The sequence below is a fragment of the Flavobacterium aurantiibacter genome, assembly GCF_002251775.1.
GTDB classification, from domain to species: Bacteria; Bacteroidota; Bacteroidia; order Flavobacteriales; family Flavobacteriaceae; genus Flavobacterium; species Flavobacterium aurantiibacter.
Genome location: NZ_NOXX01000224.1, coordinates 1 through 57671 on the forward strand (window position 1 = coordinate 1; position 57671 = coordinate 57671).

Genomic DNA, 57671 nt, shown 5'->3' on the forward strand with positions numbered 1-57671 from the left:
TTCGGCAATACGTGGGTTTGGCCGGGAAGATGATACGTTAAGTGGCGAACGTCGCGAAGTCTTAATACTTAATACTCCAATCTTAATACTTAATACTCAATACTCCAATCTTAATACTTAATACTCAATACTTCAATCTTAATACTCAATACTCCAATCTTAATACTTCAATCTTAATACTAAAAACTACCGTTTCACGAATGGATTGCGCTATCGCGCCATCCATCAAAGCTCCGCTTTGATAATAGCATAAAAAGAAAAAAACGCTCAAGCAAAGCTTGGCGTTTTTTTCTTTTTATGCTATTCATTCGTGACCTCGACTGGATTCAAACCAGTAACCTTCTGAGCCGTAATCAGATGCGCTATTCAGTTGCGCCACGAGGCCTTGTTGAAAACTGTTGTAAGTAAAATCACAACTGTTTTGCGGGTGCAAAGATAGTGTAAAAGTAGACTTAGACAAGAAAAAAGCAAAGAAAAATTATACGATTAATCTAACGACCTAATTGTCACATAATAACGATAGCCAAATAAAAGCTTTTGCCAAGGCTTTAATCGCATGACATTAACTCCCGAACGAGTAAAACTCGGTAACAACACTTTATTCAGGCGTGCTAGAATCTTGAAAAATCGCTTTCTCATTTAACTTGAATTTCAAAAACTTTATCCCAGTACTTTCCTGTCACAAATAAGGTTTTGGTCGATTTTCGATAGGCGATGCCGTTCAAAACTTCTGGCGCCGGATTTCCGCCTTTCACCTTCGAACGTAGCGCGCTCAAATCCAATATACCTTCCACAACACCCGATTCCGGATTAATGATGGCAATAGCATCTTTTTGCCAAACGTTTCCGTAAATTTTACCTTCTACCCACTCCAACTCATTAACTTGCTTGATTTTTTCGCTACCCAAATACACGTTCACGTAACCAACCATTTTTTGGGTATTCGGATCCATTTTCCAAATTTTTTCAGTCCCATCGCTGTGGTAAATGTAACTTCCGTCGTTAGTCATACCCCACCCTTCTATCTGTTTGTCGTACGTAAACTCTTTGATTAATTTCCAAGAATTCGCATCATAAATAAAACCTTTGCCCTCTTCCCACGTGAGCTGAAAAATCTGATTATTGATTACCGTTATCCCTTCGCCAAAATACTGCGAATCAAGCGTCAAGCTCTTCAAAATCTTACCTGTTTTATAATCGGTTTTGAGCAACTTGCTTTGCCCGCGTAATCCAGTTCCCTCAAGAAGTGTATCTCTAAAAAACTCGAAGCCTTCCGTAAACGAACTTATGTCGTGCGGATACGTGTTTAAAATAGTATAGCTGTATACTTTCGGAGTAACATCGGTTACTAATTCTACACGATCTGAAACAGAAATATCAGCACCATCAACAGTTACCGCAACTCGTAAATCTATATACCCCAATTTTGTTTCCTCAATTTTTGCTTTCACAGAATTCGCTGTACCCGTTGCAACCAACTTTTCGTTTAAAAACAACTTAACTGCAGAGATTTTATCGGCATACTCGCTCGAAACTTCAACAATTAATTCTTTTCCCGACAAATATTTCTTATCGGCACTGTTAAATCGCAGTTCAAAATCTGCCGGTTTAGGCGAATTACACGCAATTATTGCAAACAGCAAAAAAAAGATACATCCAAAAACACGACCTTGCAATCTGATTTTCATATATATAGCATTTAAGTGTAGCCGAAACCTCTCGTGCATCTCGGCGTATCGTTTGCGAAAATACAAAATGAACGTATATTTGCGGCGGCAAGTCCTACGCGACCAGCTCCTGCAGACTCCCCCAGGATGGGAACATAGCAAGGGTAAGCGGTTGAGCGGTGCGATGTAGGGAGCTTGCCTTTTTTTATGCGCTAAAATCAACGATCACTCAACCGAAATCAAATATCTTAGCAGCGCATTTTTTCCCGAAATAAAGATGGAATCTCAGAAAAAAGTCATTCTAGTAACCGGCGCCTCCTCAGGAATCGGATTAGCTATAGCCGAGTATTTAGCTCAAAACGGACACCGCGTTTACGGAACAAGTCGGTCGGTAAAAACAAATCCGCTTTTTACTTTTCTTGAAATGGACGTTCGCGATGAATCTTCTGTTAAAACAGCTGTTCAGACGGTAATCGAACGAGAAAATCGAATCGATGTGGTGGTAAATAATGCCGGCGTAGGAATTACCGGGCCTTTAGAAGAAACTCCGTTAGCCGAAGCCAAGAATCATTTCGACACCAATTTTTTCGGAGCCATTTCGGTTATGCAAGCTGTACTTCCGCAATTGCGTAAACAGCAATCGGGGCTCATTATTAACGTAACTTCAATAGCTGGATATATGGGATTGCCCTTTCGGGGAATTTACTCGGCGGGAAAAGCAGCTCTCGAAGTACTAACGGAAGCCGTACGACTCGAAACGGCACAATTCAATATCAAGATTTGCAATGTGGCTCCAGGCGATTTTGCCACAAATATTGCCGATCGCAGGTATCACGCTCCCGTCATTGAAAACTCGGCCTATGCAAAAACGTATGGCGCAACACTAAACGAAATAAACAGCCATGTACACTCAGGTTCGGATCCGATAGAAATGGCTCAAGCAATCGAGAAAATTATAAACACACCGGAACCAAAAATTCACTACAAAGTTGGTTTATTCATGCAAAAATTCTCGATTGTTTTAAAGCGAATACTACCCGATTTGACCTACGAAAAAATGTTGCGCAGACATTTTAAGTTATAATCCGACGAAAGATTACCTTTGCAGCGATTTTTAAACACACAACTATGAAGTTTTTTATTGATACCGCTAATCTCGATCAAATTAAAGAAGCACAAGCTTTAGGTGTTCTCGACGGAGTAACCACCAATCCAAGCCTTATGGCAAAAGAAGGAATTACTGGCAAAAACAACATATTAAAACACTACGTTGATATTTGTAACTTGGTGGATGGCGATGTTAGTGCCGAAGTAATTGCAACCGATTATGAAGGCATGATTCGCGAAGGTGAAGAACTAGCCGATTTACACGAGCAAATTGTTGTAAAGCTGCCTATGACTAAAGAAGGTGTCATGGCAACAAAATATTTCGCAGATCGCGGTATAAAAACCAATGTAACACTCGTTTTTTCGGCAGGCCAGGCTTTATTAGCGGCTAAAGCAGGTGCAACTTACGTTTCGCCATTTATTGGTCGATTAGACGATGTAAGTACCGACGGTTTGGCGCTCATCGAAGAGATTAGAGCCATTTACGACAACTATGAGTACGAAACGCAAATTCTTGCCGCTTCGGTTCGTCATACCATGCATATTGTAAATTGTGCTAAAATTGGCGCTGATGTAATGACCGGACCACTTTCGGCAATTGCTGGACTATTGAAACACCCACTTACCGACATTGGATTAGCGCAGTTTTTAGCCGATTACAAAAAAGGAAACGAATAAAAAAAGCTGTCGGTTGACAGCTTTTTTTTACATTTTAGATTCAAATGCCACGTCAAACAAACTCACAAAGGCATTGGCAATGTTACCTCGGCTGTCGGTGATTATAGTTCGGTGGATTTTGTTAATGACCCATTTCTTGCGAAGATCTTCAAAGTCGGCTGCGCGGTATTCTGAAATGGTTCCAAACTTAAAATTCGCTAAGGTTTTGGTCCACTTCTGTTGATTTTTATCCACATTAATGGCAATAAACTTGTAATCCGGATGCTTCTTCTGGAAGTCTTGAATTCGTTTGTGCGCGGCAATCAAATGACTTTGCAAACTTTCGCTCCAAAAGAAAATAACTGTTTTTTCTGTTACAATGTCGTCTGAATTAAACGTTTTCCCTGAAGCATCAAGCAACTGCACCGAAGGCAAACGCTTTCCAGCGGTTAGCTGCTGAATGGCATTACCCATTTGTCTGATCTCAGATTGCTTTGATTTATCTGTAGAAACTCGATAATACGTATCTAAGAACCGCTTGTTATTAGAAATATTTTGATCTTCCAACATATACATAAAAGCAATGTTGTTTAAAATCGAATTTTTAATGGTCTCGTTCTTAAACAAGGTATCGGCAACTTTTATCTTGTGGATGTTTATTTCGAGAGATTGATCGCGCAAATCATCAGCGTCGTGTGCTGAAGACATTGCGACATTGTTCAACATAAAATTCAGGTAACTGATAAACGGCGCATAGCCAATTAAATCGGTATCGTTAAAATTTACATTTTCTCGATGCTCGTAATAATCTTTTGGCAGGTCGTTTAAGATTTTGTGACCGGTACGCATTTGGTGAACGATCGGATACACTTCCTTTTTACTAAAGTGATTGTAATCGATCATAGCACGCGCAAACTTATCGAAGCCGTCCGACCATTTTATTTCTTTTTTCTTCTTGCTGTAAAAATCTTGCTTCAGCACGTTTAATGAGTCAATTTTCGCACTGAAAAGCTTGTAATCAGTGTCGAAGTAATCGAAAAGTACGTCTTTGTCGCGTTCGTTCTTGAGGTACAAATCCATTAAAACGTTGTTCTTTTGAGCGCCTCGCCCGGAATAAACGATAGACTCGTCAAAATCTTCCGGATTGATACGTACCAAAATCGAGTCGTTTTTATCGAAATATACGTACTGGTATTCAGGTTCGTATTTAAACGTATATAAGCCTTCTGGTAGCGAATCGAACTTCACGAAAAAACGATTATTAGCATCTAATTTGATGGTATCAATCACCTTGTCGTTCTTACAAAACAAAACGTATTCACCTGTGGTTTTGGTTACTAGACCTCCGAAATAAGCTGTGTGGTTATCTTTATCGAAGTCCGATTTACAACTGCAACATAAAACTGCGCAAATACTAGCTGCGAGTTGCAGGCGGTATTTGCTAAAAAAATGTATGAATCCCAAACTCATGAAACAAAAATAGCCGTACAACCTAAACTCAATTGTTAATGCTCCGTTAAATAACAACACTTTACCATATTGCTCGTACTTGTCGAAACCGTTTATAAACACTACTTTTGCAGCCAATTTTTTCGACTATGCTTACAGTAAACAACTTATCGGTACAATTTGGCAAACGTATTCTCTTCGACGAGGTTAACACAACCTTTACGCACGGAAATATTTACGGAGTCATTGGTGCAAATGGTGCAGGAAAATCGACGTTTTTGAAAATTTTAAGCGGAAAAATGGATCCGACCTCCGGACACGTTTCGCTAGAACCCGGAAAACGTATGTCGGTTTTAAACCAAAACCACAATATGTTCGACGAGCATACTGTTTTGGAAACGGTACTTATGGGTAATCATGTGTTGTTTGCCGTAAAGAAAGAAATGGATGAGTTGTATCTCGATTATAATGATGCAAATGCCGATCGTATTGGCGAACTTCAGGTGCAATTTGAAGAAATGAACGGTTGGAACGCCGATTCAGATGCGGCTGCACTCTTATCGAATTTGGGTATTGGTGAAGAATTTCACTACACGCCTATGGCCGATATGGATGGTAAACTGAAAGTACGTGTACTTTTAGCACAAGCGCTTTTTGGAAATCCAGACGTGTTAATTATGGATGAGCCAACAAACGACCTAGATTTTGAAACGATTCAATGGCTTGAAAACTTCTTGGCAAACTACGAAAACACGGTAATTGTTGTTTCGCACGACCGTCACTTTTTAGACGCAGTTTGTACGCATATTTCGGATATTGACTTTGGAAAAATAAACCACTATTCGGGCAACTATACCTTTTGGTACGAATCATCGCAATTAGCGGCAAAGCAGCGCGCGCAACAGAACAAGAAAGCCGAAGAAAAGAAAGCTGAATTAGAGGAATTCATTCGTCGTTTTAGCGCCAACGTAGCAAAATCGAAACAAGCTACATCTCGTAAAAAGATGATTAGCAAATTGAATATCTCGGAAATCAAGCCTTCGAGCAGACGTTACCCGGCAATTATTTTTGATCAGGAGCGCGAGGCGGGAGATCAGATTTTGAACATCAAAGGTTTGTCGGCTAGTTTAGATGGCGAAGTTTTGTTTCAGAACGTGGATTTAAACATGGCAAAAGGCGATAAAATAATAGTGTTTTCAAAAGATTCGCGCGCTACCTCAGCTTTTTACGAAATCATCAACAGTAATATGAAAGCCGATGCGGGAACTTTTGAATGGGGTGTTACAACCAACCAAGCGTATTTACCGCTCGATAATCACGCGTTTTTTGACAACGATTATACCTTGGTAGATTGGTTACGTCAGTACGCAAAAACCGAAGAAGAACGCGACGAAGTTTATATAAGAGGTTTTCTTGGGAAAATGATTTTCTCGGGAGAGGAAGCTTTGAAAACAGCTCGTGTTTTATCGGGTGGTGAAAAAGTACGTTGTATGATTTCGCGTATGATGATGGAACGCGCTAATGTGCTCATGCTCGACGAACCCACGAATCACCTTGACTTGGAATCGATTACAGCGTTCAACAATTCGTTAAAGAACTTTAAAGGCTCGGTTTTGCTAACTACGCACGATCACGAGTTTGCGCAAACTGTAGGTAACCGCATGTTGGAACTTACACCAAACGGTGCGATCGACCGCTACATGCTATTCGACGACTATTTAGACGATCCGAAAGTACAGGAACTTCGCGCGAAGATGTATTCGTAATAGAAATTCTCAGTTTTTATTTGGTGACCTTAACATTGTCGATAAATCATCGTATTTATTGCTTTTTTTAGGTAAGTAACGGAGTTTTATTCGAAACGTGTTTCACGTATCGTTGCGCACTCTTTTCCGCAACACCGATGGGAGCGATATCCTTTTGCCGAAGGTACGAAGGCAAAAGATACAGCGGACAGCGGGACGGCGAGGAGGAATCGACGACGCCGGGTTGCCCTAACAATTACAACACACTCTTCAGCAAGAAAACAAAGAAAGTAGATCCCTGATTTTCGGAACTGCTTACCGTGACAAAACCGTTGTGGTTGTCGACAATTTTCTTGACAATAGCCAGGCCAATACCCGTTCCGGAATACGCAGAAGCCGGATGCAACCGCTGAAACAAATCGAAAATTTTATCTTTAAAAGCTTCATTAAAACCAATTCCGTTATCGGAAACTGATATTTGATAGTACTCGGCTGCCTGCGGACTAAAGCCAAAAGCCGACACTTCTTTAGCCGTAACCACGCGGTTTTGCACCGTAATAAACGGCTTCACATGAGGAGCAACATATTTCATGGCATTCGAAAATATGTTGACCAACAGCTGCGGAAACTGCTTTACAATCACTTCAATTTCAGGCGTTCCACTCACAACAATGGTTGTTCCTGTGCTTTCGATTTCCTCCTGATTTTGCGTTTGAATTCTGGCAACTAAATCGAAGAAATCGACTTTCTCAGCTTTAAACTGCTCGGCATTTAACCGCGAATACGACAATAAGTCTTGGATTAAATCCTGCATGCGTTTAGCGGCGTCTTGTGCACGAAGCAAATAGTACTTGGTTTGTTCGGTTACTTCACTCGAATCTTGATTGACCACGCGCGACAAAAACGTTTGGATTTTACGCAGCGGCTCTTGCAAATCGTGCGACGAAATGTAATTAAACGACTCCAACTCTTTATTCATGTTTTTGAGTTCGATGTTTCGATCGGCAAGTTCTTGGTTGCGATGTGCCAAATCCTGCTGAAATGCGTTAGATCGGGCCAATTCTCGGGTAATTCCCAGATAAGAAAACACTACAATAACAATACTAAAAATACTTAAAATTGCAGTTAGCAACGGTGCAAGTGTTGACTCTTGCGACAACAAGGCTTGTCGTTTTTTGAGTAAAATAATTTCCTCGTTAATGATTTCTTTGTTTAATGCACGAATTTCCTCCATGATAGAACGTGCGACCAACCAACGTTTTGGAGATATTTTAGTCGAATCGGCATCGCGCATAATCGCATCCATAAAACGAATTCGACGATCGATGTTTTGCTTGAGTTTAAGCATGCGCTGCTGCTGTTCAAAATTATCGCTAATTAACGCCGTGCACTCGTCGTATGCCGTTAAGGTGGCTTTCACCGCTTGAGCATATTGTTGCTTAAATACAGATTCTCGGCTAAGAACATACGCGCGTTGCGAAGATTCGGCATCTTTCAAATGAGAAAACAAATCGTTTACCTGAAACATGACGCTGTTGGTATGACTCACCAAACGAGATGCGTTGGCCATGTTGCCGGATCGCACGAAAGAAATCACCGACAACGATACCAATAAGGCAGCAGCTAAAATGAAAATATATTTTATGTGCTTGAGGTGCTTTTGCTGCATGTTGGGCGAATTTCAGCGAAGCTACAAAGTTTAACCGAATACCGATTTACAAGATTTTCAGGTTTATTCTGGAAGTGATGCTTTAGCAAAGATTAAAAACTAAGGTGAAATTTGTTGGAAATGTAGCCTATTTATAATTGCACAGCGGCGTATAATTTTTACCTTTGACCAACACAACAAAAGAGTGAAATGAGCCACAAGTTGCTACTCAACGGCAAAGAAATAGAAGTGATTCTGAATCGCTTAGCCTGCCAGCTTCTTGAAAAACACGGCGATTTTTCCAACACCGTTTTAATAGGTATTCAGCCGCGAGGAGCTTTTCTTGCTGAACGAATTTCTGCCTTACTGCAAAACGAGTATCAGGTAAAAAACCTGAAAACAGGTTTGTTGGATATCACCTTTTTTCGAGATGATTTCAGACGTCATAACAAAAGTTTGGAAGCCAATCAAACGCAAATTGATTTTTTAGTCGAAGACAAGAAGGTTGTTTTTATTGACGATGTATTGTTTACTGGGCGCAGTATTCGAGCGGCACTTACCGCGATACAAAGCTTTGGCCGACCGGCAGTTATCGAACTTTTGGTTTTAATCGACCGCCGTTTTAGTCGCGACTTACCAATTCAACCCGATTACCGCGGCCGACAAGTTGATGCCATTAACAACGAACGTGTTATCGTTTCCTGGGGAAGCGATTCTACTGAAAATGCTGTTTACTTAAAACGAACCCAAACTGAATTATGAGCACCCTGAGCGTTGATCACTTACTGGGCATCAAATACTTGCAACCGCAAGACATCGCGCTGATTTTTCAAACAGCCGATCAATTCAAAGAAGTAATCAATCGGCCAATTAAAAAAGTGCCGTCGTTGCGCGATATCACTGTCGCAAACATCTTTTTTGAAAACTCCACACGAACAAAACTCTCGTTTGAGTTGGCACAAAAACGCCTTTCGGCCGATGTTATTAGTTTCTCTGCCGCGCAATCTTCAGTAAAGAAAGGAGAAACTTTACTCGATACCGTCAATAATATCTTGGCGATGAAGGTCGATATGGTCGTTATGCGACACTCTTATGCCGGAGCAGCACATTTTCTGGCAAAACACGTTAACGCGCGTATCATTAATGCCGGCGACGGTGCCCACGAACACCCAACACAAGGCTTACTCGACAGTTACAGCATTCGCGAAAAACTCGGCGAAGTTGGTGGAAAAAAAGTTGTTATTGTGGGAGATATTTTGCACTCACGTGTAGCGTTATCGAACATTTTTGCACTCAAAATGCTTGGCGCAGAAGTGAAAGTATGCGGACCTTCGTCGTTGATTCCTAAATTTATAGAAAGTCTGGGAGTTACGGTTGAGACCGACTTGAGAAAAGCCTTGGAATGGTGCGATGTTGCCAACATGTTACGCGTACAAAACGAGCGTATGGATTTCAGTTACTTTCCGAACAGCCGAGAGTATGCCATGCGTTACGGAATCAACAAAGAATTGTTGGAATCGCTTTCCAAAGAAATTGTCATAATGCATCCCGGACCAATTAATCGCGGCGTGGAAATCACTTCGGAAGTCGCTGATTCCGGACAGTCAATCATTTTGAATCAAGTAGAAAACGGCGTTGCGATCCGTATGGCAGTTATTTACTTATTAGCCGAGAAAATTCGCTAAAAAATCGTATTTTGCTGCTTAGAATTCAGTAGTCATGAAAGTAGAAGCACACGGACATACCAACATTTTAAAAGACACGCAAGGCGATCTTACCGCTTTTATCATGAAGGTGTCGCACGAACACAAATCGTTTTCCGACAAAAATTTAGTTGTGGATTTATCCGCACATCAATCGCTCACCAAAAAACACCTAATCGAATTCACACCGCTTTGCCGCATGCATTCCAAAGGGAAAAAGTCGTTTGTCATTGTTTGTGAAAACGTAAACTTTACCGAAATGCCGAAAGAATTGGTCGTAGTTCCTACCCGACAAGAAGCGCTAGACCTTATTGAAATGGACGAAATAGAGCGCGATTTAGGATTTTAACAAACAATACATTGAATTTAACCATATTAGGTTGTTACGCAGCAACTCCACGAACGTTCTCTAATCCGACTTCTCAGGTTTTAGAAATCCGCGAACGTGTTTTTTTAATCGATTGCGCCGAAGGAACGCAAGTTGCTCTAAGAAAGAACAAAATTAAATTCGGAAAAATCAATCACATTTTTATATCGCATTTACACGGCGATCATTTTTATGGACTAATCGGATTGATTTCATCGTTTGCCTTACTCAATCGAACCACCGAACTACACGTTTACGGTCCAGAAGGCATTAAAGAAGTGATTTTACTTCAGCTCAAACTCGCCAAGGCGTACACGCAATATCCGCTGCACTTTCACGAACTTAGGTCGACGGAGCCGGAAATCATCTTCGAAGATGAAAAAGTTCGTGTTTCAACAATTCCGTTACAACACCGAGTGTATACCAACGGATTTCTATTTGAAGAAAAACAACGCGAACGGAAACTAAACGCCGACGCTTTGCGCGAATTTAAAGTAGATGCCAGCCAAATGCACAATTTAAAAGCGGGCAAAGATTACGTTACAGAAACCGGAAGCATTATTCCAAATCGGGATCTCACGCTCGATCCACGACGAAGTTTGCGTTACGCGTATTGTTCGGATACACAATATTTTGAAGAACTCGCTACAATGATTCAGGATGTCGACGTACTGTATCACGAATCCACATTTCTTCAAACTGAAATACACCTTTGCGAACGCACCAAACACGCTACTGCCGCACAAGCTGCCAAGATAGCTAAATTGGCTGGAGTTCGAAAACTAATCCTCGGGCACTACTCAACACGTTACGACGGCATCGAACTTTTCAAAACAGAAGCCGAAGCTATTTTTCCCGATGTTCATTTAGCCGACGACGGCAAAAACTTTAACTTTGAAGCAGATTTTAATTTGTAATCATGGCCGATTTAAGCGAGTTTAGAAAAGTTTACGACAAAGGTTTTCTTGTGGAAACTGATTTACCTCATTCTCCTTTCGATTTATTTGAAAACTGGTTTAAAGCTGCAGCAGAAAGCGGTACTTACGAAGCCAATGCCATGACACTTGCTACAGCAACTGCAAACGGTTATCCGCGAGCGCGTGTTGTTTTATTGAAGAGTTACGACGAAAATGGGTTTGTATTCTTTACGAATTACGAATCGGCAAAAGGGCGTGCTTTAGCCGAAAATCCGCAAGTGTGTTTGGCGTTTTTTTGGGAAGAGCAAGAACGTCAGGTAATTATTGAAGGCGTTGCAGAAAAAACGAGTCGCGAGGTAACACATACGTATTTTCAATCGCGTCCGCGTGAGAGCCAACTCGGTGCATGGGCGTCGCCACAAAGTTCGGAAGCCACCCGAGAAGAACTGATTCAGAAATTAGAACAGCTCAACGAAATGTATCCCAACGAAATTCCAACACCCGAACATTGGGGCGGATATGTGGTAAAACCAACAAAAATTGAATTCTGGCAAGGTCGCCCGAGCCGACTCCACGATCGTATTGTTTTTGAGAACGAAAACGGCAGCTGGAAACGCTATCGCGTGGCGCCCTAGCACTTTCGTTTTGAGAATTTTACACTAGATCGATGAAAATCCACAGCGAATTTTAATCTTTCTTAACGCTCATCCCTACTCGATTTCATATCTTTAGCCGACAGCTTAAAGAGATGAGAAAACTGTATTTATTGCGGCATGCGAAAAGTAGCTACGAAGACGGACTGCCTGATTTTGAACGGCGTTTAGCTCCTCGTGGAATTGCCGATATTAAAGCCTTGAGCCCACATTTGTTCCGCATACTTCCCGACGATCTTACCATGTATTGCAGTTTGGCGAAACGAACCCAACAAACCTTGCAATACTATTTGGATTACGCCGATATGAAGTGGACAAACGTGAACTACAAAAACAGTTTGTACACTTTTAATGGCCGCGATCTCGAGAAAGTTATCCGCAGTTTTAACGACGACGGTAACGATGCCTTGGTAGTAGGACACAACGAAGCCCTAACCGAATTCGTTCAGAAATTCGATTCCAACTTCACCGAACATCTTCCAACTTCAGGCTTTCTCGAATTAGAGCTCGACAAAGACTCTTGGGCTGAATTCACCAAAGTAAAAGTGACCTTAAAATTGTTTCCAAAAGATATCCGATGAACGACGTACAAAACCGATACATCGACCGCGAAAAAAGCTGGTTGGCCTTTAACGCACGCGTACTACAAGAAGCTGGAGATCCGAACGTTCCCCTACTCGACCGGCTCCGATTTTTAGGTATTTTTTCCAACAATCTCGACGAATTTTTTAGAGTGCGCTACGCCGCCATCCGACGTTTGAGCTTGTCCGGAAAAACAGGGCAAAAAATTCTAGGTGGCGTTACTGCAAAAGATTTACTAAAAGAAATTACAGCGATTGTTATTCAACAGCAGTCGGAAAGCTTGCGTATTCTTGATATCATCGAGAAAGAACTCGAAAAAGAAGGCATCTTCATGCTCAACGAAACGCAGCTCTCGCAAAGCCAACAAATCTTTATTCACGATTTTTTCATTCAAAAAGTTGCCCCGGCACTGGTTACCGTAATCTTAAACGATCTCGCCGAATTTCCGATTCTTAAAGACACTAGCGGCTACTTAGCCGTAAAACTCGTAATGAAAGTACGTGGAAAAAGTATCCTCGGCATCGTAACCGGAAAACCCGAAGTACGCTACGCCATTATCGAAATTCCCAAAACCATCAACCGTTTTGTGGTATTGCCTTCCGAAGATAACAAGCAATACATCATCATGCTCGACGATGTAATTCGCTATAATTTACACCACATTTTCAATATTTTCGATTACGAACGCGTTTCGGCTCACATGATTAAAATCACACGCGATGCGCAGCTCGAAATCGACTCCGACATGAGTAAAAGTATGATGGAGAAAATTGCACTCGGCGTGAAAGACCGCCGTATTGGCGAGCCCGTACGTTTTGTGTACGATCAATCCATCGAAAAAGATACGCTGAAATTCTTTCTCGAGAAAATGCACATCGACTCAGAAGACAGCGTAATTCCAGGCGGACGCTACCACAACCGCCGAGATTATATGGATTTCCCGAATTTAGGTCGCTACGACTTACTTTACAAACCCATGCCCGGACTTCCCATTCCCGGTTTGAGTCTCGAAGGCAGTATTCTCGAACAAATCAGCCAACGCGATTACCTGCTTAACGCACCGTATCAAACATTTTCGTACGTTATAAAATTCCTTCGTGAAGCCGCACTCGATCCGAAAGTAACCTGCATCAAAATTACTTTGTACCGACTCGCAAAAAATTCGCAAGTCATTTCCTCGCTCATCAACGCAGCGCGCAACGGAAAACGCGTCGTAGTACAAATTGAGTTGCAAGCGCGCTTCGATGAGGCAAGTAATATTTCGTATGCCGAGCAAATGCAAACCGAAGGCATCGAACTCATTTTCGGAATTCAAGGTTTAAAAGTGCATTCAAAAATTTGCATGATCGAACGCATCGAACACGGCAAATTGCGTCGCTACGGCTTAATTTCTACCGGAAATTTCAACGAGAGCACCGCCAAAATTTATACAGATGTAACCTTGTTCACCGCACATCAACAAATTTTAAAAGACGTTTCGAAAATTTTCGAGTTTTTTCACGTGAATTATCGTTTGTATCGCTACAAACACCTCATAGTTTCGCCTCACCACACACGTTCGCGCTTCAACAAACACATCGACCGCGAAATCATGTATGCGCGTTTGGGTCGGCCCGCTTTCATTAAATTGAAAATGAACAGCTTATCCGATCCAAAAATGATTGATAAATTGTACGATGCAAGTCGCGCAGGCGTAAAAATTCAACTTTTAGTACGTGGAATTTGCAGTTTAGTTCCAGGCGTGAAAGGCATGAGCGAAAACATTGAAGCCATTAGCATTGTCGATAACTTTCTGGAGCACAGCCGCGTATACATTTTCTGTAACGACATGAATCAGGAAGTTTACATTTCGTCGGCCGATTTCATGACGCGAAACCTCGACATGCGTGTCGAAGTGAGTTGCCCGATTTACGACCAACAAGTTAAAGAAGAACTTATTGCGAGCTTCGATGTAGGTTGGAAAGGAAACGTAAAAGCGCGTTTACATGCCGAAAATCTCGCCAACAAATACCGTCCGCGCGGTACAAACCCTATGTTCCGAGCACAATTCGAAACCTATAAATATTACGAATGTCTGTTAGAATCCAATAATCATTTTTAAACCAGTCGGATGATTCATGTAAAACAATACGCTGCGATCGACGTAGGATCAAATGCCATGCGCTTGCTCATTGCCAACATCGTAGAAGAACACGGTAAGGAAACGCAATTCAGTAAATCATCGTTGGTGCGTGTGCCCATCCGACTCGGACAGGAAGCCTTTACCGTGGGCGAGATCTCCGAAGAAAACATCGATCGAATGGTCGATGCCATGAAAGCCTACAAGCTCCTTATGAAAGTGCACCGCGTCGAAAAATACAAGGCATTCGCCACCTCGGCCATGCGCGAAGCTTATAACGGCTCGGAAATAGTTGAAATTATTAAAAAGAAAGCCGACATCAAACTCGAAATCATCGATGGAAAAAAGGAAGCAGCCATCATCGCATCGACCGATTTGCACTTCCTACTTAAAACCGATCGCGCATTTTTGTATGTCGACGTAGGCGGCGGAAGCACCGAATTTTCGCTTTTTTCAGACGGTAAAATGGTCGCTTCAAAATCGTTTAAAGTGGGAACGGTGCGCTTAATCAACAACATGGTTTCAGAAATCGTTTGGCAAGAAGTCGAAAAATGGATTAAGACACATACAGCTGATTTAGAGCAAGTTTCGTTAATTGGATCCGGCGGAAACATCAATAAATTGTTTAAGATGTCGGGCAAAACGCAAGAAAAGCCACTCTCCTACTTTTACCTCAACGCGCAAATGACAGAACTGAGCGCTTTAACATACGAGCAAAGAATTTACGAAAAAGGCTTAAATCCAGATCGCGCCGACGTAATTTTACCCGCCTTGAAAGTGTATCTAAATGCCATGAAATGGAGCGGCGCACGCAGTATTTACGTACCCAAAATTGGTCTCGCCGACGGCATCGTAAAAGCCATGTACTACGGAAGAATCTAGTTGAATAGTTTTTTTTGGGCAGCAATTCCCGCTTTCCATTGCAATACAACCTAGCGTTGTCGGTTTCGGCTGTCTTTGCAACAGCTTCCGTTGGTCGCTGCTGCAAAAACGCCTGCACACGCCACCGCCGCGGCCGTATTTCCATTGCAATCGGGGCTGCGGAAATCGTTACCGAAAATTGTGCGCTTGGTAAACGTGTTATTTTTCCTTCCGTATTCATACCTTTGCACTCGCTATGCAAAAGACTGTAAACATTCAAAACAAAAGAGCCCGTTTCGATTTCGAACTTATCGAAACCTACTCGGCAGGAATTGTCTTAACCGGAACCGAAATCAAATCGATTCGAGCCGGAAAAGCCACCATTACCGAAAGCTTTTGCGAATTTCACAACAACGAACTTTTTCTAATCAATTCGTACATTGAAGAATATACGTTCGGAAATCAATTTAACCACAAATCGCGCTCCGAACGCAAACTTCTGCTGCAAAAGCGCGAACTCCGTAGCTTATACAAAAGTGTGCAAACCAAAGGATTAACTATTGTTCCTTTACGCTTGTTCACCAACGAAAAAGGTCTGGCAAAACTCGATATTGCATTGGCACGAGGTAAAAAGACCTACGACAAGCGCGAAACTTTAAAAGCTTCGGATACCAAACGCGACTTAGATCGCATCAAAAAAGCTTTCAATTCCTGAGGATTTTTCGATAAAAACGCACTCCCTCCCATTCATAGGAAAGCACGTAATAACCCGCAGGGATTCCGCTAAAATCAACCGATTGTACGACAGCGTTCTTGCTGTCAAACAAGCATTTTCCGTCTAATCCAAAAATAGAAACAGCGGAAACCAAACGATCAAAATGCAACCAATCGTGCACCGGATTTGGAGCTAAGCCAATTTCAACATCAGCAACAACTTCCGGTTGCGCCAAAAAGCACTGCGGATTCACGGCACTAGTAACCGCTATACTGCCATTCACAACACGCCAATTAAACCACGTTCCACCCGAGCCCGAATTCCAATCGTTCAAATTAAAGGTGTGCATACCGTTTTGCGTGCCCGGAACGCGATAAACCTTTAAAGCTTCTCCGTTTCTATTCCACGTAAGTGCGGTATTTGCCGTACATATTTCCGGAACAAATTCTTCTGTACAATTCGGTTGTACAAAAAAGGCGTACTCCTCGTAATTCGGAAAATCTCCAAAAACACGAGCTATTCCGTTTTCATCGATACAAACCGAAACGTATTCGTTCGAGGCGATACCAAACTTTCGTTCCTGATTTTCCGATACCAATCGCGCTAAAAAAGTGGCTAAACGTCCGCGGCGATCCGGATTATCAAAATGCGTATCGGTAATCGTATTCGCTAAAATCGGAATCTGTAAAAAATCGTTCGAACCAATAGTAACATTCGGATGAAACGGATTCGAGGTCGCCTGCGCACTCGTAACCGAACCGTTTTGCGCTGAAAAATAATGTGCGCCTAAAATAGCCATGCCCGCGCTCGTGCCACCAATCGGAGCATTTTTTTCGTTGATGTGCGCATTTAAAAGCGTTTCCAACGCATTGTCTTTAAAAAACGAAACGTAATTAAATTGGTCGCCACCAGCAATCCAAATTAATTCTGCCTGAGCAACTTTATTCAACACATACGGATTCGTAGCGCCTGCAACACTCGTAATGACAAGTGTTTCCACCGAGTTAACGTTCACACCCAAATCCGAATAAAAATAATCGTTATACCCGTCAGAACCCGAACTTCGCAACACCACCACATCGCCACCATTAGCGCGTTGTAATAACCAAGTCATGGCGTTGTCGTTTTCCGTAGCTCCACCCATCAAGCAATAACCCGCAAGCGGAACCGTTGTCACGTTTGTCGAATTACCAGTAAAGTAACTGGTGTAACCTTGTGCGCACACTTTAACACCAATAAACACAAACAACAGCCACTTTTTCATCAGGATTTATTTTCTAGCAGTGGAACAAAACGGAAATTCCCAAATTCGTGCTTCTCAAATCGCAATTCGGTTTGTCGAATATACAAGGTCATAATTTGATCGTTTACTCCAACGGGGATTACCAACCGGCCACCAATTTTTAATTGCGACAGCAAGGCATTCGGAACCACGGGAGCACCCGCAGTTACTATAATTTTATCGAAAGGAGCAAACGTGGGTAAGCCTTTATACCCATCGCCAAACGATAAATGTTTCGGCCGAATATTCAACTTAGGCAACAACAAAGACGTTTGCTTAAACAAATCGACCTGCCGCTCTACCGAATACACTTTTGCACCCATGGCGCACAAAACGGCGGTTTGATATCCGGAACCGGTACCGATTTCTAAAATCTTCTCTTCAGGTTTTACCTGCAACAACTGCGACTGGAACGCAACGGTGTAGGGTTGCGAAATCGTTTGTCCGGCCGCAATCGGAAAGGCTTTATCCTCGTAAGCAAAGTCTTCAAAACTCGAATTCAAAAAAAGATGTCGCGGAATCTTCAACATCGCCTCCAAAACTGTCTCGTCCGAAATTCCTTTAGTTCGAAGCAGTTCAATAAGTTGACGGCGTTTTCCTAAATGCTTAAGCGAATCGTTCACAGCTTTTGTTTGTTTTTGGTAAATGTAGAAAACCTAACGGCTATTTGAAAATAATATCAAACTACTGTTTTTCAATAATTCGCAAAAAAGCAATTCTTCTAAAACAATGTTTATCAATACATTAATCTTAAAAATCCGCAAATCGAAAAATTATTCACAGTTCGAAATCGAAGCTTATTGCAATACGTTCAGCAAAATAGCGCATAAACATCTGAATCCATTTCTAACCGCTGTTAAAAATATCATATCGTATCTCGCTGCTTAATCAATTGGCTGAATATTCGTAAATTTGGCAATCATTTACAGCCCGACATACTTGCGCTATTTTATTTCATTTTCCTATTTCGGTAAGAACTACCACGGTTGGCAAATCCAGCCAAAATCGCCTTCGGTACAAGCCGAACTTACGCGCGCACTCGAAACATTGCTTCGAACCGAGATAAGCTTAACCGGCGCCGGCCGGACCGATACTGGAGTGCACGCCAAACAAATGTTTGCCCACTTCGATTTCCCTACTGCAATTCCAGTGGCAGAGCTGTGTTATAAAGTAAATTCCCTCCTAAGCGATTCCATTGCCGTTCACGATATTTTCGAAGTTCATCCGCGAGCGCACGCCCGTTTCGATGCGTTGTCGAGAACGTACGAGTATCACATACACACCAGTAAAAATCCGTTTTTAACCGATTTTAGTTTCTTTTTGAAGCGCATGCCAAAATTAGAGCTCATGAATGAGGCGGCAGCACTTCTTTTGCAACACACCGATTTTCAGTGCTTTTCAAAAACGAAAACCGAAGTTAATAACTTTAATTGTGCGATCACCAAAGCCGTTTGGAAGCAAAATGGCGACAAGCTTGTATTCGAAATCACGGCAAATCGATTTTTGCGGAATATGGTTCGAGCAATCACCGGAACCTTACTCGATTTGGGATTTGAGCGACTGACACTAGCCGACTTCCAGCGTATTCTCGACTCGAAAAACAGAAGCGAAGCCGGTACTTCGGTACCCGCACATGGTTTGTATCTTACAGAAGTTGCTTACAACTTTGCGGAACTACAACCTACATCACACCTAAAAACTACAGCTACAAATGAAAGCTAAAGCCTTTGATACCAATGTATTCAAGCGGATTATGGTGTACACCAAGCCGTATAAATTTCGCTTTAACGGCGTTATTGTCTGGGCGTTATTGCTCTCGTTGTTTGCTGCCTTACGCCCGTATTTACTTAAAGAAACCGTAGATAATTACATACAATCAAAAGACGAAAGCGGCTTAGCTTTTTACTTGGGATTAATGGCCGTGGTTTTACTGCTCGAAGTTGCAGCGCAATTTTACTTTGTGTATTGGGCAAACTGGCTCGGACAGGATATCGTAAAAGACATTCGCGAAAAACTATTTAAACACTTACTCGGTTTTCGAATGAAATACTTCGACAACGCGCCTGTCGGACAATTAGTTACACGAACCGTTTCCGATATCGAAGCCATCGCAAAAATATTTAGCCAAGGTTTGTTCATGATTATGAGCGATTTGTCGAAAATGATCGTCGTTCTCATCTTTATGTTTTTTATGAACTGGCAACTCACGCTGATCGTTTTTGTGGCGATGCCGATTTTGGTTTGGGTAACGCGAATTTTCCAAAAGAAAATGCAAGTAACCTTTGAAGTTGTTCGAACGCAAATAGCCGCTTTAAACACCTTCGTACAAGAACGTGTTACGGGCATGAAAATCGTTCAATTATTCACCCGCGAGCAAATCGAAGCAGAGAAATTCAGTGAAATAAACGACAAACACAACAAAGCGTGGATAAAAACGGTTTGGTATAACTCGATTTTCTTCCCGATAGCCGACATCATTTCATCGTTAACACTTGGCGCAGTGGTCGTATACGGCGGACAACGCATGCTGGGCGGCGATCAGTTCACGACCTTCGGCGATTTGTCTTCATACACCATGTTTATTGGGATGTTGTTCAATCCGTTGCGTCAGATTGCTGATAAATTCAACGAGATGCAAATGGGTATGATTGCCGCCAATCGCGTGTTTGATATTCTAGATACTTCTGATGAAATTCAAGATGTTGGAACGATTCAGGCGCAACCTTTTGCCGGCAATATTACATTTGAAAACGTACAATTCAGCTATGTTGCAAACGAACCCGTAATTCGCGATTTGAATTTGGAAGTTCAAAGCGGACAAACAGTGGCCATCGTTGGTTCAACCGGCGCAGGAAAATCGACTATCATAAACTTATTGAATCGCTTTTACGAACTCGATTCCGGTAAGATAACCATCGACAACCACAATATTAACGACTATACCATCGAATCGCTGCGCAAACAAATTGCTGTAGTCTTGCAAGATGTTTTCCTATTTGCCGATTCACTGTACAACAACATTACGTTATTTAACGACGACATCAGTCGCGAGCGGGTTTTGCAAGCTGCGGAACAAATTGGTGTAGCCGATTTTATCGCGTCTTTACCTGGCGGATTAGATTATAATGTGAAAGAACGCGGTGTAATGCTCTCCTCTGGTCAGCGGCAACTTATTGCTTTCCTGCGTGCTTACGTTTCTAACCCAAGCATCTTAATTCTAGACGAAGCCACTTCTAGCATTGATACCTACTCGGAAGAATTAATACAACGCGCGACCGAGAAAATTACCAAAGATCGTACATCGATTGTTATCGCACACCGTTTAGCAACTATAGTAAATGCCGATATTATAGTAGTCATGCACAAAGGCAAGGTGGTAGAATCGGGAACGCACAGCGAATTACTGCTGCGTGAAAACGGATTTTACAAAAATCTATACGATGCACAATTTGATGTACAGAGCGCGTAAAACGAATTCGAAAATCACAATAAATCATTACTTTCGCATCAGCAAAAAAATATCAAAATGAAGTACGATATCATAGTAGTAGGAAGCGGTCCGGGTGGTTATGTAACCGCCATTCGCGCGTCACAACTCGGCTTTAAAACAGCCGTAATCGAGAAAGAAAGCCTCGGCGGAATTTGCTTGAATTGGGGTTGTATTCCAACCAAAGCATTATTGAAGTCGGCTCAGGTTTTCGACTACCTAAAGCACGCTTCCGATTACGGATTAACGATAAAAGAATTCGATAAAGATTTTAATGCTGTAATTGCACGCTCTCGTGGCGTTGCCGACGGTATGAGCAAAGGAATCCAGTTCTTGATGAAGAAGAATAAAATCGATGTCATCGACGGACACGGAACCGTAAAACCCGGCAAAAAAGTTTCGGTAAAATCGGCCGATGGAAAAGAAACCGAATACAGCGCCGACCACATTATTCTTGCAACTGGTGCACGAAGCCGCGAATTGCCAAACTTACCTCAAGATGGTGTTAAGGTAATTGGTTACCGTAAAGCAATGACGCTTGAGAAACAACCTAAATCGATGATTGTAGTTGGTTCTGGTGCTATTGGAGTTGAATTTGCGCACTTCTACAACGCAATGGGAACTCAGGTTACCATCGTAGAATACATGCCAAACATTGTTCCAGTTGAAGATGAAGACATCTCAAAACAAATGGAACGCTCCATGAAAAAAGCAGGTGTAAACATTATGACCAATGCTTCAGTGGAGAAAATCGATACTTCGGGACCGGGCGTAAAAGCAACGGTAAAAACAGCTAAAGGCGAAGAAATTCTGGAAGCAGAGATTTTGTTATCGGCTGTTGGAATTAAATCGAATATCGAAAATATTGGTTTAGAAGCCGTTGGAATTAAAACTGAGAAAGATAAGATTGTAGTCGACGAATTTTACCGAACAAACGTTCCCGGTTACTACGCGATCGGCGATATTGTTCCAGGCCAAGCCTTGGCGCACGTAGCTTCAGCCGAAGGAATTATTTGTGTGGAAAAAATCAAAGGCTTACATGTTGAACCAATTGATTACGGCAATATTCCGGGCTGTACGTATGCAACTCCAGAGATTGCTTCTGTAGGTTTAACTGAAAAACAAGCACGTGAAAAAGGATACGAAATCAAAGTTGGAAAATTCCCGTTTTCAGCGAGCGGAAAAGCAAAAGCATCGGGCACACCAGATGGTTTTGTAAAAGTAATTTTCGATGCGAAATACGGCGAATGGTTAGGTTGCCACATGATTGGCGCCGGTGTAACCGACATGATCGCTGAAGCTGTAGTAGCGCGTAAGCTCGAAACTACAGGTCACGAAATCATCAAATCGGTTCACCCGCACCCAACGATGAGCGAAGCCATCATGGAAGCGGCTGCAGATGCCTACGGCGAGGTCATTCACTTGTAAAAAACCATTTTCAAATAATAAAAATCGCAGCAGTTTTGTTGCGATTTTTTTTTGCACTGCACCGAAACAAGATTTAAAGGCGGCGCTCGTGTTTTTTGCTATTATTAGGAATTTCACGTATAAATCGAACGTACCTTTTTGTAGGTTCCGTTTTTGGTAAATCACTAATGCTGTTGCCTAAATAAATCTTTGTACAGAAGCTAGCTTAAAGTACTCTCGAAGTAGATTACAGTGTATGCACCAAACGAATCACCCAAACCTGCTGCTGTGTAAAAAAAGAATCTGCAGCTTTCAAACAACAAAACCTAAATTCTATGCGTTGCTGTGTGCTTTCTGGCGTGCCTTGAATGTCAGTAGGTGAAAACAAAAATTTTCTTGTGAAAAACGCAGCGAAAAATGGTACTTCTCAAGTTTTACTGCATGTCAATAACAAAACTTTCGATGACGCGTCAAAAAGGCATTTGTAAAACAATCCGATAATTTCGTAAGAAATTTTTTACGAAAAAGAAGCTCCTTTGTATCAAAGAAGCGAACTATGGTTCCGGAACTACCTCAGCGAATCGATTATTTAGCAGAATTATGCGCGATTTACCGTCTTGAAAAGTTGGCACAAGCCGATTTGGAAGAAAAGATTTCGCAAAGTACCGACGAATTCCTAAAAGCCGCTTTGGAAAAACACTTGCAGTTTACCTACCTGCATTTAGAACGCATTCAACGCCTTTTCGCCGATCTAGAACTCAGCGAGTTACTAGAAAATAACTTTTAAAACTACCCGTTATGAGCAACTTACTTTACACCGTAGCCGTTATCCTTGTGATACTTTGGGCACTGGGATTCTTTTTCGCCAACTTAGGATCGATTATTCACCTGCTGTTGGTCTTTGCTGTTATTGCTATTCTGTTTCGTCTAATTCGCGGACGAAGCGTATAGATTTACAGCTTTTGTAATTCGCTTACCAGCAAATCAATTTCTTCCCTAGTATTGTCGTGTGAAAATGAAACGCGCAAATTAGGGAATTTGATTGTTTCATCGTCGAGCATTTCTGCAAGTACGTGCGAGGGTTTTGGACTGCCGCTCTGGCACGCGCTGCCGCGAGATATCGCAAATCCTTTCATATCGAGCATAAACAACAACATCGACGCTTTTTCTTGTGAAATAGGCAAGCCCACGTTTACTAAATTATAGAGCGTGTTTTCGTGTCCGTGAATGTGTGCACTTTCGCCGTAGACTTCGCGCAGGCGGGAAATGAAATAGCTTTTTAATTCTGTGATGTGTGCTTTTTCTTCGTCGTGACGTTCGTAAGCCAGTTCTAATGCTTTTTGCATGCCAACGATGTTGTGAACAGATTCGGTCCCTGCGCGCAAACCTTTTTCTTGTTCGCCACCAAAAAATATTGGATTGGTTAACAAACCTTTGCGGAAGAAGGCAAAACCGATTCCTTTTGGACCGTGGAATTTGTGCGCAGATGCCGTGATGAAATCGACTGGAGTTTGCTGTAAATCGATTTTTAGTTTTCCGACCGATTGCACGGTATCGGAATGAAAGTACGCACCGTTTTCCTTTATGAGTTGTGCCACCTCATCGATAGGTAAAATACAGCCCGTTTCATTGTTTATGTGCATCAACGAAACCAAAGTTTGCTTTTTATCCTGTAATAATTCGGCTAGTTGTTGGAGATTGATGTGTCCGTTTTTGTCGTTGTCTACAAACACGAGTTCAATTCCGTATTCTTGCGCAATTTCCTTTACTGCATATAAAACGGCGTGGTGCTCCATTTTACTGGAGATGATTCGCTGCAGCTTTAGGTCGCGCACCGCCGAACGAATAATCCAGTTGTTAGCCTCGGTTGCACCGGAAGTAAAAATTATTTCATTGGCTGTACAGCCGAGTAAATTCGCAATTGATTTCCGTGCCAGTTCAATGGAGCTTTTAGCGGAGCGTCCGTAGGCATGAGTGGAAGAAGGATTGCCGAAATCGTTTCGAAGCGATTCTACAATAGCATCAATAACTTCAGGACGTAATGCAGTAGTAGCTGCATTGTCGAAATATATTTTATTCATGTGTCAAATGTAAAAATAAGTCTGCTGCTGCACAAACGCCGCCCGTCTGAAAGCATAAAAATCTTACCTTTGCGCCGAATTCTATGAACATGAAGAAAGTACTTTTTGTCTTGTTGCTTGCAGCTTCGTTTTTTGGTTGCGATGATGGGAACGTTTCGGTTGAAGCGTTCGATTTTGAAACAGCAACTGCCCGTGAATGCGGCGAAGGAACCGATGATTTTTTTATCTATAAAATTAACGGCAACGAAGTTCTAATTATCGAATTGAATGAGACAAATTTCCCGAATCGAATCACAACCTCAGACAATCCGATTTTGTTGCAAATTCCTACTGCAGCGCAGGTAACGTACCGATTGTATGATGGCGAAGTTACCGAGGCAACCTTGTGTTCGGTTGTTCCGCCCGCGCAACCTCAGGTGTTGGAAGAGTGGACCGCAACTGGTGGAACGCTTGAGATTACCACGGGTGTCGTAAATCCGACAACGACGACAGGTTCTAATATTATTACGGGTTTTAGCCACAATTTGATTTTTAGAGATATTGTATTTGATCGTGGAAATGGCATTACACAACGCAATGAAACCATACTGTTTGGCAGTTATGTAAGAAGCAACATTTACCGACCAACTACATTTGAAAATATTGATATTCAATCGTGTACAGCCAACAATTTGCTCTTTAAAAGTTCGGGCTTGCAGTTACTCGCTTTAAATTTGAGTCCGGAAACATATAACAGTTTGATTGTAAATCAAGCTACTACGAGTGGAAGTCCGCGGACGGCTTTACTTGACGAGAATGATCGTGTGATTTTTAATGTATATCGAACAAATTTAAATGCCGATTTGATTTGCAATAACAACCTGCCTTCCATCGAAAAGTCTTACATTTCGGAAAGCGGAATTGCCAATCAATCGGGAATAATCACAGTGGAAACAACGGAAACCGCTGGAATTTTTACCCATACGATACGGTTTCAACGCGTTATTTTAAAAGACACCGAGCAAGCGTTGAATTTTACCTTTGGCGACAACTATTTGTTCGGCGAGTTGCAAACCAATTAATCGATATAATTTTCGTTAATTGTTCTGTTTGAAATACAGTTCACTGGCGCCTTGTCCGTACAATTGGTAACTGGCTTCGCTGACGATTATTTGGTCGTATTTTCGATATAAATATTCCAACTCCGTTTTCAGCACGCCCGCTCCTACTCCATGGATCAGTACTATTTTTGGAATCCGATTTTTTATTGCAAATTCGATGTGTCGCTGTGCGGTTTCGAGTTGTAAGTTAAGAATATCGAAATTGCTCATTCCTTTATGAGATTTTACGATTTTTTCGATGTGTAAATCGAACGAGGGTGTGGCACGCACTTTATCTTTAAATGGCGATTTTTTTACTTTTTGAGGAACATCCTTGATTGATTTAGCGAGTCGAATGTCTTGATAACTTACGGCTATTTTGGTTTCACCGATTTTAATTAGCTCATTCGGTTGGTATTTAATTAGAAAGCCGTCGGTTGATTCGATGGTGATGGAATCGGTATCGATGGCCGTGATGACGCCTTCAACGGCATCGTCGAGTACTTGAACGCGATCGCCTGTTTTGAACGAATGTTTAGTCGTTTGTTTCATCTTTTTTTGGTGTATTGAAAAGCGGCATCATACCAAATACGAATACGAGTACAGCCGGAATTACGATCAGCAAATTTGGCTTGGCCTCAGCTTGTTCGTACAAGGCTACACCAATTGCTAAGAACGAAATAATTATACGTGCTATTTTCATGATTCAAAAGTACGAGAAGTTTAGAACTGCCCTTTATTTTTAAAAGTTTTTTTAGACATTTGGGCATGCGATTAGAAGATTTAATGCTGCCGTGCTTTTTCAAACAACTCATAGGATTTGATTGTATTGGCTGTGGCATGCAGCGTGCTCTTGCTTTTATACTTCGCGGCGATTTTTATTCGGCTTTGCAAATTTATCCCGCTATTTATCCATTTTTAGTGTTGGTTGTTGGCGTTGTTACGCAAGTGTTACGTCCGGGTGAAAAAATTGCGCGATTTAATATTCGTTTAGCTATTTTCACAGCAATTTCAATGACAATTTTCTATATTTACAAACTAACCTTTATCTTTTAAATTATGGAACAAAGAAAGCTACCCAACGCAACAGCGGTTTTAGTTTAAGGAATTATTTCTATTCCCGGCTGTTGTTTTTATTGTGTTGGATTAATTTTTGCGATTATTGCCTTGGTACTTGCTAAGAAAGACAAAGCCTTGTTTGCGGCTAATCCGGAAGGATATGACAACTACAGCACTTTAAAGACCGGACGCGTTTTAGCTATCATCGGATTAATTTTAAACATTTTAGCCTTACTAAGTATTATTTTCGTTATTGCAACTTTTGGATGGGCTGTCATGAATGACCCTGCAGCGTTGCAACAAGCGATGCAAGGCATGTAAACATCCAGCTACATTTAATCAACAAGCCGTTACATATTGTAGCGGCTTTTTTTATGTTTTTTGTTCCGAATTTCTCTGCGTTAGGTGGCGGCGTGGAAATAAGCACAGCGGGTGTGCTCGTTTGCTGTTTTTTGGGTGGCGACCGAAGGAAGCCGACCAAAATACTAGCAAACGGCACGGCAGCAAAGCTTATTGCAACAAGCAACCGACGGCGCCACTACGCGACTGCGAAGCAAACCACTGCGCCGGAACGCCCAAAAAAAAATCGGCTATAAAACCGATTCTTTTTACTTATTCAAATTCTTGCAATGTTGTTGTGATGATACCCACACATTCGAGCAGCTGTTCTTCGGTCATAACCAAAGGTGGCGCAAAGCGAATGATGTTTCCGTGAGTTGGTTTGGCTAGCAAGCCGTTTTCGGCCATACGCACGCAAATATTCCATGCGGTATCGCTCTCTTCTGTGTCGTTAATTACAATGGCGTTAAGCAAACCTTTTCCACGAACCAAGCTGGCGATATTGGATTTCTCGACGTACTTACCAATTTCTCGACGAAAAATCTCGCCTAAACGAGCCGCATTTTGCGCCAAATGTTCATCGCGCACTACCTCGAGCGCAGCTACAGCAACTGCTGCTGCCAACGGATTTCCACCAAAAGTTGAGCCGTGCTGCCCGGGTTTAATGACATTCATGATTGCGTTATCCGCTAAAACGGCACTTACGGGATAAACGCCGCCTGAAACCGCTTTTCCAAGTACGAGTATATCCGCTTTAACTCCTTCGTGACAAACGGCGAGTAACTGTCCGGTTCGAGCAATTCCGGTTTGAACTTCGTCGGCAATAAAAAGAACGTTGTGTTTTTGGCAAAGTGCTTTCGTTGCGGCTAGATAACCAGCATTGGGCACGTAAACGCCGGCTTCGCCTTGTATGGGTTCCACTAAAAATCCGGCAACATTCGGATTGTTTGCTAATGCATTTTCAAGCGCAGCTGCGTCGTTATAAGGAATTCGGATAAATCCTTCGGTGTATGGACCGAAATTCTTTCGTGCGTTGGTGTCGCCTGAAAAAGAAATTATCGTAGTTGTTCGCCCGTGGAAGTTACCGTCGCACACAATAATTTGTGCGGAATTTTCGGGTAATTTCTTTACTTCGTAGGCCCACTTGCGGCAAATTTTCAAGGCAGTTTCCACGGCTTCGGCGCCGGTATTCATTGGCAGAACTTTGTCGTAACCGAAATATTCAGTGATAAACTTTTCGTAGGCACCGAGTTTATCGTTGTAAAAAGCACGCGACGTTAAAGTTAGGGTTTGCGCCTGATTTACTAATGCGCTAATAATTTTCGGATGGCAATGCCCTTGATTAACCGCAGAATACGCCGAAAGGAAGTCGAAGTACTTTTTACCATCGACATCCCAAACAAAAACGCCTTCCCCGCGACTGAGTACCACAGGTAACGGATGGTAGTTATGTGCGCCGTGGCGATCTTCGATATCGATGAAATGTTGAGTACTTGATTGTTCCAATACGTTCATAACCGCAGTTTTAAAAGATTCTTGAAATGTGACTGTAAAAATAGAAAATGCCTTTGTAACGGCGTCACGAAATTGAGAATTTAATAATTGAAGCAGCTAGCTTATCGTTACAGGAACTACTTGACGCGGTATGTTTTTAACTCAAAGAAAAACGACGCTCCTTGGTTTTCGCCAGCACTGTATGCAATAATTTCACTGCCCGCTTTTTTGATCAGCTGTTGCGACAAGTACAAGCCGATACCTGTAGATGGTTCGCCTTCCGTTCCGAGGCGCGCTGCTGCGGAGAATTTGTCGAAAAGAAACTTACTTGCATGACTTGAAAATCCGATTCCCGTGTCGGAAATAGATACTTTAAAAATGTGATTGTGCTTTGAAAAAGAAACATTTATCGTACCTCCGTTTGGTGTAAACTTTATTGAGTTTGCTACCAAATTTCGCAGTACTTGTTGTAGCACTTCTCGATCGATGCGGATATGACCGGAGACCGATTCTCCCGAAAAAACTATTGAAATATTTTTCGCATCGGCAGCAGCTTGAAAAAATGCTTTCAGTTCATTGATTAAAATACTTGCGTTTACCGACTTAACCTTAAATGTTACTTTAGATAGTTTTTCTTCCTCCTGTAGTAGCGTGATAAAACTCTCCAAAAATCTCTTTTGACGCTGTGCTGTTTGTAAAATTAACTCGGCACTTTGCTTGATATTTTCGGAAGGATTTGATTGCAGTATATCGTTTGCCAATGCTTCTGGGTTTAGTGCGAAATTTTTAAGATCGTGCGAGAACAAATACATCAATTCCTGCTTTTGACGAAGTAATTCTTCGTTGTTTCGCATGGCATCGAGCGTGTGATTGATTAGTTGGCCAACTTCATCGGCAGTATCGACATCAATGGCAGCGATGCTTCTATCTTTTTTGTAGCGGTTTATAGCATCAACCAACTTTTTTATTGGACGTATAAGTCCATTCAAAACATAAAGCGTGATTACAGTTGCTAGTAATGTCGAAATCAAACAGATAAAAAAGGTTGTTTCGGCATCTAACTCGTCGTGTTTTACGGCGAGATAGTATGTCAATCCCAAAACTGGAATGTGTATTCCGACAAAAGCCACAAATAAAAACTTACTTGCGTATTTGTTTTTGATAAAAGGCAGTCGTGATAAGGTTTCGTAAAGTCTCATAAAACGATTGTAGTTTGTAAAAGTGGCAGAATTCTTTGTTGTACAATTATCGAATTTGTACGATTTTTTCTACATGGATTTTGTAGTATATACCTAAGTACACGACAAAAATTGTATTAAATTAATTTCCAGCTTATTGAACTTTGATAATAAGCAATTTGACAAATAATCTAATCCGAGTTTAAAAACGGATACTGCTCTTCGACCATGATTTTTTATCTTTATTGGTTTTATTTGATTATCAATATANATACACATAATTTTATTTAATTGAAAAACACCCGATAAATCGTATTTATATAAAGTAAAAAATATTTACAGAGTCTTTCTTTTTTAAGACTTAACGGCCGGCAGCTGCAAATGAATTTTCCGGTAAAATGGGTGAAACTGATACTAAACGTATTAAAATGAAATACAGCTCACCGAATTTAAAAATACGGCTCAAAAAACCGGATTTTGAGCTGTATTTTTGTTATTTTTGAGCCGTAAATATGATTTATGTCGATTTCTAAACAAATTATCACACTTCTTCAAGAACGCGGTTCCATGTCTTCCAGTGAGATAGCTGCTGCAAATGCGCATGTAAGCAGTTTAGCGACTGTAAAACGAGTTCTGAATGAGTTGGTTGAAAAACGCTATGTCGAAAAGGCTGGTGTGGGCAAAGCAACCAAGTATTTCTTATCTGCGGGATATGCACTTCTTCACACCATAGACATTGATAAGTACTTTTTATCGGAAGTCGATGAACGTCGGATTAACGCTAACTTTAGTTTTGATTTGATAACTCAAACTTTATCGGAAGTACCAATTTTCAGTGAATTTGAACTGGCAAACCTTTTTCAGTTTCAAAAGCGTTTTACAGATTTTCGAAGTTCCGCAACCTCTTTCGAGTTTTTAAAAGAACTGGAACGCTTGGCTATTGATTTAAGCTGGAAATCTTCGCAAATTGAAGGTAATACATACACTTTGCTTGAAACCGAGTTGTTGCTGAAAGAGCAACAAGAAGCAAAAGGTAAAACCAAGGAGGAAGCAACAATGCTTCTCAATCACAAATTAGCTATCGATTTTCTGGTAGATAATCTGGACTATTTTGAGTCGCTTTCCCTAGCTAAGATTGAGAACATACACTCATTACTCATTCAAAATTTAGCTATTCCACGAAACATCAGAAATAAACCGGTAGGTATTACTGGAACTAATTACAAACCGTTAGACAATCAGTTTCAAATACGCGACGCACTCGAACAGACGTGCGAACTAGTTAATGCAAAATCGAATGTTTTCGAAAAAACACTTCTTACTTTATGCTTGCTGTCTTACATACAACCTTTTGTCGACGGAAATAAGCGTACTGCTCGTATCGTTAGTAACGGGATTTTAATGGCAAACAATTGTGTTCCCATTTCCTTTAGAACTGTCGATTCGCTTGATTACAAAAAAGCCATGCTCGTTTTCTATGAGCAAAATAATATTTCGCCGATGAAGCAAATTTTTATTGATCAAGTGGCATTTGCAGGAAGTAATTATTTTTAAAAACGCTCGAGGCTATTAAAACTAATCGCTTATCGTTTCACCACTTTACGTACCAAAGACTGTCCGCTAGTTGTCCTAGCTTTTAAAATATATATGCCTGGCGCCAGATTTCCGGTGGTAATCGGAAACGTTTTTGCGCGAATCACGGTTTTTCCGGTTACGTCAATCAATTCAATTTCTTGCCAATTGGTGGTTGGGTTTACGTTTAAAACAGCATCAACCGGATTTGGGTACAAAACCATTTTTTCAACATCAACCTGATCGACGTATAACGCGGTATTCACAAAAGTAGTTGTCGCCGTGTTAGTAATAATCGGCGGATTGAAATCGAAATAAATTGCCGCTGTTGCGTTTACTGCTGTGCCAACAACAACCGTATTTTTCGGCTTAATTTTAAACAAAACGTAGCCTTGAGCGGCAGCTAAATTTTGCGAGGCTGCCGGTAAGTAAATGGCATTAAACGTAAAAGTAACTTCGTTGCCGTTTCGTACCGTGGTAAAGTAGTTGTGGCTCGCACCCTCGGGTTGCAAGGTGTTCCAGTCTAAATCCGAATCTAAAGTTGTTTTAATCACTACACGGTCGGCGTAGGTGTTACCGGTATTTTCAAATCGAATGCGGTAGTGCAAGTAATTGTTCGCGTTTTCAATAGGCACGGTTGCACCTTCAAATACGGTTACGTCGTTCGGATCGTACGAAGCAATCACCGACTGATTTACCGACGCGCCGTTGTTATCAGGCGTTGCGTCGCCTTCACTATCTTCAATTTCCACACCGATATTGACAATTTCATCCAAATTCACAATCGGAATAACAGCTACAGTAAAATTCACTGTGAGTAAACGTTCGGTTAGTGGCTGTAAATTATTAATCGTAAATTCTAAAACGCCCGCTGTACTTGCGTTTGCTTGGGGTTCGGCCGATTGAAACAACAATTTGTTCGCAGGATGATACAGTTTTATCGTGGCATTTTTTTCAACGCTTCCGACGTTTTTGACAATCATTTTAACCTGATGATCAAAACCAGCACGAACGCTGTTGGTAGGGTAGAGGCTAATCTCCAAGTCTTCTGTGGCAATAGCGGGAGTGATACAGAAATTACTCTCGATCGCGGGTAATGCGTCGTTTAATTGCACGATTGGCTCCAAAGGCGAGACGCCAAAATGTGTAGCGGTGTTTGGCAAATTCAGCGTGTAATTTCCGTCGCTTAAGTTAAGTTGGTAGTTTCCGGTTGCCAAGGTAAATGCCGCTAACGAGAAATTGCCATCGGTTGCCTGCACGAGTTTGGTTGCCACGCCGTAATCTTGGGTGGTACAGCCGTTCGAATCGGCGTCGTATTGCACTTTTCCGTTGATTTGTCGTGTGGCAAGTCCGCGATTTTCGAGCCAAACAATACTGTCGTCGTTGTAAGAAGCTATGGCAAAATCCGGCAAACCGTCGCCGGTAAAGTCGGTTGTAGTAATATCGCGTGTCGCAGCGGGTTCGTTACTGATGGTAATTTCGCTGCCAAAGTTGCCATTGCCATCGTTTAGGTAGGCTACGATTATCGAATTTTCACTTCCACAAACCAAATCCAAATCGCCGTCTAATTCTAAATCAACTGCGTTTAGTCCGCGCGGTCTGAAAATAGAATTATCTATTACTACCGGAGCGGCAAAAACGCCTAATCCTTGATTTTTGAAAACGCCAATCCGATTCGGGCTGTAATTTTCGTAAATCAAATCTTGATCACCGTCGTTATCAATGTCGGCAGCTTTAATACTGTAGTTTAAATTATTAGGCGCAAGTACGATGTTCTTTTGCGTAAAGTTTCCACCTTCATTCACAAACCACGACACTTCGCCGTCGCTACGGCCTGTTGCAATGTCGGTATCGCCGTCGTTGTCGAAATCAGCAACTGCAAATAATCCAGGTGCGCGGTTGAATAAGAACTCCGAGAACTGCGTTGGCGTTGCAAAGGTTCCGTTTCCGTTGTTTTTAAAGAGGTACATTAAATTGCCGTTATTTCCCACAACAAGGTCCTGGTCGCCGTCGTTATCCGCATCGAGCAATTCGTAAGTCGACATTTCTTCGTTAACTGCGTAAACAATCGATTTGGTAAACGTACTTCCGTTGTTGCTGTTCTTTAACAATACCAATTCGCTGGCATTCGACAAATTGGGTTCCCAGGTCGAGAAATACAAAATGTCTTTATCTCCGTCGTTGTCGATATCGGTTACACGTAAGTTGTACGGCGCGTAGGTTTCAAACTCGTGAATGATGTTCTGGTTGCTACTAAAAGCGCCATTTTCGTTTTTGAACCAGCTTATTTTTCGTTCTATTAACGAGGCTTGCACGATGTCGCGATCGCCGTCGTTATCCAAATCACCAGCCTCGACACTAAACGCACCAAAAGTGGCATTGTTCAAACGAACTTCGGTAAAAGTCGGATTTACAGCGCCGTTAGTTTTCAGATAACTAATCTTCGAGTCGTAGTACGAGGTAAAGAAAATATCGTTAAAAGTATCGCCATCCGCGTCGGCAATGAGTACCTGCCGCACTAAATCGGCGGCCGTTGTAATGGTTTGTTCGGCGGCAAAGGAGCCATTTCCGTTCGAACGTACCCACGAAATTTTATCCAGATCGTTGTAGGTGAGTACTATATCGGCAGCGCCATTCGAGTTTACATTTCCTACATAAACTCCCGACGGATCGGTAGTTAAACTTGCAATCACCGTTTTAGGGCCAAAAAGCCCGGTGGTGCTGTTGTACTGATACCAAACCAATTGGCGTGCGGTTCCGTTTAAATATGCGTAGGCAAGATCATTGTCGCCATCGCCGTCTAAATCGCCGAGTGCCGGATAACCACCTACAGCAAAACCGTCGATCGTTTCAATAAAGTTGTACGAATTAGTAGCTGTGGCATCGTACACGGTAAAGCGCAAATCATTTTCTCCGTCGGAGGCTTTCGAGATAAAGTCGGCTGCGTTATCGCCATTTACGTCTTGTACTAAAATATCGAAAACGCTGCTGCCAAAATAGCTGGAGAAGGTAAAGCTAGTGGCGTTGCTGTTGTTTATAAACCAGCCCGAGTTAAAGGTGTCGTAGAAGAAAATATCCTGGTCGCCATCGGCATCGCGATCAATAATTTGTACGCTGTTCGGCACATTATTGGTCGAAATAAGGTTAATGACGGTAAAATTAGTAAACGAGCCGGTGTTAGGCATCCAACTGATGGAGTTTGAAGTAATAATCACCAAGTCGGGCAAGTTGTCGCCGTTAAGATCGCCCATTTTCGCAGTAAACGAGGTTTGAAAGGGCGTGTTAATTGGTAAGGGTTTGCTAAACTGACCGTTGGTCAGGCGTTCAAATACAACCAAACTGCTGCCTTTGTAGGCAAAAATATCTTTGTCGCCGTCGTTATCTACATCGATAAGTTCAAAGCCATCGGCGCCTTGAAAACCCGAGTTTTGGTCGGTTAACACGTTGGTAGTAAATTGTATTTGGGCTAGGGAAAGTAGCGGAGCGAGCAGTAAAAACAGGTAAATCTTTTTCACAGTCAGTAAATTAGCTTGTAAAGATAGATTTATTATTGAAAGGTCGATTTTTTTGGGCGCATCCTGCCGTATACGCTAGTGGAAGTACGTGCAACGGCAGGTCGGGCTTTTTACTGCAAGCCGTGCTGTTTCCAAGCGTTTCAACCAGCTGTTGTTGCGGCTTCTAGGGTCGCCACCCCGCCAGCGGTTTCAATCGCTTTGCCTCAGCACGGCTTTCCGTTTCAATCCCTTGCGCGAAGATCGTGCGTAAAAAAGCGAGTAGTTGTAAAAAATGCGAACGTTAGTAAAAAATACCTATAAGTAGGTAGTTTTGGGAGGAGGGGAGGGATTTTTTTTCAGACCAAATAATGTACAAGATTTCTATACGGGAATTACATCTCTTTATTCTGAGTAAGAGAACTACGAGATAGTATTTATTAAATATCTAAAACGCGTTCAGAATTGAAAAATATTCGTATTTACGAGAGATTATAGAAAAATCTGACTAACGTATTTTTGGAAAACTTTCGTATGTTTGAAAGCTCTACGTTTGATTAAAACCGAAAATTCTCTAAACAAAATCTTATCAAATGAAATTAGTAAGACCAGAAAAGTTAAATCTACTAACGCATAAAGAGCTCAATGAAGCTTGGGTTCAAAAAGTGATTGCAGAAGACCCAACTATTTTAGGACTTGGCGATTTGATTTTAAAAGATAAAGAAAGAATACACACAAAGGCTGGAAGACTTGATCTCTTGCTTCAAGATGCTGAAAGCAAAAGAAGATATGAAGTTGAAGTTCAGTTGGGGAAGGTTGACGAAAGTCATATAATTAGAACCATTGAATATTGGGACATTGAAAGAAAAAGATATCCACAATACGACCATTGTGCAGTAATTATCGCAGAAGATATAACAAGTAGGTTTTTGAATGTTATTAGCCTTTTTAACGGTTACATACCGTTAATTGCAATACAAATGTCTGCTTATCAGTTTTCAAAAGACGAAGTTTCTTTGATTTTTACAACTGTTTTAGACGAGGTAAATTTAGGATTAGTTGAAGAAGACGAAGAAACAAAAGAAGTTACCGACAGAACGTACTGGGAGACAGTTAAAGGAACCAAACAGACTGTTGCATTGGCTGACCAATTACTCGAAATTGTTAGAGAATTTAGTCCTCATTTAGATTTGAAGTACAACAAGTATTATATCGGACTTGCTAAAAATGGGCAACCAAATAATTTTGCGATTTTTCGAGCCAAAAAAAGTAGTATGTTGCTAGAAATAAGACTAAAACAATCACCTGAAATTCAGGACAAGCTTGATAACGCAAAACTTGACACAATGGATTACGAAAGTAAATGGGGTCGATATAGGATTCGGGTTGACAAAAATGATATTTCTAAAAACAAGGATTTGTTAAAAGAATTAATGATGCTTTCATACGGAATTGTGGCAGATGAATAAAAATGAAAAAAAATCAGCGCATAACAGCCGCAACCATCCCACAACCCCACTTAAAAACTACTTCTTCAAAATAATTACAAAAAGTATCCTGTTTCAACCCAATTTAAAGGAGTTTTTTAGTTCTGATTCATCGCTTCAAAATTTTTAATGCTGGCCAACAAGATTATAAGCTCTCAAAAGAAGTTTTTGATAGAAGCCATGTTCGTTTCTTGTTTTAGATACAATTTGGGCTACAGTGAATGGTTTTTTTTACCGTAATGCTCAAACATTTGCATTTTTTCACAAAGATCTTGGCGTGAAATTCTCTACCACTATTAGTCATATCACTCATCAGAATTTTTCAACCGTATAAATCAAAATATTACAAAAGGTCGTATCGAGCTATTGTATTTTTTTATATTTTTATCCTAACGTAGAAGTTACGAGTAGTGCTAATCGTATTTCGTTAAAACTTTCTCTATTAGTGTTTTTAACAGAACATCGATAAACTACGTAATCATCAAATTTTTATTTTAAATGAGTTTGAATTTGATAGCAACCCTCCAAACCACAACCGCATGAAATTACACCTCGCTCTGATACTCCTAGTTGTAAACGCTTTGGCTGTTGCGCAAATACAAGAACGGCCCGCCGATTTTAAGAAAATAAAGTTTGTTTACGAGACTAAATCAAATTATAAGATTGAAAACCAGCATGTTTATGCAGATACTGCCTTGTTTCGTGAGGATTTTCCGAATTTGAGATGGTTGGCACAACTAAAGCCAGACGGCGGTTTTGATTATTTTGTGCCCATTGCCAGTTTAAATGCGAAAGAGTTAACAAAACTAAAGGGTATTTTATACCATGAAAACCAGATGTATACCGGCGAGTACGATAAAGAAAAAGACAAAACGGTTTTTCAAGTAGTTAGAGACGATAAGGCTACAAAAAAGATATTCAACGAAGTTTTTCACGACACCTACCACTATTTCAGCTATAAAATAGTGATTAATTACAAGAAAGGTACTTACAACACCTATTTTCCGAGTGTTTCATATGAGAACAGTATAGGGGAGAATACATATAACGTCGTATTTCAAAACGATACTGTAGGCGTATTTAAAAAAACAATATTGAAAAAACCAGCAAAAGGCATCGTTGTGTTAAACAAAATACTAGATCCTAAAATTATGCCCGAGGAGCTTTTTTCTAATGCTGCTTATGGTGTTGAGGTCGTCAGAAATTTAGGAAGCACTACCGTTTTGAAATCGGTTGTGTATATCAATTGATTTTTTGAAAACGATACGCCGCGGCACGGATGGCAGTGGAAAGCTTTGCCCAAGGAAGCGCCGCGAAAACCCAAACGGCAAAGCGACAACGAGAGCTCTTGCCGTTTGGTGTTTTGAGCTGCGCTGGCTGGGCAAACTTGAAACGAACAGCCGGTTTGCCGCCCAAATAAAAATACAAATCCCGAAAATTAGTTTGATTTTGCGTTTCCTTACCTTCGCAGCATGATTTTTCAAATCAAAGCTTATCTGCATTTTTTGTATCGATCTAAAAATCGACACGGCGTACACTCGCCGTTTGTGTACCAGTTTGTGGAAAACTGCCTGAACGATTCGCGACCATACGAGGCGTACCAAACTTTTGAACAGCTCAACCAAAAATTGGCTGCCAATAAACAGCTCGTTCAAGTAACCGATTTTGGCGCACAATCGAAAACCCTGCATTCCAAACAACGACGCGTGTGCGATATGGCCGCTGTTGCTGGGATTACACCGTATCGACAGCGACTGTTGTTTCGCATGGCGCGCTATTTTGAGGTAAAAAACGCGCTCGAAATTGGAACCTCTGTCGGAAAAGCTTCAGTAGCCTTGGCAGAAGCAGGCGTAAACCTTCAAACCCTCGAAGGTTGTGCCCAAACGCAAGCCGTAGCCCAAGATGTACTTGCCGATTATTCGGATCGCATTCAGTTTACAAACGGTACCTTCGAAGCGATTCTCCCCACGATAAACGACCAAAAATTCGATTTAATTTTCTTTGACGGGAATCACCAATACGAACCCACGATTTCGTATTTCAATATGCTGTTGCAGACCGTTCATCACAAATCGGTTTGGATTTTCGACGACATTTACTACAGCACCCACATGCAACGCGCCTGGGAATACCTGCGCAAAAACCCCAACGTAAGCTTGTCTGTTGACACCTTTCGTTGGGGAATTTTATTTTTTGAGCCTCGGCCGCACAAAGAACATTTTGTTATTCGTACACCTTTCTTTTTCGATACGCTGATGTGAGTCAACTGTATTTTCAAAAACCGAGTTTACAATCCAGAGCAGGGTAGTGGTTGTACTACCTTATTCTTTGGCGTCGGCGTTTTCGTCGGATTTAGCTCCCATGCGTTCCCACTTGAAAGTTGGTCCGAATTTAAATTTCAAGGCGGCAATTTTCCGGTTGTCTTCCGAGGATAATCCTTCTTTTTCCACCTGATTTTTTTGGGTGTCTAGCGCTTCGTACATCATTTTTATTTTGTCGAAGTCTTCGCGGCTGTAGGTGTTTTTATTTCTGTTGAATTCAGCAACAAAATTTTGGTAAACACTCAAAATATTGTCTTTGTTTACCCAAGAGAAATCGAGGTTTTCGCCTACGTTAGCGTTTTTGAAATACGCGTCGCGAAGCAGTTTACTGCGATTTGTATTTCCGTCAGTTGGGTTTGCTGCTTCGTCTAAATCGGCTTCGATTTCGGCCAGAATTTCATTGTATTTCGATTTGGCAACATTGATGCGTTCGGTGGCTTCAACGCGATTTTCGTGGGTAATTAAAGTGCTGTCAACGCGACTTCCTTTGGCAGCAAATTCGTTTTCGATGGTTTTCCAGTTCGTTTTGATGTTGTCGAAACTTAATTTTGAGATCGAGTCGGCGTAATCTTCATATTCTTTAACGGCTATTTCAGCCTCTTTTTCGGTATTGCTTTTGCAACTTCCTAAAGTGATGGCGAGCACGGCCAAAAATCCTACGATAAATTTTTTCATAACTTGTTTATTTTATTTAGTAAAGGTATCTTGCTGCGATACAGCGAGCCTTATGCGATTCGAAACAACTGTTACGCAATTAGCACGCAGACAAACTGTAACAACTCATGCTATTTTGCTACTTACCCTAAAAAGAGATTTTGAAAGAATTAATTAAACTCAAGTCGATTAAACGAGATTTTGCGCTGGGCGCGGAAACGATTCGTGTTCTAAAAGGAATCGATTTAACGATAAATCAGGGTGAATATGTGGCACTAATGGGTCCGTCGGGTTCTGGGAAATCGACCTTGATGAACTTATTGGGTTGCCTGGATACGCCAACTTCGGGTTCGTATATTTTGAACGGACAAGACGTGAGCAAGATGCGCGACGACGAATTAGCGGAGATACGCAATAAAGAAATTGGTTTCGTATTTCAAACTTTTAACTTGTTGCCGCGAACTACAGCATTGGATAATGTGGCGCTTCCGATGATTTACGCCGGTTACGGAAAAGCCGAACGCAGCGCTCGTGCCAAAGAAGTGCTGGAACAAGTTAATCTCGGCGATCGGATGGATCACCAACCCAACCAGTTATCGGGCGGTCAGCGGCAACGTGTGGCTATTGCTCGTGCGTTGGTGAACAAGCCTTCGATTATCTTAGCCGACGAACCTACGGGAAACTTGGATTCTAAAACCAGCGTTGAAATCATGAAATTGTTTGGCGACATTCACCAAAACGGAAACACGGTTATTTTGGTAACGCATGAAGAAGACATTGCTGCTTACGCACACCGCGTGATTCGTTTGCGCGATGGTTTAATCGAATCAGATAATCAGAATCAATAAAATGAGAGTATATACAAAAACCGGCGACGGTGGAACTACAGCGCTTTTTGGCGGTACACGTGTTCCGAAAGACCATATTCGAATCGATAGTTATGGAACTGTTGATGAGTTGAATTCGTACATTGGTTTAATTCGCGATCAGGATATTTCAGAGATTCACAAACAAACGCTTATCGAAATTCAAGATCGTTTGTTTACGGTGGGCGCTATTTTAGCTACGCCACAGGAGAAAGAATTTTTGAAAAACGGCGAGCGTAGATTACAGAATTTGGGATTACTGCAAACAGACATCGATTTTCTCGAGAAGGAAATCGACCGTATGGAAGATAGTCTGGAACCAATGACGCATTTTGTGTTGCCAGGCGGCCATCAAACGGTGTCATTTTGTCATATTGCACGTTGCGTTTGTCGCAGAGCAGAACGTTTGGCAGTACATTTAGGACATGAAGAGCCGATTGAACCGATGGCAATTACGTATTTAAATCGTTTATCCGACTACCTCTTTGTTTTGGCACGGATGTTGACCAAGGAGCTAAACGCGGTTGAAGTGAAGTGGATTCCGAGAAAATAATCGTTTTTTCTTAAAATTATTTCGATAATAGCGCGTAAACACTATGTTCTTATCAAATTGAAATTAAAGTGTTTTTTACTTTGAAATTTTAGTAAAAAATATATTTTTGCATAAACCTAATTAGACAACAAAATGTACTGGACGTTAGAACTTGCTTCCTATTTGAGCGATGCTCCATGGCCGGCAACAAAAGACGAGTTGATTGACTATGCGATTCGTGCCGGAGCTCCGCTAGAGGTCGTAGAAAACCTACAATCAATAGAAGATGAAGGTGAAATCTATGAATCAATGGAGGAAATTTGGCCTGACTATCCGACCGACGAAGATTATCTTTGGAACGAGGATGAGTATTAAAAAGAAATCACTCAAAAGCATAAAAGTCTCTCAAGTAGAGGCTTTTTTTTTGCATAAATTTGCACACAATTTTTCAGCAACTAAAGAATCAAATATATGAGTCTTATCAGTAGTATTCTCAAGGTGTTCGTTGGCGACAAATCTCAAAAAGATATCAAAGCCATACAGCCTTACATCACTAAAATAAAGACATTCGAACCGGCTTTACAAGCTTTATCGAACGACGAACTGCGCGCCAAAACTGCCGCCTTCAAAGAAACCATCAAGGAAGGACGCAAAGCGCAAGACGAAAAAATTTCTAAACTGCTCCAAGAAATTGAGGCCGTTTCAGATATCGATCAGAAGGAATCGCTCTATCTAGAAATCGATCGTCTCGAGAAAGAAGCCTACGAAGCTACCGAGAAAGTGTTGCTTGCCATCCTTCCCGAAGCTTTTGCTGTGGTGAAAGAAACTGCACGCCGATTCAAAGAAAATACGTCGATTGAGGTTACCGCTACTGCGAAAGATCGCGAGTTAGCAGCCGTGAAACCATATATTACCCTCGAAGGAGATAAAGCCATTTACGCCAATTCGTGGAATGCAGCCGGTAAACAAATTACCTGGGACATGATTCACTACGATGTGCAGCTTATCGGCGGTGTTGCTTTGCACGAAGGTAAAGTTGCCGAAATGCAAACCGGTGAAGGTAAAACGTTGGTGGCAACCTTGCCGCTCTATTTGAATGCACTTCCCGGAAAAGGCGTACACTTGGTAACAGTAAACGACTACCTAGCCAAGCGCGATAGCTCGTGGAAAGCGCCTTTGTTCGAATTCCACGGACTAACTGTAGATTGTATCGATAACCACCAACCGAACTCCGACGGTCGTCGTAAAGCGTACGAAGCCGATATCACCTACGGAACGAACAACGAATTTGGTTTCGACTACCTACGCGACAACATGGCGCACACACCTGCCGAACTCGTACAGCGCAAGCACAATTACGCTATTGTCGATGAGGTTGACTCGGTATTGATCGACGATGCGCGTACGCCCTTGATCATTTCCGGTCCGGTTCCGCAAGGCGATCGTCACGAATTTAACGAGCTAAAACCAAAGGTGGAGCAGCTCGTTAACTTACAACGACAAATTTCAAACGGGTTCTTAGCCGAAGCGAAAAAACTCATCAAAGAAGGAAACACCAAAGACGGCGGTTTCAACTTACTTCGCGCACACCGCGCCATGCCTAAAAACAAGGCATTGATTAAGTTTTTGAGTGAAGACGGCGTAAAACAACTTTTGCAGAAAACGGAAAATCAATACATGCAAGACAACAATCGCGAAATGCACAAAGTGGACGAAGCTTTGTATTTTGTGATTGAAGAGAAGAATAATTCGGTTGAATTGACCGAAAGCGGCATCAAAGCACTTTCTGGCGATACCGATTCGGATTTCTTTGTGCTTCCAGACATGGGAACGGAAATCGCGAAAATCGAACAGGCAAAACTGCCTAAAGAAGCTGAAATTGAAGCGAAAGAAAAGCTTTTCAACGAATTTGCTCAGAAAAGTGAGCGCATTCACACCTTAACGCAGCTGTTGAAAGCCTACACTTTGTTTGAGAAAGATGTAGAATATGTGATCATCGATAATAAAATTTTGATTGTAGATGAGCAAACCGGTCGTATCATGGACGGTCGTCGTTACAGCGATGGTTTACACCAAGCGATCGAAGCTAAGGAAAACGTAAAAATCGAAGCAGCTACGCAAACTTTTGCAACCATTACCTTGCAAAACTACTTCCGTATGTACAGCAAACTGGCTGGTATGACAGGTACCGCCGTTACTGAAGCGGGCGAGCTTTTCGAAATCTATAAATTAGACGTGGTGGAAATTCCAACCAACCGTCCGATTGCACGTATCGATCACGAAGATTTGATTTATCGTTCGGTGCGCGAAAAATTCAATGCCGTAATCGAAGATGTAACGAAACTTTCCGAAGCAGGTCGTCCGGTACTTATTGGTACCACTTCCGTGGAAATTTCTGAATTATTGTCGCGAATGCTAAAAATGCGCGGCGTTAACCACAATGTATTGAACGCGAAAATGCACAAGCAGGAGGCGCAAATTGTGGAAGAAGCGGGTAAGCCAGGTGTGGTAACTATTGCTACAAACATGGCTGGTCGTGGTACCGACATTAAGTTAACTCCTGAGGTAAAAGCCGCTGGTGGTTTAGCGATTATAGGTACTGAACGTCACGATTCTAGACGAGTCGATCGTCAGTTACGCGGTCGTGCAGGTCGTCAGGGAGATGTCGGAAGTTCACAATTTTACGTATCGCTCGAAGATAACTTGATGCGTTTGTTTGGTTCGGATCGTGTGGCGAAAATCATGGATCGTATGGGATTGAAAGAAGGCGAAGTAATTCAGCATTCGATGATGACCAAATCGATTGAGCGTGCGCAGAAAAAAGTAGAAGAAAACAACTTTGGTGTTCGTAAACGGTTATTGGAGTACGACGACGTTATGAACGCACAACGCGAAGTGGTTTACAAACGCCGACGTCACGCTTTAGAAGGCGAGCGCTTGAAAGTGGATATCGCAAACATGATTTACGATACCTGCGAATTGTTGGTAGATCAAGCGAAAGCAGCAGGCGATTACAAGAATTTTGAATTCGAATTGTTCCGTTATTTCTCTATTGAATCGCCAGTAATTGAATCGGATTTCAACAAACAATCGGCCAACGATTTAACGAATACCGTTTATAAATCGGTTTTAGATTTTTATGAAGCGAAGACAGCGAACAGTGCCGAGCAGGCATTTCCGATTATTGCGGGCGTTTTCGAAAATGAAGGAAACAAGTTTGAGCGTATTGTTGTTCCGTTTACCGATGGAGTAAAAACGCTTAATGTGGTAACCGATTTAAAGAAAGCTTACGAATCGCGCGGTAAGCAGCTGATTACCGATTTCGAAAAGAACATTACCTTGGCGATTGTCGATGAAGCTTGGAAAAAGCACTTACGCAAAATGGATGAGCTGAAGCAATCGGTGCAATTGGCCGTTCACGAACAAAAAGATCCGTTGCTGATTTACAAATTCGAAGCGTTTAAGCTTTTCAGTAATATGTTGAATGGCGTGAATCGCGAGGTGATTTCGTTCTTGTTTAAAGGCGACTTACCCCAGCAAAATGCACCACAAATTCAGGAAGCACGCGAAGTAAAGCAGAAGGAAAATTACCAAACTTCGAAAGACGAAATTCCGAGTAGCGATCAGGCAGCAGCTCAGAATCGTGAATCAGCGCAAACCCAACCCAAACAAGTAACTGAAACGATAGTTCGGGAAACACCGAAAATCAATCGAAACGATACGGTTACCATTAAACACGTTTTGAGTGGGAAAACCGAAACGATGAAGTACAAAAAAGCCGAGTCGCTATTGCAATCCGGCGAATGGGTTTTAGCTTAATAAAAAGAAATCTGCTGTAAAAGGCAGATTTTTTTTTGGGCGCCCGGGCACGCTTTCGCCTTTACTCCTCGGCGAGTTCCGCTGCGCTACACCGCCTGTGGGGTATCGGCTTAATCGTTGGCGCGGCAATCGTTACCTACGTTTGGTCAAAAATCCGTACAATCGTTTTGGCGGATCATCTTAATATTTGATTAGGTATCAGCTGAAAACGTCGATAGTAACTTTGTAATGTGGTTTACATTATATAGAAAGTTGTAAACTAAAAGTTCGAATGTAATGCCAAGTAAATACAGTAAACAAAGTGAAGGATAGACAGCATTTATCCCGATTCATTTCAAAGATCTTTTAAATGAATGAAATCACTTTCATCGCAGCCTTACAAAGTGTTTGCGCGGTAAAATCCTAATAAAAAATACGCCGAACGAAAAATCCGTTCGGCGTTCCAACTAAAACAAAAAATCGGCAGACTAAAACTTATAGCCTGCACCAATGAAAATACCGCTGATAGCCACATCTCCTGTGCCTAACGAATATTTCGCGTTTACGTCGAACTCCTCCGAAATGTCGTACGACGCACCAAAGTCAACGTTAATTTTAAACTTTTCTTCTTCCAATTCGGTGAAGTAGTTTAAACTTGGTCCCGCCATTAAATGGAAACTATCCGCTAATTCATACTTTGCCAAATCGGTACGCTCAAAAAGTTGAAATCTTTGATTAGTACGTACATTAACTCGGGCTGTACAGCGAATTTTTCGGAAATACCAATAGAGGCAAATCCACCTAAGTAATAACCTGTTTCCGAACCGGTTACCTCACCTAATGGTCCAAGATCCACTTTTGTAGATGCCAAGTCGACACCCGCTTTAACACCAAATTTTGTTTCTTGCGCTTGTGTGGCGAAAGTTCCGGCAAGAGCTGCCAATACAAATAGTAATTTTCTCATAATTAAATGTTTTTAGTTATGAGTCAAAACTATTTAGTGAGCTAATCTTCTGAAATACTACAAATGACGTATTTTTCACTGCATGATCGTGCAGTGAATCAATGGAGTAAATTCCCTTGTGGGTAGCTACGCATCCGGAAAAATCTTACCTGGATTCAAAATCCCGTTTGGATCAAAGACATTTTTGATTCCACGCATTAAATCGAGGTGATGCGTCGGGAATTTTATGGGCATGTAATTTTTTTGCACATAACCAATGCCGTGTTCGCCCGAAAGTGTGCCACCTAGCGCCACTGTTAGTTCGAATATTTCGGTAATGCCTTTTGGAATATCTTCCTGCCACTGCTGTTCGCTGAGGTCGCCGCGAATAATGTTTACATGCAAGTTTCCGTCGCCGGCATGTCCGTAACAAACTGATTTAAAACCGTATTTCGCACCAATGCGTTTAATGCCTTGCAACAACTCGGGTAGGGCATAGCGCGGCACAACCGTATCTTCTTCTTTGTAGACCGAATTGGCTTTAACCGCTTCGGCTATGCTGCGTCGCATTTTCCAAAGTTGATTTTTCTGTTCGGTAGAATCGGCAAAAAGAATATCATCTATGTCGTAGGCTTCGAAAACACTGCACAATTTTTCGGCTTCTTCGAGCAGTTGGTCGAGGTTGTTGCCATCGAGTTCTACCAACAAATGTGCATTTACGTCTGGCGCTACTACAACATTCAGGTTGTCAACAAATTGCAGCGCCCAGTCGATGGCGTCGCGTTCCATGAATTCGAGCGCCGACGGAACAAATCCGGCTCGAAAAACGGCTGAAACCGCTTCGCAAGCTTCGGCTTCGTTGCGAAACGGTACGAGCATTAAAACGTTTTGCGTAGGAAAGGGCAGGAGTTTAAGCGTGGCTCGTGTAATTACAGCAAGCGTTCCTTCGCTGCCTACCAACAATTGCGTGAGGTTGTAGCCGGTAGCGTTCTTTAGCGTATTTGCGCCGGTTTCGATGATCGTTCCGTCGGCCAAAACCGCTTGTAAATTAAGTACGTAATCTTTGGTAACGCCGTATTTTAACGCACGCGCTCCACCCGCATTTTCGGCGATGTTGCCACCGATGAAACAACTGCCTTGACTGCTCGGATCGACCGGATAAAACAAGCCGTGTTGCGCCACCGCATCGCGCAGGGTTTGGGTAACGACAGCCGTTCCGGTGGTTACCTGCAAGTTTTTCAAATCGATTTCGTGAATTTGATTGAAACGTTCCATCGATAAACCAATGCCGCCTTTTACGGCTAATGCTCCGCCGCTTAATCCGGTGCGCCCGCCGATGGTAACTACGGGAATTTGATGCTGGTTTGCGATTTTTAAAACGGCCGACACTTGTTCAACGGTAGCTGGTTTGACCACAATATGCGGTGGAAACGACAGGTCTTCGGTTTCGTCGTGGCCGTAATGCAACAGCGTTTCGGTATCGCGATAGCAGTCGAGGTTTGGAATATTTTGAAGTTCGGAAAGAAACGAATCGGTAAGCATATTCTTTTGAAAACGATTTTTCGGTTACGGATTTTGCGTTAGGGACTGAAGCGGAAATCCTGTTTTGCGCTGCCGCTTAAGGCGCGAAACAGATTATAGCGAAAGGCCCGACCGCGAAGTTACGATTTTAGATGAAGCGATTTCGTTCTCGCGGGAACGCCCAAATAAAGTTGAAAATCGGTTATTTGGTTTCTTTGTTTTTCCGGAAATCGAAATTGAATATGGTATTGACAATCAAGCCGTTATTGTGTTGGTAAACGTCTTGATTGTTGATGTTTCTGCCAAACTGCACGATTTGGTTGAGGTAGCCGGCTTCGATTTTAAAATTAGACGTGAGGTTGCAGCCGAGTAGGAGTCCGAGGCGATTTTGATCGAAGACATTAGCGCCGATATTTTCGCCAAATCCGAGGAATATTTCGTCGTAAACCGCTAGATACGGTGTTTTCGGTTTCGGATTTTTAGCCAAAGGAATTTGCAGTCGAAACATGTAGCGCAGCCGATTCAAAAACAGGTATTCGTCTTCGGAAGTTGCTGCTGCCGAGTTGAACCGACCCACCCAGCGTTGCTCGAGCATGAAGCGGTGCGAGAGATCGATATTCCAAATTTTATCGGTTATCGTTGCCATTTGAAAGCTGCGGTGCTCGGTGAATGTTTTTCCGAAGCCGTTTAACGGAATATCGCCGTAAGCATAGGTTTCTATCCAAGCGTAGCCCAAGCGCAGTTGCAATTTCGGACTTGCTTGATAGTTTGCTCCTAGGCGAAGTAAACTTTGCTGCGGATTGGAAATGGTTTGATCGCGGCGCCATTGGTATTCGGTGTGTACGCTCCACTTGTTGGCCACTTTGAAGGTTCCGAAATAATTGTACCAGCCAATGTCGTTGCGATCGGTGATGCGTGTGGTTTGGGCGCTTATTCCTATTGAGAGAAAAGCAAAGAGCAACAGATAACGGAATTTTAACGGCATAGTTTTAGTAGTTAGTTGCCCGTAAAAGTACGTTATAAGCAGAAAAAGCTTATTTTCAATTCTCAAAAAAATGGAATTATGGATAGTAGCAAAACGACCAATTTGCTGAAGTTAGGCGTTGGATTAGTAGCAATTATTTTAATTACGGCTTGCCAGCAACGTGCAGTTTTATCGGATGCAAAAAACAACGAATCGAGCAGTTTATACAGTAAATGGCAGTTGATTGAATTAAATGGTAGCGCAGTAGAAGTGGCAGCCGGATTGAAAACGCCGGTGATTACCATAGAGAAAGCAGGTCGTATTTCGGGTAATGCCAGTTGCAATAATTTCTTTGGTTCGTTTGAAACAGACGGAAGTTTTCGTTTGAAGTTCAGCAAAATGGGAAGCACTATGATGGCTTGTAACGACATGAGTTTGGAACGCGAATTCCTGCAAAAATTAGAAGTTGTAGACAATTTTACGTTACGTGGCGACACGCTTTCGCTGAATAAAGCACGTATGGCTCCGCTGCCGCGTTTGGTTCGTGTGCGCTAAGTGTAGATACTTTTTTTACCGGCAAAAATGCGAGCCATAAGGCAAACCGGTAACGCAACCAAAAAGTACGGTATTCCAAATAGTTCTAGGCACATAACGGCACAGGTTATTGGTAAGGCTGCCGCTGCGCCAAATACTGCGACAAAACCCAGTGCAGCAACAAAACCGATGGGCAAACCAAGCGGTACGGCGAGAAAACTTCCTAACGTTGCTCCAATAAAAAACAGCGGGGTAACTTCGCCACCTTTAAATCCGGCTGCTAAGGTACTTGCGGTGAATAAAAGTTTCCAGCCAAATACAGTTCCGTCGGAGGGTTGTTGAAAAGCGCTTTCAATTTCGGGAATACCTAAGCCGAGATAGCGGTCGGTTTGTAATACAAAGGCAAGTGCAATAATTATGCAGCCACCAACAAAAGCTTGCAGCGGTTTTTTATCGGTAATTTTCTGAAATAGAAACGCTATTTTTTCTTGTAATTCGATGAACAAGCGCGCGGTAAATCCGAAGGCTAGGCAGCATGCAAGTAAAGCCAGGAATAAGCCAAAACTCCAATCGGGTAGCAGAGGTGTTTTGTACGTTGTGTGCGAAATAGGAAGCAACAAAGCCACAGTATTTGCCATAATCGAACAAAAGCACGCCGATGCCACCGCAAATGCGTTTATGCCTTTAGTTTTATCAACTTCGAAGGCAAAGACAAATCCGGCGAACGGAACGCCAAATACAGCGCTGAATCCGGCGGCTAGCGCGCAACGCAAAAAGATGCTTTGTTTTGTTGCATCGAATTGAAAAAGCTTACCGAGTGCTGCTTGCATTCCAGCGGCCATTTGTACTGCGGTTCCTTCGCGTCCGGCGCTGCCGCCACAGAGATGTGTCAGTAAAGTGGTCACAAAAATGAGCGGCGCTAAAAAGAAGTTCCAGTTTTGATTGCCGTTCTTTAAAGCAGCAACCACCATTTTTGTGCCGGCTTGATAGCTGGGCGCGAATTTTTGATAATACCACACCATAAAATAGCCCGCGAATGGAAGTCCGAATATAAGATACGGAACCTGTAAACGAAGATTAGTAACACCGTCTAAAACATACAGAAACACGCCCGAAATAAAACCTACGCTAACGGATAGAAGCAACAAGGCTCCAATCCAGCGAATTAGTTCGGCGGCAGACGCTATTTTAGGAAAGTTCGCGATTTTCAAGTGTTGATTTCTTGTTCGGCGGCTAAACTTTTTTGAAGAAATTCAGTGTCAAAGCTTAGTTTTTTTGCCAAAGGTGCGTTGGGAGCTATGGCACGCCAAAAAGGTGTGATTTCGCTCAATGGTGTTCCTGCTTGGTACTTTTCGTAGTTGAGTTCGGCCACAATTCGCAGGAAAATGCCTGTGGTCACCGGACAGGTATGTGTTGCACCGTGGGTGAGTGCAAGATCTTTCCGGATATCAGTCATAGATACCAAGGTTCCGGCTGGAATTTGTTCGATGTAATCGGCAAAAATTTTTGGAGTGGCAATAAGCATGAGTGCGTTTTCGGGAATGTCGGCAAAACGTTTGTCGATTCGTTTTACTTTAGGTTCCTTGCGTTGATCGAATTTCTGTTGCCAAGTTTTCGTTGCCATGAGTCGAATAGCTAATCTTGAATTTTAGTATCGTTTAATTTCGTCAGTATTTTGGCTTCTAAATCGTAAATCGCTTTGAGTTGTTCTTCGGCGATTAAGTCGATTTTCTGATGCAAACTTCTAATTTCGAGTTCGGATTTCAAATTTACTAAATAATCGTTTTCAGAACGCTGCCGATCTTTTTCCTCTTGTCGGTTCTGACTCATCATGATAATCGGCGCTTGCAAAGCAGCAATACACGACAAGATGAGATTCATCAATATAAACGGATACGGATCAAAGCGCTCAGACGTTAATGCCAAGCTGTTGAATAAAATCCATACGACCAGCAAAACAAAAAAGCTGATGATAAACGACCAGCTGCCGCCAAAACGTGCCACTTTATCAGAAATTTTCTGTCCCTGAGTCAGGTATTCGCGCGGTGGATGCAACAGATTTTCGGTAATTAATTGCTCTTCTTCCAGTGTTTTAGAAACAATTTCGCGTAATTTTCGCAGTTGGTCGACGGCAAAATCTTCGGCAGATTCAAATTCGGTTTGCATAACTTTTTAATTTAGTGTGACTCGGATATTTAGATAAATTAGTGCGGTTACGATAGCAAGCGTGAAGCTCAATAGCGTTCCGATAAGTATGTATTCGGTTAGTTTTATTTCTTTGTTTTCGCGCAAATCGCCAAAGCGAAAAATAGATTTCGCAGCAAGTAAAAAGCCAACGCCTTCCCACAAATTGCAAGTGATGAAAATGAAAATCAGCAAACGTTCCAGAATCCCAATGTAAAATCCGGCTTCTGCAAGTCCCGTTTTTGGCGCTTCGTACGGAAAAAACTGCATCAATTTCTTCATCACAACAGCCGAACAAAAGGTGGTAACCAAAACGGCGTTTGCAGCCAAAAGGGTTTGCGTACCGAAAATACGTTCCCAATCTATTTCGTATGTCTGATGATAGGCCACAAACAGCGCAAGAGCACCAAAGTGCAGTAACTGATCGATACTAAAAACAGCAATAGGGCTCAGCCGTTTTTTTAATACAGTTTTTGTGAACGCATCGATTACAAAATGACTGGCAGCCAGTACGATGCAGCTCAAAATAGTGTCTTTTGAAAATTGCGTCAACAGCAGCAATAAGAAGAAGTGAATGCCCGCGTGCAAGTAAAGCATAGGTGATTTTAACACGCGTTGTTCAATGTCGGCTGCCATACGAGACGACTGCAAAACAAAGTCGCCTAACAAATGGGCCAGCAGTATTTTTAGAGTTAAATCGAGCATGTTTCGAGCATTTTTTTGAACAAGCTAATGGCCTGAGTTATTTCGTGAAATCCGCCGCGTTTTAATGCTTTTGAAACACTGGTCTCGTGTTTTTGCAGCAGTGCCGACAAGGCTTTTTGCGATAAGTCGTTTTGTTTCAAAGCGTGATAAATCGTTGCAGCCGTTGCGGGTTTCCAGTTTTTTATCAAAATTCCGATAAAGCTACAAATTACGTTGAGCGTTTCATCGAATTCTTGGTTTTTAGTTTTAATGCGAAGGCGGTCGTTTTTGAGCATATCGAATGCCTTACCGGAAAAGATATGTGCCTCACTCATTTTCTTTGAAATAGATTTTTCCGACAATTCCGTGGTTCCCAAGCCAATTCCCATACGAACACCAACGCCCGATTCGGCGCTCAGCAAAGCCGAAAGTTGAATGGCCACTTCCAAACAGCTAGAAGCCAAAACCTGAATTTGAAAACTGTCGCCGCGCGAAATAGCGTATTCGTGAGCGGGTTCGGCATTTTCTTGCAGAAATTTCTCGAGCAAAGGTTGCCAACGGTTTGGCTCTACGCTTCTTGAAGCAATAATGTCGCCTGTGATCACTGCATACATAGCAAAGTATTATTTATTCAAAAATACAAAAAATAGGTTTATTTACGCCAATTTCTGAAAATAGGTTTATTTGCGCCAATTTTTAAGAATAGGTTTATTTACGCCAATTCTTTAAATTGAGTGGAATGAAGACGTTTTTTAATGCCGATTGCACAAAGCATTTACATGTATTCGGAACGGGATGTTGCAGTACCTAGTCAAGAATTACGAGCGCCCTTTCACACCCAAATTAAAAGTACTCTACCGTTTTTGCACAAATGCCGACGATGCCAAGGCTTTGTGTATCTTTGCAGCCGTTAAAAATACTATGGAATTTAATCTGCTACATACCGACCCGCATTCGCGTGCGCGCGCCGGAAAAATTACTACAGATCACGGAATTATCGAAACGCCAATCTTTATGCCCGTAGGAACGGTAGCGTCTGTAAAAGGCGTTCACCAACGCGAATTGCGCGAAGAAATTAATCCAGACATCATCCTCGGAAATACGTATCACCTGTATTTGCGTCCGCAGCTCGATATTTTAGAGCGGGCAGGAGGTTTGCATAAGTTCATGAATTGGGACCGAAACATACTTACCGATTCGGGCGGTTATCAAGTATATTCGCTTTCGGCCAATCGAAAAATAAAAGAAGAAGGCGTTAAGTTTAAGTCGCATATCGATGGTTCCTACCACTTTTTCACACCCGAAAATGTGATGGAAATTCAGCGCACCATCGGAGCCGATATCATCATGGCGTTCGACGAATGTACGCCGTATCCGTGCGATTACCGCTATGCACAGCGTTCTATGCATATGACGCACCGCTGGCTCGATCGCTGTATCGCACATTTGGAAAAAGTTCCGTACAAATACGGCTATTCGCAAGCATTTTTTCCGATTGTTCAAGGAAGTACGTACAAGGATTTACGCCGACAATCAGCCGAATACATTGCAAATTCCAACCAAGTAGGTAACGCCATCGGAGGCTTATCTGTGGGCGAACCCGCCGAAGAAATGTACGCAATGACCGAGGTCGTAACCGAGATTCTGCCACAAGATAAACCGCGTTACTTGATGGGAGTAGGTACGCCAATCAATATTTTGGAGAATATTGCGTTGGGAATTGATATGTTCGACTGTGTGATGCCTACACGAAACGCCCGAAACGGCATGTTGTTTACGGCAAACGGCACCATTAACATCAAGAATAAAAAGTGGGAAGCCGATTTTTCACCTTTAGATGAAAACGGAACAACCTTTGTAGATCACGAATACTCGAAAGCGTATTTGCGCCATTTATTTGCAGCGAACGAGTATCTCGGCAAACAAATTGCAACCATTCACAACCTTGGGTTTTACATGTGGTTGGTGCGCGAAGCACGCAAACAAATTCTTGCAGGCACTTTCGCCGAATGGAAAAATAAGATGGTAAAACAAATGAACCAGCGTTTGTAATATGCAAAAACTAAAGATGGGGAAGTTAACGATAATCGATAAGTACATCCTGAACCGGTATTTGGCTACCTTTTCGGTGATGCTGATGCTTTTTATTCCCATCGGAATTACGATCGACGTTGCCGAAAAGGTCAATCGAATGATGGAAAACAAAATACCTTTCGGTAAAATTGCACTCTATTACCTCGATTTTACAATTTATTTCGCCAACCTACTTTTCCCGATTTTCCTATTCCTTTCCGTAATTTGGTTTACCTCGAAGTTGGCTAACAACACCGAAATCATTGCCATACTGAGCAGCGGAATATCGTTTACCCGATTTTTACGCCCCTATATTTTTGGTGCCACCATCGTTTCTTTGTTTTCGTTGTTAATGGGAATTTTTATTGTTCCAAAAGCCAGCGAAGGATTTAATAATTTTCGATATAACTATCTGAAAGGCAGTAGCGGAAAAGCGCAAATTCGAAAAAACAGCAACGTATTTCGACAAGTTAATAAAACCGATTTCATTCACGTTGGTACTTTTAATCACGATGCCAAAATGGCGTTCAACTTTTCGTACGAGAAGTTCGATGCCAACAACAAAATGGTGTTTAAAATCAATGCCGACCGTATTAAATACAATCCGATTAAGAAGAACTTTTCGCTGTACGGATACAAAAAACGCACCATCGGACCGCTGTCGGATAAGTTAGAGTCGAAACCCAAAATGGATACGATTTTTCAATTCGATTTAGAAGATTTAACGCCTACCGTTTACGTGGCCGAAACCTTGAGTTTACACGAGTTGAGCAGTTTTATCGACAAGGAGCGAAACCGCGGTTCGAGCAACATCAGTTCGTATTTGGTGGTGTATTACAAGAAATTCAGTATTCCGGTTTCGGCGTTTATACTAACCATAATTGCGGTGGCGGTTTCGTCTATGAAGCGTCGCGGCGGTATGGGAATTAACTTGGCTATCGGTATAGCTTTGGCATTTACGTATATCTTCTTCGATAAAATTTTTGGAGTTTTGGCCGAAAAATCGAGCATTCCGCCTTTGTTGGCCGTGTGGACACCAAACGTACTTTTCGGTACTTTAGCGATTTACCTGCTTCGCAATGCTAAACGATAAAACCGGCGCACATCTTAAAATGCACCTCATAGTTTTTATATGGGGTTTTACTGCTGTTTTGGGCGATTTAATCAGCATACAAGAATACCGTTTGGTGTGGTTTCGCATGGGTTTAGCTACAGTTTTTTTGTATTTGTGGCAACGCAGTCGGAAGGTAAATTTGGCCATTTCTCGGGCGTTGTTACTCAAAACGGCGGGCGTAGGTTTGCTAATTGCCTTGCATTGGATTTTCTTCTTCAAAGCCATTAAAATTTCGAATGTTTCCATAACCTTGGCGGTATTTTCAACGGGTTCGTTCTTTGCGGCCTTGCTAGAGCCCTTCTTTTTCAAGCGTAAAATGCTGTGGTACGAAGTGTTTTTTGGATTGATAATCGTCGCCGGACTCAGTTTTATCATACAAGTCGAGGTGCAGTATCTCGAAGGAGCTATTTGTGCGTTGTTTTCGCTAATTATGGGCGTTTTATTTACCTTGTGTAACGGAAAATTAACTCGCAACAATCCCGCTTCTATTTTAACGGTGTACGAATTTTTCGCCGGATTTCTAGCCGTGAGTGTGTACTTGTTGGCAACGGGCGAAGTTAGGGCCGAGTTACTTCAACTTTCCGGCAGCGATTGGTTTTACATGCTCATCTTGGCGAGTATTTGCACGGCCTATGCGTTTACGGCATCGGTCGACATCATGAAAAAGCTTTCGCCCTATACGGTTATGCTTACCACCAATCTCGAACCTGTGTACGGCATCTTTTTAGCGTACTTCATCTTAGGCGACAGTGAGCAAATGAGTCTTGGTTTTTACATCGGCGCCGCGGTAATTTTAGCCACGGTATTGCTAAACGGCTACATCAAATCACGATCGAGGGTTAGTAGCTAATCCGGCTGTTCGCTATAGTCCGCAAAAAATCCGGTTTGTTCAATCGGTTTGCGCGCGGTTTCTTGGGTCACCACGCTCTAACCGTTTCACAATACCGTATTTTTCTTACGGGCTGCCGCTGCCATCCGGGCTAGGGCATACGTTACCAAAAAATCGTGAAAAAATACCTATAAGTAGGTAGTTTTGGGAGGTGGGAATCCCGTAATTTAGCGATTTACGAATTTGATAAGTAGGACAAGAGGCGAAACAAGTACCCAATTTAACATAGACAAAATGCGTGTAGGTTTATTGATGTAACGTGTTGTTATTAAATAATTGATGTGTGTTTTTGAAAATTGAGAAAAGGAGGGGAGTTCGCCGATTGTTGAGTTAGCAGAAAATTTTGAACACGATTTGAGAATTCAATCAAAGGTCGGAAAAGCCGAAACAGCGACCTTAAAAACTGAAAGTAGGTTAATATTAATCATCTTTTTCAAATGAGGACAAAATTGACAATGGTATTATTTCTAACTTTTATATTTCAAAATTGTTCAAAAATAATTGTTACAACTCCTAAATGTGACGGTGAGAATGTTTCAGAAACAGTAATCGATTTGATTTATGAAGTTGATAATATTGAAAATAACATTAGCGAACAAGAAGAAGTACTTAATAGTTTAGATTCAACATATAATGTTGAAATCAATAGAGACACGATTAATTCATATAAAGAAGAGCTTGAGGAACGCTACAAAAATATAAGAAATAGAGAAGAAGGATACTTAAAAAATTATCAGAATGAGCTTGAGAATATTAGACGAGCAAAACTGACAAACATTGTTACTTTAGAAAAAAATGATGAATATAAAACTTGTGATTGCGAAGCAAAAGTTTTACTTCCAAATCAGAATATTTCAACTCAAACTTATAATTACAGGATAAAGACAGACTCAGAAGGAAAACAAATAGTTGAAGTTTACAAATAAATCTTCTGCTAACAGCGGTTTGGCGCAATAGTTAGTATCTATTCCGCCGGAAACAAAACGGTTTGCTCAAAATCTTTCATCACGCACAATATTTTTACTAAATTTACCGCTACTGACGCCAATCCGCTGCACGTTACCTGCTACGTTATGACGACCGCACAGAACGACACGTTTTGACCGACTGACATCCGACATTTGCAGAACTAACGGGAAAGCTGAAAACCGAACAGAGTAAGCATAAACAAAATCAAAAAGTATATGAATATTTTACAAATCAAAAGTGGTAAAATTGAAATCCGCAAGGACAACGGTTCTTTAGTTAGGACAATCGGAAATGGTGACGCAGTTTCCGCAGATTTTAATTCTGACCAGTCATTAGTCGCAATCACAACTGTAAAAGGAAAGGTTGAAATTCGTAAAGAAAATGGTTCTTTAGTTCGAACCATTGGTAACGGAGATGCAACGAATGCAAGATGGCACGGTTCAGACATTGCTATTACAACGACAAAAGGGAAAACCGAATTGAGAAAAGAAAATGACTCACTAATCAGAACTTTATAATTAAAAATCATAATTCAAAGGTGGCGAAGCTACCTTTGATATTTTTAATCTGAAAAATATTTAATGAAAGCATCTACAACTATAAAGCAAATGTTGGCAGGTAACAAAATTTTTGTGCCGACATATCAAAGAGCATATTCTTGGGACACGGAACTTGAAAAAGCAAAGTCGCCAAAACAGACAAATGTGTTTTTGTCTGACTTGGAAGACTACAATAAAAGTTCTACCCTATCAAAATACTATTTCGGACACTTTCTATTTGAAGAAAAAGACGAGAAAAAGTTTGGAATAATTGACGGACAACAACGAATGACGACAATCGTCATTTTCTTATCAGCATTATTCAGCAGACTAAAACAAATCAGACCTTTAAACGAAACCGAACAGGAAACATTTGAAGACATCATTAAACGAAACTCAACTTATCGTTTTGAAACAGTTGATTATGACGACAGATTTTTCAAAGATTGCGTAATTGACCAAAGCAAAAAAGACAGAAATGGAATAAAAACCGTTTCCGCAAAACGTATTGCAATTGCATTTGACTTTTTTACTTCTCAACTTGCCGATAAAGACGAAACATATCTATTGAAAATGTTGGACACTGTTCAAAACGCATCTTGCACAACACATCCAGTAAAAGACGCATCGGAAGCAATTCAGATGTTTATTTTCCAAAACAACAGAGGTAAAAAGCCTTCAAATTTGGAAATTATCAAGGCTCAATTTATGTTCAACGTTCATCTTTATGGTGGCGAAGAAAAAGAAAGTCTGATAAAAGAAATCAAAGACCGATTTGAAGAAATTTACAAATCAATTTCATCAATCGAATACAGAATTAACGAAGATGATGTTTTAGTTTACACACTTCGTGTTCACTTCAATTCACTTTGGGAAACAAACGCAATCGACAAAATAAATAAGTTGTTATCGGAAGCAAACCCAATTCCTTTTATCAAAT

The 57671-nt window shown here is 41.7% G+C and carries 57 protein-coding genes, 1 tRNA gene and 1 other RNA gene (1 of these 59 running past the window's edge); 37 read left to right on the plus strand and 22 right to left on the minus strand.

Going from position 1 to position 57671, the window contains the following annotated elements; genetic code table 11:
- Nucleotides 1–311: 311 nt before the first annotated feature.
- Both CHX27_RS13905 and CHX27_RS13915 read right to left on the minus strand, forming a co-directional pair.
- Nucleotides 312–385 (minus strand) — tRNA-Arg (locus CHX27_RS13905).
- A 250-nt stretch (nt 386–635) separates the two neighbouring features.
- Nucleotides 636–1688 (minus strand): glutaminyl-peptide cyclotransferase, encoded by a 1053-nt coding sequence (locus CHX27_RS13915; RefSeq protein WP_094487367.1) that lies wholly within the window; start codon nt 1686–1688, stop codon nt 636–638.
- An 85-nt stretch (nt 1689–1773) separates the two neighbouring features.
- Between CHX27_RS13915 and ffs the strand changes: the two genes are divergently transcribed.
- From ffs to fsa, 3 genes are all read left to right on the plus strand, one after another.
- An RNA gene (gene ffs, locus CHX27_RS13920) (signal recognition particle sRNA small type) lies at nt 1774–1871 on the plus strand.
- A gap of 73 nt (nt 1872–1944) precedes the next feature.
- Nucleotides 1945–2751: an SDR family oxidoreductase gene (locus CHX27_RS13925; protein WP_094487368.1), complete on the plus strand. Its 807-nt coding sequence runs from the start codon at nt 1945–1947 to the stop codon at nt 2749–2751.
- 44 nt (nt 2752–2795) lie between these two features.
- The gene (gene fsa, locus CHX27_RS13930; RefSeq protein ID WP_094487369.1) at nt 2796–3452 is read left to right on the plus strand and encodes a fructose-6-phosphate aldolase; all 657 of its coding nucleotides are present in this window, start codon (nt 2796–2798) and stop codon (nt 3450–3452) included.
- 27 nt (nt 3453–3479) lie between these two features.
- Here the strand turns inward: fsa and CHX27_RS13935 are convergent, their stop codons facing one another.
- A complete protein-coding gene (locus CHX27_RS13935; protein WP_094487370.1) occupies nt 3480–5018 on the minus strand; it encodes a TlpA family protein disulfide reductase in 1539 nt (512 codons plus the stop codon).
- Nucleotides 5019–5029: 11 nt separating this feature from the next.
- Here CHX27_RS13935 and CHX27_RS13940 point away from each other — a divergent pair, with 11 nt between their 5' ends.
- Nucleotides 5030–6646 (plus strand): ABC-F family ATP-binding cassette domain-containing protein, encoded by a 1617-nt coding sequence (locus CHX27_RS13940; RefSeq protein WP_094487371.1) that lies wholly within the window; start codon nt 5030–5032, stop codon nt 6644–6646.
- 235 nt (nt 6647–6881) lie between these two features.
- On the opposite strand, the gene CHX27_RS13945 is transcribed toward CHX27_RS13940, so the two are convergent.
- The gene (locus CHX27_RS13945; protein WP_094487372.1) at nt 6882–8294 is read right to left on the minus strand and encodes a sensor histidine kinase; all 1413 of its coding nucleotides are present in this window, start codon (nt 8292–8294) and stop codon (nt 6882–6884) included.
- A gap of 189 nt (nt 8295–8483) precedes the next feature.
- On the opposite strand from CHX27_RS13945, the gene pyrR reads away from it, so the two are divergent.
- The 9 genes from pyrR (at nt 8484) to smpB (ending at nt 16190) form a co-directional block, all read left to right on the plus strand.
- Nucleotides 8484–9035 (plus strand): bifunctional pyr operon transcriptional regulator/uracil phosphoribosyltransferase PyrR, encoded by a 552-nt coding sequence (gene pyrR, locus CHX27_RS13950; RefSeq protein ID WP_094487373.1) that lies wholly within the window; start codon nt 8484–8486, stop codon nt 9033–9035.
- Nucleotides 9032–9958, plus strand: coding sequence for an aspartate carbamoyltransferase catalytic subunit (locus tag CHX27_RS13955; protein ID WP_094487374.1), 927 nt, complete (start codon nt 9032–9034; stop codon nt 9956–9958). Before pyrR ends, CHX27_RS13955 begins: the two co-directional genes overlap by 4 nt.
- A 34-nt stretch (nt 9959–9992) precedes the next feature.
- Nucleotides 9993–10325 (plus strand): ribonuclease Z, encoded by a 333-nt coding sequence (locus CHX27_RS13960; RefSeq protein ID WP_094487375.1) that lies wholly within the window; start codon nt 9993–9995, stop codon nt 10323–10325.
- An 11-nt stretch (nt 10326–10336) separates the two neighbouring features.
- Complete coding sequence (locus CHX27_RS13965) at nt 10337–11260, plus strand: ribonuclease Z (protein WP_094487376.1); 924 nt, start codon at nt 10337–10339, stop codon at nt 11258–11260.
- Nucleotides 11261–11262: 2 nt separating this feature from the next.
- Nucleotides 11263–11895 (plus strand): pyridoxamine 5'-phosphate oxidase, encoded by a 633-nt coding sequence (gene pdxH, locus CHX27_RS13970; RefSeq protein WP_094487377.1) that lies wholly within the window; start codon nt 11263–11265, stop codon nt 11893–11895.
- Nucleotides 11896–12008: 113 nt separating this feature from the next.
- Nucleotides 12009–12494, plus strand: a complete 486-nt coding sequence (locus CHX27_RS13975; protein WP_094487378.1) for a SixA phosphatase family protein — start codon at nt 12009–12011, stop codon at nt 12492–12494.
- Entirely contained in the window at nt 12491–14596 is a 2106-nt protein-coding gene (ppk1, locus tag CHX27_RS13980) for a polyphosphate kinase 1 (protein ID WP_094487379.1), read from the plus strand. Before CHX27_RS13975 ends, ppk1 begins: the two co-directional genes overlap by 4 nt.
- Nucleotides 14597–14605: 9 nt before the next feature.
- Nucleotides 14606–15496, plus strand: coding sequence for a Ppx/GppA phosphatase family protein (locus CHX27_RS13985; RefSeq protein WP_094487380.1), 891 nt, complete (start codon nt 14606–14608; stop codon nt 15494–15496).
- Nucleotides 15497–15731: 235 nt separating this feature from the next.
- Nucleotides 15732–16190, plus strand: coding sequence for an SsrA-binding protein SmpB (gene smpB, locus CHX27_RS13995; RefSeq protein WP_094487382.1), 459 nt, complete (start codon nt 15732–15734; stop codon nt 16188–16190).
- Here the strand turns inward: smpB and CHX27_RS14000 are convergent.
- A complete protein-coding gene (locus CHX27_RS14000) occupies nt 16180–17454 on the minus strand; it encodes a Type 1 glutamine amidotransferase-like domain-containing protein (RefSeq protein WP_094487383.1) in 1275 nt (424 codons plus the stop codon). The genes smpB and CHX27_RS14000 overlap by 11 nt on opposite strands.
- Entirely contained in the window at nt 17454–18095 is a 642-nt protein-coding gene (locus tag CHX27_RS14005; RefSeq protein ID WP_094487384.1) for a protein-L-isoaspartate(D-aspartate) O-methyltransferase, read from the minus strand. Before CHX27_RS14005 ends, CHX27_RS14000 begins: the two co-directional genes overlap by 1 nt.
- Nucleotides 18096–18384: 289 nt before the next feature.
- Here CHX27_RS14005 and truA point away from each other — a divergent pair, with 289 nt between their 5' ends.
- The 5 genes from truA to CHX27_RS15295 all read left to right on the plus strand — a co-directional run bounded on the left by truA (nt 18385) and on the right by CHX27_RS15295 (nt 23317).
- The gene (gene truA, locus CHX27_RS14010; protein ID WP_394335707.1) at nt 18385–19194 is read left to right on the plus strand and encodes a tRNA pseudouridine(38-40) synthase TruA; all 810 of its coding nucleotides are present in this window, start codon (nt 18385–18387) and stop codon (nt 19192–19194) included.
- Nucleotides 19184–20941: an ABC transporter ATP-binding protein gene (locus tag CHX27_RS14015; protein WP_094487386.1), complete on the plus strand. Its 1758-nt coding sequence runs from the start codon at nt 19184–19186 to the stop codon at nt 20939–20941. The genes truA and CHX27_RS14015 overlap by 11 nt, the downstream gene beginning before the upstream one ends.
- A 57-nt stretch (nt 20942–20998) precedes the next feature.
- Nucleotides 20999–22387 (plus strand): dihydrolipoyl dehydrogenase, encoded by a 1389-nt coding sequence (lpdA, locus tag CHX27_RS14020; protein ID WP_094487387.1) that lies wholly within the window; start codon nt 20999–21001, stop codon nt 22385–22387.
- A gap of 535 nt (nt 22388–22922) precedes the next feature.
- Nucleotides 22923–23153, plus strand: a complete 231-nt coding sequence (locus tag CHX27_RS14025; protein WP_094487388.1) for a DUF892 family protein — start codon at nt 22923–22925, stop codon at nt 23151–23153.
- An 11-nt stretch (nt 23154–23164) separates the two neighbouring features.
- A complete protein-coding gene (locus tag CHX27_RS15295; protein ID WP_108721086.1) occupies nt 23165–23317 on the plus strand; it encodes a lmo0937 family membrane protein in 153 nt (50 codons plus the stop codon).
- A gap of 2 nt (nt 23318–23319) precedes the next feature.
- On the opposite strand, the gene CHX27_RS14030 is transcribed toward CHX27_RS15295, so the two are convergent.
- Nucleotides 23320–24447, minus strand: a complete 1128-nt coding sequence (locus tag CHX27_RS14030; protein ID WP_094487389.1) for a cysteine desulfurase family protein — start codon at nt 24445–24447, stop codon at nt 23320–23322.
- An 89-nt stretch (nt 24448–24536) separates the two neighbouring features.
- Between CHX27_RS14030 and CHX27_RS14035 the strand changes: the two genes are divergently transcribed.
- Nucleotides 24537–25508 (plus strand): hypothetical protein, encoded by a 972-nt coding sequence (locus CHX27_RS14035; RefSeq protein WP_094487390.1) that lies wholly within the window; start codon nt 24537–24539, stop codon nt 25506–25508.
- Between the two features lie 15 nt (nt 25509–25523).
- Here CHX27_RS14035 and CHX27_RS14040 read toward each other — a convergent pair whose 3' ends face one another.
- Entirely contained in the window at nt 25524–26078 is a 555-nt protein-coding gene (locus tag CHX27_RS14040; protein ID WP_094487391.1) for a Smr/MutS family protein, read from the minus strand.
- Entirely contained in the window at nt 26062–26229 is a 168-nt protein-coding gene (locus tag CHX27_RS15600) for a hypothetical protein (RefSeq protein ID WP_165764525.1), read from the minus strand. Before CHX27_RS15600 ends, CHX27_RS14040 begins: the two co-directional genes overlap by 17 nt.
- Before the next feature lie 65 nt (nt 26230–26294).
- On the opposite strand from CHX27_RS15600, the gene CHX27_RS14045 reads away from it, so the two are divergent.
- Both CHX27_RS14045 and CHX27_RS14050 read left to right on the plus strand, forming a co-directional pair.
- Nucleotides 26295–26582 carry a DUF2752 domain-containing protein gene (locus CHX27_RS14045; protein WP_094487392.1) on the plus strand — a complete coding sequence of 96 codons (288 nt, stop codon included), beginning with the start codon at nt 26295–26297 and terminating at the stop codon, nt 26580–26582.
- 60 nt (nt 26583–26642) lie between these two features.
- A complete protein-coding gene (locus CHX27_RS14050; protein WP_262494595.1) occupies nt 26643–26906 on the plus strand; it encodes a CCC motif membrane protein in 264 nt (87 codons plus the stop codon).
- Between the two features lie 291 nt (nt 26907–27197).
- On the opposite strand, the gene rocD is transcribed toward CHX27_RS14050, so the two are convergent.
- Nucleotides 27198–28439: an ornithine--oxo-acid transaminase gene (rocD, locus tag CHX27_RS14060; RefSeq protein ID WP_094487394.1), complete on the minus strand. Its 1242-nt coding sequence runs from the start codon at nt 28437–28439 to the stop codon at nt 27198–27200.
- A 116-nt stretch (nt 28440–28555) separates the two neighbouring features.
- On the minus strand, nt 28556–29617 hold the full coding sequence (locus CHX27_RS14065; RefSeq protein WP_094487395.1) for a sensor histidine kinase: 1062 nt from the start codon (nt 29615–29617) through the stop codon (nt 28556–28558).
- Between the two features lie 498 nt (nt 29618–30115).
- Here CHX27_RS14065 and CHX27_RS14070 point away from each other — a divergent pair, with 498 nt between their 5' ends.
- Complete coding sequence (locus tag CHX27_RS14070; protein ID WP_094487396.1) at nt 30116–31150, plus strand: Fic family protein; 1035 nt, start codon at nt 30116–30118, stop codon at nt 31148–31150.
- Nucleotides 31151–31179: 29 nt separating this feature from the next.
- Here CHX27_RS14070 and CHX27_RS14075 read toward each other — a convergent pair whose 3' ends face one another.
- Nucleotides 31180–34683: a T9SS type A sorting domain-containing protein gene (locus CHX27_RS14075; protein WP_094487397.1), complete on the minus strand. Its 3504-nt coding sequence runs from the start codon at nt 34681–34683 to the stop codon at nt 31180–31182.
- A gap of 569 nt (nt 34684–35252) precedes the next feature.
- Between CHX27_RS14075 and CHX27_RS14080 the strand changes: the two genes are divergently transcribed.
- The 4 genes from CHX27_RS14080 to CHX27_RS14095 all read left to right on the plus strand — a co-directional run bounded on the left by CHX27_RS14080 (nt 35253) and on the right by CHX27_RS14095 (nt 38407).
- Complete coding sequence (locus CHX27_RS14080; RefSeq protein WP_094487398.1) at nt 35253–36128, plus strand: DUF5655 domain-containing protein; 876 nt, start codon at nt 35253–35255, stop codon at nt 36126–36128.
- A 557-nt stretch (nt 36129–36685) separates the two neighbouring features.
- A complete protein-coding gene (locus CHX27_RS14085) occupies nt 36686–37396 on the plus strand; it encodes a hypothetical protein (protein ID WP_094487399.1) in 711 nt (236 codons plus the stop codon).
- A gap of 4 nt (nt 37397–37400) precedes the next feature.
- The gene (locus CHX27_RS15370; RefSeq protein WP_133063485.1) at nt 37401–37622 is read left to right on the plus strand and encodes a hypothetical protein; all 222 of its coding nucleotides are present in this window, start codon (nt 37401–37403) and stop codon (nt 37620–37622) included.
- Nucleotides 37619–38407, plus strand: coding sequence for an O-methyltransferase (locus CHX27_RS14095; RefSeq protein WP_094487401.1), 789 nt, complete (start codon nt 37619–37621; stop codon nt 38405–38407). The genes CHX27_RS15370 and CHX27_RS14095 overlap by 4 nt, the downstream gene beginning before the upstream one ends.
- Nucleotides 38408–38467: 60 nt before the next feature.
- On the opposite strand, the gene CHX27_RS14100 is transcribed toward CHX27_RS14095, so the two are convergent.
- Complete coding sequence (locus CHX27_RS14100) at nt 38468–39142, minus strand: hypothetical protein (protein WP_094487402.1); 675 nt, start codon at nt 39140–39142, stop codon at nt 38468–38470.
- A gap of 137 nt (nt 39143–39279) precedes the next feature.
- Here CHX27_RS14100 and CHX27_RS14105 point away from each other — a divergent pair, with 137 nt between their 5' ends.
- The 4 genes from CHX27_RS14105 (at nt 39280) to secA (ending at nt 44338) form a co-directional block, all read left to right on the plus strand.
- The gene (locus CHX27_RS14105) at nt 39280–39969 is read left to right on the plus strand and encodes an ABC transporter ATP-binding protein (RefSeq protein ID WP_094487403.1); all 690 of its coding nucleotides are present in this window, start codon (nt 39280–39282) and stop codon (nt 39967–39969) included.
- A gap of 1 nt (nt 39970) precedes the next feature.
- On the plus strand, nt 39971–40540 hold the full coding sequence (locus CHX27_RS14110) for a cob(I)yrinic acid a,c-diamide adenosyltransferase (protein ID WP_094487404.1): 570 nt from the start codon (nt 39971–39973) through the stop codon (nt 40538–40540).
- Nucleotides 40541–40672: 132 nt separating this feature from the next.
- On the plus strand, nt 40673–40894 hold the full coding sequence (locus tag CHX27_RS14115; RefSeq protein WP_022828503.1) for a DUF2795 domain-containing protein: 222 nt from the start codon (nt 40673–40675) through the stop codon (nt 40892–40894).
- 96 nt (nt 40895–40990) lie between these two features.
- On the plus strand, nt 40991–44338 hold the full coding sequence (secA, locus tag CHX27_RS14120) for a preprotein translocase subunit SecA (protein WP_094487405.1): 3348 nt from the start codon (nt 40991–40993) through the stop codon (nt 44336–44338).
- A 467-nt stretch (nt 44339–44805) separates the two neighbouring features.
- Here secA and CHX27_RS14125 read toward each other — a convergent pair whose 3' ends face one another.
- The 4 genes from CHX27_RS14125 to CHX27_RS14140 form a co-directional block, all read right to left on the minus strand.
- Nucleotides 44806–45021, minus strand: coding sequence for a hypothetical protein (locus tag CHX27_RS14125; RefSeq protein WP_207758967.1), 216 nt, complete (start codon nt 45019–45021; stop codon nt 44806–44808).
- Nucleotides 45003–45281, minus strand: coding sequence for a hypothetical protein (locus CHX27_RS14130; protein WP_094487407.1), 279 nt, complete (start codon nt 45279–45281; stop codon nt 45003–45005). Before CHX27_RS14130 ends, CHX27_RS14125 begins: the two co-directional genes overlap by 19 nt.
- A 126-nt stretch (nt 45282–45407) precedes the next feature.
- Complete coding sequence (locus tag CHX27_RS14135; protein ID WP_094487408.1) at nt 45408–46802, minus strand: FAD-binding oxidoreductase; 1395 nt, start codon at nt 46800–46802, stop codon at nt 45408–45410.
- Nucleotides 46803–46983: 181 nt separating this feature from the next.
- Nucleotides 46984–47766 (minus strand): DUF2490 domain-containing protein, encoded by a 783-nt coding sequence (locus CHX27_RS14140; protein WP_165764526.1) that lies wholly within the window; start codon nt 47764–47766, stop codon nt 46984–46986.
- 78 nt (nt 47767–47844) lie between these two features.
- Between CHX27_RS14140 and CHX27_RS14145 the strand changes: the two genes are divergently transcribed.
- Nucleotides 47845–48300 carry an META domain-containing protein gene (locus CHX27_RS14145; RefSeq protein WP_133063486.1) on the plus strand — a complete coding sequence of 152 codons (456 nt, stop codon included), beginning with the start codon at nt 47845–47847 and terminating at the stop codon, nt 48298–48300.
- On the opposite strand, the gene CHX27_RS14150 is transcribed toward CHX27_RS14145, so the two are convergent.
- From CHX27_RS14150 to CHX27_RS14170, 5 genes are read right to left on the minus strand one after another with little or no spacing between them, the layout of a single operon-like run.
- Complete coding sequence (locus tag CHX27_RS14150; protein WP_094487410.1) at nt 48297–49490, minus strand: chloride channel protein; 1194 nt, start codon at nt 49488–49490, stop codon at nt 48297–48299. The genes CHX27_RS14145 and CHX27_RS14150 overlap by 4 nt on opposite strands.
- A complete protein-coding gene (locus CHX27_RS14155; RefSeq protein WP_094487411.1) occupies nt 49487–49903 on the minus strand; it encodes a hypothetical protein in 417 nt (138 codons plus the stop codon). Before CHX27_RS14155 ends, CHX27_RS14150 begins: the two co-directional genes overlap by 4 nt.
- Before the next feature lie 11 nt (nt 49904–49914).
- Complete coding sequence (locus tag CHX27_RS15850) at nt 49915–50445, minus strand: DUF1003 domain-containing protein (protein ID WP_094487412.1); 531 nt, start codon at nt 50443–50445, stop codon at nt 49915–49917.
- A gap of 6 nt (nt 50446–50451) precedes the next feature.
- Complete coding sequence (locus tag CHX27_RS14165; RefSeq protein ID WP_094487413.1) at nt 50452–51168, minus strand: DUF3307 domain-containing protein; 717 nt, start codon at nt 51166–51168, stop codon at nt 50452–50454.
- Nucleotides 51156–51761, minus strand: a complete 606-nt coding sequence (locus tag CHX27_RS14170; RefSeq protein ID WP_094487414.1) for a SatD family protein — start codon at nt 51759–51761, stop codon at nt 51156–51158. The genes CHX27_RS14165 and CHX27_RS14170 overlap by 13 nt, the downstream gene beginning before the upstream one ends.
- Before the next feature lie 307 nt (nt 51762–52068).
- Between CHX27_RS14170 and tgt the strand changes: the two genes are divergently transcribed.
- From tgt to CHX27_RS14200, 6 genes are all read left to right on the plus strand, one after another.
- Nucleotides 52069–53199 carry a tRNA guanosine(34) transglycosylase Tgt gene (tgt, locus tag CHX27_RS14175; protein ID WP_094487423.1) on the plus strand — a complete coding sequence of 377 codons (1131 nt, stop codon included), beginning with the start codon at nt 52069–52071 and terminating at the stop codon, nt 53197–53199.
- A gap of 16 nt (nt 53200–53215) precedes the next feature.
- Nucleotides 53216–54313 carry an LptF/LptG family permease gene (locus CHX27_RS14180; RefSeq protein WP_094487424.1) on the plus strand — a complete coding sequence of 366 codons (1098 nt, stop codon included), beginning with the start codon at nt 53216–53218 and terminating at the stop codon, nt 54311–54313.
- Nucleotides 54300–55184, plus strand: a complete 885-nt coding sequence (locus CHX27_RS14185; RefSeq protein WP_094487415.1) for a DMT family transporter — start codon at nt 54300–54302, stop codon at nt 55182–55184. The genes CHX27_RS14180 and CHX27_RS14185 overlap by 14 nt, the downstream gene beginning before the upstream one ends.
- A gap of 494 nt (nt 55185–55678) precedes the next feature.
- Nucleotides 55679–56149 carry a hypothetical protein gene (locus CHX27_RS14190; protein WP_094487416.1) on the plus strand — a complete coding sequence of 157 codons (471 nt, stop codon included), beginning with the start codon at nt 55679–55681 and terminating at the stop codon, nt 56147–56149.
- Nucleotides 56150–56407: 258 nt separating this feature from the next.
- Nucleotides 56408–56710, plus strand: a complete 303-nt coding sequence (locus CHX27_RS14195; RefSeq protein ID WP_094487417.1) for a hypothetical protein — start codon at nt 56408–56410, stop codon at nt 56708–56710.
- 63 nt (nt 56711–56773) lie between these two features.
- On the plus strand, nt 56774–57671 hold the 5' portion of the coding sequence (locus tag CHX27_RS14200) for a DUF262 domain-containing protein (protein WP_094487418.1). The gene runs 788 nt beyond the window's last position; 898 of the gene's 1686 nt are visible here — the first part of the coding sequence; its start codon is at nt 56774–56776; its stop codon lies beyond the right edge, outside the window.

Coding starts and splice junctions, on each gene's coding strand:
- CHX27_RS13915 (WP_094487367.1), bottom strand. CDS start 1,688: ATGAAAATCAGATTGCAAGGTCGTGTTTTTGGATGTATCTTTTTTTTG.
- CHX27_RS13925 (WP_094487368.1), top strand. CDS start 1,945: ATGGAATCTCAGAAAAAAGTCATTCTAGTAACCGGCGCCTCCTCAGGA.
- fsa (WP_094487369.1), top strand. CDS start 2,796: ATGAAGTTTTTTATTGATACCGCTAATCTCGATCAAATTAAAGAAGCA.
- CHX27_RS13940 (WP_094487371.1), top strand. CDS start 5,030: ATGCTTACAGTAAACAACTTATCGGTACAATTTGGCAAACGTATTCTC.
- CHX27_RS13945 (WP_094487372.1), bottom strand. CDS start 8,294: ATGCAGCAAAAGCACCTCAAGCACATAAAATATATTTTCATTTTAGCT.
- pyrR (WP_094487373.1), top strand. CDS start 8,484: ATGAGCCACAAGTTGCTACTCAACGGCAAAGAAATAGAAGTGATTCTG.
- CHX27_RS13955 (WP_094487374.1), top strand. CDS start 9,032: ATGAGCACCCTGAGCGTTGATCACTTACTGGGCATCAAATACTTGCAA.
- CHX27_RS13960 (WP_094487375.1), top strand. CDS start 9,993: ATGAAAGTAGAAGCACACGGACATACCAACATTTTAAAAGACACGCAA.
- pdxH (WP_094487377.1), top strand. CDS start 11,263: ATGGCCGATTTAAGCGAGTTTAGAAAAGTTTACGACAAAGGTTTTCTT.
- CHX27_RS13975 (WP_094487378.1), top strand. CDS start 12,009: ATGAGAAAACTGTATTTATTGCGGCATGCGAAAAGTAGCTACGAAGAC.
- ppk1 (WP_094487379.1), top strand. CDS start 12,491: ATGAACGACGTACAAAACCGATACATCGACCGCGAAAAAAGCTGGTTG.
- CHX27_RS13985 (WP_094487380.1), top strand. CDS start 14,606: ATGATTCATGTAAAACAATACGCTGCGATCGACGTAGGATCAAATGCC.
- smpB (WP_094487382.1), top strand. CDS start 15,732: ATGCAAAAGACTGTAAACATTCAAAACAAAAGAGCCCGTTTCGATTTC.
- CHX27_RS14000 (WP_094487383.1), bottom strand. CDS start 17,454: ATGAAAAAGTGGCTGTTGTTTGTGTTTATTGGTGTTAAAGTGTGCGCA.
- CHX27_RS14015 (WP_094487386.1), top strand. CDS start 19,184: ATGAAAGCTAAAGCCTTTGATACCAATGTATTCAAGCGGATTATGGTG.
- lpdA (WP_094487387.1), top strand. CDS start 20,999: ATGAAGTACGATATCATAGTAGTAGGAAGCGGTCCGGGTGGTTATGTA.
- CHX27_RS14025 (WP_094487388.1), top strand. CDS start 22,923: ATGGTTCCGGAACTACCTCAGCGAATCGATTATTTAGCAGAATTATGC.
- CHX27_RS15295 (WP_108721086.1), top strand. CDS start 23,165: ATGAGCAACTTACTTTACACCGTAGCCGTTATCCTTGTGATACTTTGG.
- CHX27_RS14030 (WP_094487389.1), bottom strand. CDS start 24,447: ATGAATAAAATATATTTCGACAATGCAGCTACTACTGCATTACGTCCT.
- CHX27_RS14035 (WP_094487390.1), top strand. CDS start 24,537: ATGAAGAAAGTACTTTTTGTCTTGTTGCTTGCAGCTTCGTTTTTTGGT.
- CHX27_RS14040 (WP_094487391.1), bottom strand. CDS start 26,078: ATGAAACAAACGACTAAACATTCGTTCAAAACAGGCGATCGCGTTCAA.
- CHX27_RS15600 (WP_165764525.1), bottom strand. CDS start 26,229: ATGAAAATAGCACGTATAATTATTTCGTTCTTAGCAATTGGTGTAGCC.
- CHX27_RS14045 (WP_094487392.1), top strand. CDS start 26,295: ATGCGATTAGAAGATTTAATGCTGCCGTGCTTTTTCAAACAACTCATA.
- rocD (WP_094487394.1), bottom strand. CDS start 28,439: ATGAACGTATTGGAACAATCAAGTACTCAACATTTCATCGATATCGAA.
- CHX27_RS14065 (WP_094487395.1), bottom strand. CDS start 29,617: ATGAGACTTTACGAAACCTTATCACGACTGCCTTTTATCAAAAACAAA.
- CHX27_RS14070 (WP_094487396.1), top strand. CDS start 30,116: ATGTCGATTTCTAAACAAATTATCACACTTCTTCAAGAACGCGGTTCC.
- CHX27_RS14080 (WP_094487398.1), top strand. CDS start 35,253: ATGAAATTAGTAAGACCAGAAAAGTTAAATCTACTAACGCATAAAGAG.
- CHX27_RS14085 (WP_094487399.1), top strand. CDS start 36,686: ATGAAATTACACCTCGCTCTGATACTCCTAGTTGTAAACGCTTTGGCT.
- CHX27_RS14095 (WP_094487401.1), top strand. CDS start 37,619: ATGATTTTTCAAATCAAAGCTTATCTGCATTTTTTGTATCGATCTAAA.
- CHX27_RS14100 (WP_094487402.1), bottom strand. CDS start 39,142: ATGAAAAAATTTATCGTAGGATTTTTGGCCGTGCTCGCCATCACTTTA.
- CHX27_RS14110 (WP_094487404.1), top strand. CDS start 39,971: ATGAGAGTATATACAAAAACCGGCGACGGTGGAACTACAGCGCTTTTT.
- CHX27_RS14115 (WP_022828503.1), top strand. CDS start 40,673: ATGTACTGGACGTTAGAACTTGCTTCCTATTTGAGCGATGCTCCATGG.
- secA (WP_094487405.1), top strand. CDS start 40,991: ATGAGTCTTATCAGTAGTATTCTCAAGGTGTTCGTTGGCGACAAATCT.
- CHX27_RS14130 (WP_094487407.1), bottom strand. CDS start 45,281: ATGAGAAAATTACTATTTGTATTGGCAGCTCTTGCCGGAACTTTCGCC.
- CHX27_RS14135 (WP_094487408.1), bottom strand. CDS start 46,802: ATGCTTACCGATTCGTTTCTTTCCGAACTTCAAAATATTCCAAACCTC.
- CHX27_RS14140 (WP_165764526.1), bottom strand. CDS start 47,766: ATGCCGTTAAAATTCCGTTATCTGTTGCTCTTTGCTTTTCTCTCAATA.
- CHX27_RS14145 (WP_133063486.1), top strand. CDS start 47,845: ATGGATAGTAGCAAAACGACCAATTTGCTGAAGTTAGGCGTTGGATTA.
- CHX27_RS14155 (WP_094487411.1), bottom strand. CDS start 49,903: ATGGCAACGAAAACTTGGCAACAGAAATTCGATCAACGCAAGGAACCT.
- CHX27_RS15850 (WP_094487412.1), bottom strand. CDS start 50,445: ATGCAAACCGAATTTGAATCTGCCGAAGATTTTGCCGTCGACCAACTG.
- CHX27_RS14165 (WP_094487413.1), bottom strand. CDS start 51,168: ATGCTCGATTTAACTCTAAAAATACTGCTGGCCCATTTGTTAGGCGAC.
- CHX27_RS14170 (WP_094487414.1), bottom strand. CDS start 51,761: ATGTATGCAGTGATCACAGGCGACATTATTGCTTCAAGAAGCGTAGAG.
- tgt (WP_094487423.1), top strand. CDS start 52,069: ATGGAATTTAATCTGCTACATACCGACCCGCATTCGCGTGCGCGCGCC.
- CHX27_RS14180 (WP_094487424.1), top strand. CDS start 53,216: ATGGGGAAGTTAACGATAATCGATAAGTACATCCTGAACCGGTATTTG.
- CHX27_RS14185 (WP_094487415.1), top strand. CDS start 54,300: ATGCTAAACGATAAAACCGGCGCACATCTTAAAATGCACCTCATAGTT.
- CHX27_RS14190 (WP_094487416.1), top strand. CDS start 55,679: ATGGTATTATTTCTAACTTTTATATTTCAAAATTGTTCAAAAATAATT.
- CHX27_RS14195 (WP_094487417.1), top strand. CDS start 56,408: ATGAATATTTTACAAATCAAAAGTGGTAAAATTGAAATCCGCAAGGAC.